The organism is Streptomyces sp. SID14515, assembly GCF_010548505.1.
GTDB lineage: Bacteria > Actinomycetota > Actinomycetes > Streptomycetales > Streptomycetaceae > Streptomyces > Streptomyces caviscabies.
Genome location: NZ_JAAGMH010000065.1, coordinates 115344 through 170156, shown reverse-complemented (window position 1 = coordinate 170156; position 54813 = coordinate 115344). Strand labels below are relative to the sequence as shown.

The window sequence follows — 54813 nt, the reverse complement described above, 5'->3', positions numbered from 1 at the left end:
GTGCCCAGCCAGGGCCGCTTCACACTTCCCGGCTCCCCCGGACTCCGGCCGGCATCGACGCCGCGTGGCGGAGCGGATGCGGGCCGGGCCCGGTGCGGTGACCCTTGATGTGCGGGGGGCGCACAGTCGAGGAGGAGGACGCATGTCCGCACTGGACAAGATCAAGAAGATGCTCAAGGGCCACGAGGACCAGGCCGGCAAGGGCGTCGACAAGGCCGGCGACATGGTCGACGACCGCACTCAGGGCAAGTACAAGGGGCACGTCGACACCGCCCAGGACAAGCTCAAGCAGCAGCTCGGAACGGACCGCGACCAGGACGGACCGCCCCGCGCCTGAGCCCGGCGGCCGGTGACCGGCCGCCACCCGTCCCGCACACCGGTCTGTGCCACCGAACGCGTTCGGTGGCACAGACCGGTGTGCGGGGTACGCCGGGCCCGCCGCTCACAGCGCCGCGACCGGACCTCCGGCGGAGGTCCGCGGGGAAAGGTTTCCGGGGTTGCCCACCGGATTCTTGTTATCGTCCCGCCCGCACCCCATCTCCCGAGTGTGGGAAGTGACAGCACCCGACCCCGGAAGAGTGAGCACAGCATGGGCAAGGATCACCCGACGGTCTTGATCGAGGCGGCGCGGAGCGGCGACCAGCAGGCCAAGGACCAGCTCGTCTCGGCGTACCTGCCGCTGCTGTACAACGTCGTCGGACGTGCGCTGGACGGTCATGCGGACGTGGACGACGTGGTGCAGGAGACGGTGCTGCGCATGCTCCGGGGCCTGCCCGAACTGCGCGACCCGGAGCGTTTCCGTTCCTGGCTGGTGGCGATAGCCATGAACGAGATACGCACGCACTGGCGCGAGAGGCAGTCGGGGGCGATACCGGCGGACCGGCTGGACGCCGCGTACGACCTGCCGGATCCGCGCGCGGACTTCGTCGAGGTGACGATCCTGGAGCTCGGCCTGACCGGCCAGCGGCGGCAGGTGGCGGAGGCGACGCGCTGGCTGGACGAGGACGACCGCGCCCTGTTGTCGCTGTGGTGGCTGGAGACCGCCGGGCACCTGTCCCGGGCCGAGGTGGCCGCCGCTCTCGAACTCTCCCCGCAGCACACCGCCGTACGGGTGCAGCGGATGAAGGCGCAGCTGGAGGCGGCGCGGGTCGTGGTGGGCGCGCTGGCGGCCGATCCGCCGTGCGTCCTGCTGGAGGACATCACCGCCGGCTGGGACGGCGTCCCCTCCGCCCTGTGGCGCAAGCGGCTGGCCCGCCACGCCCGCGAGTGCACGGTGTGCTCGGGGCACGGCTCGGGGCTCGTGCCCGCCGAGGGGCTGCTGGTGGGTCTCGCGCTGGTGCCGGTGGCCGCGGCGGCGGGAGCGGGGGCGGCTCCCGAGCTGCTCGCCACCGCGGCGCATCTTCAGGCTCCCGGGCCGGGCATGGACAGCGCCGGGGCGGGGCGCGCCGAGCGCAGACGGGTGCAGGCCCGACGCCGGCGCCGCAACTCGGCCGTCGCCGCCGTGGTCGCGGTCGCGGCGCTGGGAACGGGCGGCGCGGCGGTGCACCTCTACACCGACGGCGACGAGCGGGACGCGACGACCATCACGGCCGACGCTCCGGCGCCCCGCTCCGAGGCGCCCGCATCGGCCTCGCCGACCTCGTCCCCGTCTCCCTCCGCGTCCGCGTCCGCGTCGCCCAGCACCTCCCCGTCGCCGAGCCCCTCGCGTACGCCCAAGGCGAAGCCGAAGAAGAGCACCCCGCCGCCGCCGGCGCCCAGCTCGGCCGCCCCGGTCCCGAAGCCGGCCCCGCCTGCGCCCGCGCCGCCCGCCCCGGCGGGGACCGCCGGTCAGGTCACCGAGCTGGTCAACGCGGAACGGGCCAAGGAGGGCTGTGGTCCGGTGACCGTCAACGATCAGCTCAACACGGCCGCGCAACGGCACTCCGCCGACATGGAAGCCAACGACTACTTCTCGCACACCTCGCAGGACGGCAGGGATCCGGGCGACCGGATCACCGCCGCGGGGTACCGGTGGTCCACGTACGGCGAGAACATCGCCAAGGGCCAGCGGACCCCGGCCGATGTGATGCGGTCCTGGATGGACAGTCCGGGGCACCGCGCGAACATCCTCAACTGCTCCTTCAAGGAGATCGGTGTGGGGAAGGTGGACTCCGGCGGCGGTCCTGTCTGGACGCAGGTGTTCGGGGCCCGCTGAGTCCGCACGTGGGCGGGAGCCGAGGCACGTGATACGCCGTCGCACCGCGGCGCGGCGGCGTCGGGGTCCGGGTAGGGTGCCGGAGTGTCGCACCCGGGCCTCGTGAACCGGCCGTGATCAGCGGCGGCCTCTAGGATGCGGTCATGATCGCTGAACTGGAGTGTGTGGTCCTGGACTGCCGCGACCCGAAGGAACTGGCCGGCTTCTACGCGTCGTTGCTCGGGGGCGAGGTCGACCGTCCCGACCGGCGGTGGGGGTGCGACGCGGACTGGTCCACGCTGCACACACCCGGTGGGCTCGTCCTGGCCTTTCAGCGGGTGGCCGACCACCTGCCGCCTCGCTGGCCCGGCCAGGACCCGCCCCAGCAGTTTCATCTGGACTTCGGCGTCACCGACCAGGAACGGGCACACGAAGAGGTCCTGGCGTGCGGAGCGTCCCTCCTCGACGCCGGGGACGAGGCGCGCGGCTGGCGGGTGTACGCCGATCCCGCCGGACACCCCTTCTGCCTGGTACGGCACTGATTCCGCGTGGTGGTGCGCGGGGCGCTACGTCTCCGCTCCCGCGCCCCGGGCACGTCCGGGGCTCCTCCGGGACGGCCGGTGACGGCCGCCCCGGAGCCCACCGTGCTCATCGCAGCGCGAGTGTCAGCGCCGTACCGAGGCAGATCGTCACGCCCACCGCGCCGGCCGATACGGCCACGCAGCGGGCCCGGAGCCGGGCGTAGCGCTCGGTGTACTCCGCGCGCAGTTCGTCCGCGCGGTCGCGGATGCGGGTGAGCGACTCCCGGGACGCGGTGACGCGTTCGGCGATGAACACCCGCTCGACGTCCTCACACTGTGCCGTGGTCAGCCAGGGCAACTGGTCGGTGAATCGGCGTGCGTGCCGTCGCGCCTGCTCGACCTCGGCGTTCCACAGCAGAAAGCCCTCCAGCTGGGCCAGGCCCCGGGCGCTGTCCTTGTCGGGTTTCACCGTCCTCCTCTCCGTCGGGTCGTCCGGGTCGGGGCCGCTCTCACTCCTGCTTGTCCCCCGGGGCGACGATCGTGGAGTTGTCGGGACGGGTGGCGGCTTCCTCCAGGGAGCGGACGGCCGGGTGGTGCAGGTCGAACGCCGGGGATTCGGAACGGATCCGCGGCAGCGTCACGAAGTTGTGCCGCGGCGGCGGACAGGAGGTGGCCCACTCCAGCGAACGGCCGTAGCCCCAAGGGTCGTCGACCTCGATCTTCTTGCCGTACTTGGCCGTCTTCCAGATGTTGTAGAAGAACGGCAGGATCGACAGGCCGAGCAGGAAGGAGGAGATGGTGGAGATCGTGTTCAGCGCGGTGAAGCCGTCGGCGTCGAGATAGTCCGCGTAACGGCGCGGCATGCCTTCGGCGCCGAGCCAGTGCTGCACCAGGAACGTGCCGTGGAAGCCCACGAACAGCGTCCAGAACGTCGCCTTCCCGAGTCGCTCGTCCAGCATTTTCCCGGTGAACTTCGGCCACCAGAAATGGAATCCGGCGAACATCGCGAACACCACCGTGCCGAACACCACGTAATGGAAGTGGGCGACGACGAAGTACGAGTCGGAGACATGGAAGTCCATCGGCGGTGAGGCGAGAATGATCCCGGTCAGCCCACCGAACAGGAAGGTGACCAGGAACCCGATGGCCCACAGCATCGGGGTCTCCAGGGACAGCGACCCCTTCCACATCGTGCCGATCCAGTTGAAGAACTTCACGCCTGTCGGTACGGCGATGAGGAACGTCATGAACGAGAAGAACGGCAACAGCACCGCGCCCGTCACGAACATATGGTGCGCCCATACGGTCGCGGACAGACCTGCGATGGCGATGGTGGCCGCGACCAGGCCGATGTAGCCGAAGACGGGTTTGCGGCTGAAGACCGGGAAGATCTCGGTGACGATGCCGAAGAACGGCAGGGCGATGATGTAGACCTCGGGGTGGCCGAAGAACCAGAACAGGTGCTGCCACAGCAGTGCGCCGCCGTTGGCCGCGTCGAAGACATGCGCGCCGAATTTACGGTCGGCCTCCAGCGCCAGCAGGGCCGCGGCGAGGACCGGGAAGGCCAGCAGGACCAGGACACCGGTCAGCAGGACGTTCCAGGTGAAGATCGGCATGCGGAACATCGTCATGCCGGGTGCGCGCATGCAGATGATCGTGGTGATGAAGTTGACCGAGCCGAGGATCGTGCCGAAGCCGGAGAAGGCCAGACCCATGATCCACATGTCGGCGCCGATGCCCGGCGAGCGGACCGCGTCGTTGAGCGGGGCGTAGGCGAACCAGCCGAAGTCCGCGGCGCCCTGCGGCGTGAGAAAGCCGGCCACCGCGATGAGCGAGCCGAAGAGGTACAGCCAGTACGCGAACATGTTCAGCCGCGGGAACGCCACATCGGGCGCGCCGATCTGCAGCGGCATGATCCAGTTCGCGAATCCGGCGAACAGCGGCGTCGCGAACATCAGCAGCATGATCGTGCCGTGCATCGTGAACGCCTGGTTGAACTGCTCGTTCGAGAGCAGCTGGACACCGGGCCGGGCCAGTTCGGCGCGCATCACCAGGGCCAGGAGCCCTCCCACGCAGAAGAACGCGAAGGAGGTGACGAGGTAGAGCGTGCCGATCGTCTTGTGGTCCGTCGAGGTCATCCACTTGATGATGGCGTTGCCGGGTTCCCCGCGCCGTACCGGCATTTCGTCCTGTTCGGCGGTATCGGTCTCCACCGGTTGCGAGATGCCCCTCGTCGTCACTACGACGCTCCTTCGATCGACGGCCCGTGTGGACTCGGCGACCAGAATGGACCCCGGGCGATCGGTGCGGTGGGACATCCTTCCCCGTCCGCCGCGAGCGGCCGACAAGGACACTCAAATGGCCTACGGCGAACGCTCCGTCCTAGGCCGGCACAACCGAAAGCGCACTTCAACGTCCGGGAGCCGATCGGATATTCCCTCGCGGAGAACGGAATAGCGTCTCCGGCCCCGGAGTTGGTGAACCGACAGAACCACTTCCCTCCTCACTTCTCTTCGCTTCTCTCCACTTCTCTCCAGTCGGCTAGCTTCGGAAGGTCGGATCCATGAAAATCGGCATCATCGGCGCGGGCAACATCGGCGGCAACCTGACACGGCGTCTGACCGCCCTCGGGCACGAGGTCGCTGTCGCCAACTCCCGCGGCCCCCACACGCTCACCGCCCTCGCCGAGGAGACCGGGGCGACGCCGGTGACCGCGTCGGAGGCGGCCAAGGGTGCCCAGGTAGTCGTGGTAACCGTGCCTCTCAAGGCTGTGCCCGACCTGCCCGACGGCTTTCTCGACGGCGCGGCGGAAGGCGCCGCGGTCATCGACACGGGCAACTACTACCCGCAGCAGCGCGACGGCCGCATCGCCGCCATCGAGGACGGGCTGCCCGAGAGCCGGTGGACGGAGCAGCAGATCGGCCACCCCGTGATCAAGGCGTTCAACGGCACGTACGCGCAGGACATCCTGGACCGGGGCCGTCCGCAGGGCACTCCGGGCCGGCAGGCGCTCCCGGTGTCGGGCGACGACCCGACGGCCAAGCAGACGGTGCGCGACCTCATCGACGAGCTGGGCTTCGACACCGTCGACAGCGGCGGCCTGGACGATTCGTGGCGCCAGCAGCCCGGCACCCCGGTGTACGGCAACCAGGGCGACGTCGACGCCATCGTCAAGGCGCTCTCGGAAGCGTCGCCGGAGCGCACGGCGGAGTGGCGCGCCTGACACCGGGCGTCACACCGGAGGGACGGCCGGGCGAAGACTCCGGCCGGGCGGGAAACGGGGGTGCCCGCCCGGCCGGATCGTCGGCCACCCTCAGACCACGCCGGTCACGGTGATCCGGACCGAGACCGCCGGTTCCTCGGGCAGCGCGGCGAGGACCGCCTCCTGTACGCCCCGGGTCACGTCGAGCGCACGGTGACCGCGGTGCAGTACGAGTCGGATGTCGAGGTGCCAGCCCTCGCCCTCGTCACAGCTGACTCGCACTCCCGGCGTCCTGTTCCCGGTGAAGTGGGTGCGGAGCGGGGTGCGGTCGGCGATCCGGGTGCGCAGCAGGTCCGCCACGCCGGGACGGAGAAACGCGACGCCCGGCACGCCGTGAGCGGCCTCGGCGGCCGCCCCGGCCAGCCGGTCCCGTCGTGTGTCGGCGGTCATCGCGCTGCTCCCGTCCCGTGTCCGTCCGCCCGGCCGTCAGCGTGATCGCCGGTGGCCGTACCCGTACCGTCCTCTCCGTCCCCGTACCGGGTGTGGCCGACGTCCTCGTAGAAGATGTCGAGAGTGTCGAGGATGTCGACGACGAAGACATCGGTGGTGGCGAGGCGGATGCCGATGTCCCGGTCGGCGACCTCGGCGATCCGGGCGCGCACTTCGTCGGCCAGGTCCCGCATGGGCAGGCCGATGCTCGCCGCGACCTCGACCCGGACGTGCAGCTCTCCGGCGGGATCCGCCGGGTCGAGAGGGGCGATGCGGCAACTACCGGCCCGCACCCCGGGCAGCCGGTCGACCGCCGCCCGCAGCATCCGTGCGACGGCGGCCTCGACCATCCAGTGGTCCTCCCCCGCTTCCCCGAGCGGCAGTGGGCGTCCCGGGCGCAGTTCGAGGCGTACGAGGTCCATGACGCGGGCCGTCACGGCCGTGGCGTCCGGTGTGCCCGGCTCCTGCGCACAGGTGCGGCGCACCGCGTCGCCGAGGCCCGTGAGGTCGGCCAGGGCGGCCGAGCAGAAGGGGCAGGCGGCGAAGTGGGGGTCGTCCGTCGAGCGGCCGGTGTCCCAGGCCTCCCAGACGTCGGTGAGCAGCCGCCCGCAGGCGAGCCGCTCGTCCTCCTCCTCGTACCGGCTCTCCTCCGGCCGGTCCGGATTGGCGCTCATCGCCATGCGCTCATCGCCTCCGTCAGGGAGCGGCGGGCACGGAAGACCCGGCCCCGAACCGCCTGCAGACTGATTCCGACCGTTGCCGCGATGCTCTCGTACGACAGGCCTTGCATTTCGCGCAGCACCCAGCACACACGTTGTTCGGGTGAGAGGTCCGCCATCGCCTCGGCCAGCGCGTCGACGGCGGCCCGCGACTCCACCGCTCGGGCGGGGGACGCCTGGTGCTCGGGGGCGGCCTGCTCGGGCACCGAGTCGAGGTCCGCCGCCGGTCTGCGGGCTCTGAGCCGGTTGAGGCAGCGGTTGGTGACGATCCGGTAGAGCCACGTGTGGAAGGAGGCGTCGCGGCGGAACTCGGGGAGTTTGCGCCAGGCGTTCACGAAGGCGTCCTGCACGGCGTCCTCGGCGTCCGACCGGTCGCCGAGAAGGCGTATCGCCAGCTGCAGCATGGCGGGGCTGTGCCTGCGCACCAGCACCTCGAAGGCCTCCTCGTCGCCCTCCCCTGCCCGCACGACGAGCAGCGCCTCGTCGGCCGGCACGGCGTCCGGCGCGCGCTCCGTCAGCTGATTCCCGTCGCCGGGCACGGACCAACCCCTTCCCCGCTCGTTTCCACAACGCTCGCTCCTGCTTCTGCTCGCGTCCGGTGCACGACTCTCAACGCGTCTCTCCACGTGTCCTCATGACCGCTTCTCGTCGTTGGACACACGCCGCGGCCGAATGTCACGCACCGCGCGAGGCTTTGTCCGCGGCACGGTCAGCCGTCGCCCGCTGTGGTCCGGCCCGCGGGAAATTTCCGCGAACCCGCGTGACGAATCGTCGGTCAGCGTGTCCAACGAGATGTCAGGCAGAACGAGCCGAGCGAGACGCGAGGAGTTTCCATGACCACCACCCAGGCAGCAGCAACCGTTCCCGCCACGAGCGCGGCTTCGCGGACGGCAGGGACGAAGCAGGTCGGCTCCACGGGCGGAACGACCACCCTCGGCAGCGGGGCCACCGGGGCGGCCGAGCCGGCGGCGACGCGGGGCCGCACCTCCATCGCGGACACGGTCGTCGTGAAGATCGCGGGCATGGCGGCCCGGGAGATCCCGGGCGTCCACGACATGGGCGGTGGCCTCTCCCGCACCCTCGGCGCGGTGCGCGACCGGGTGCCGGGCGGGCGGCCCAACGTCGGGCGGGGCGTCAAGGTCGAGGTGGGCGAGCGCCAGACGGCCATCGATCTCGACCTCGTCGTCGAGTACGGGGTCGCGATCACCGATGTGGCGCACGATGTCCGCGAGAACGTCATCGCGGCGGTGGAGCGCACCACGGGCCTTGAGGTCGTCGAGGTCAATGTGACGGTCAACGACGTGCATCTGCCCGAGGACGACGACGAGGCCGCCGCGTCCGAGACCCGCGTGGCGTGACGGCGTGACACGGAGCATGGACGAATCCGGCCCGGCGGGCGGTGGGCCCGGCCGGGGAGTGTTCGGGGCGGCGGCGGGCATGGCGCTCGGGTTCGCCGGCTGGTTCGGCGGGTTCGGGGCATTTCTCGTGGTCGCGTCGCTCGGCGCGGTGGGCTGGTTCGCCGGGCACCTCGTGGACCGGGGCACCAGTGTGCGCGAGTTCCTGGACGCGGTGACGGGGCGCCGGCCATGACGGTTCCCGCCACCGGGCGTGGCAGGACGACGGTGGCTCCCCGTGCCGTCCGACGGATCGCCGAGCGGGCGGCGGCCGAGGCGCTGCCCGTCGGCGGCGCGGTGACACGGGGGTCGGCCTCAGTGCGCGGCGCCTCGGCACGGGTCGCGGTCGGCGTGCGGCTGCCGTATCCGGTGCGGACCGATGAGGCGGCCGAGCGGATCCGTGATCACGCACAGACCCGGACGGCCTCCCTCACGGGCCTGTCCGTGAGGGAGGCCGACATCCGGATCGACGCGCTCTCGGTGCTCCCGGTGCCACCCGCCCGGCAGCCCGCGGACGGTGAGCCCCCAGGGCCGACGATCCGGCTCGCGAGGCGGAGCATCCCGTGCGGGGCGTTGGCAGGGGTGGCCGGATCAGGGCGCAGCGCCGGATCCCCGCGGCGGTGACGGCTGCGGTGGGGGCCGCCGGTTGCGCGCTGCTTCTGGTGGACCTCGTCGCGGTCCGGCTCGGCGGCACACCCGCCGCCTGGCGGACCTGGTTGGTCGACTGGGCGTCGACACACGGCCCAGCGGACGCGGCGGTCCGGGTCGGCGGGGTGCTCGCCGCGCTGACCGGGCTCTGGCTGCTGGGGTGCGCTCTGCTGCCGGGGTTGCGGCGCGGGCTGGAGATGACCGCGCCCGCACCGCGACTGCGGGCCGCGCTCGACCGTACGGCCGCCGCCCGGGTCGTCCAGGACAGGACCGCCGCCGTGCCCGGGGTGGTTCGGGCCCGGGTGAGCATAGGGCGGCGGCGCGTGAAAGTGCTGGCAGAGGTGGGGTTCGGCGACCCGGAGCAGGTGAGGGCCGAGGCGGTCCGGGTCGTGGGAGTGGCCCTGCCTGAGCTGGGCCTGACGCGGACGCTCACCCCTCGGGTGCGGATCCGGTTGCGGGTCCGGGGTGAACCGCACGGGCAGCCGCCGTCGACCGAGGAGCCGCCGGATTCCACGGCGACCTCGACGGCTTCGGCTTCGGCTTCGGCTTCGGCTTCGGCTTCGGCTTCGGCTTCGGCTTCGGCTTCGGCTGAACGGAAAGAGGGGTGAGGGGATGTCGGTGATCAAGCGTGGCGCGGTCAACCGGTCGCTGCTCGGCGCCGCCGGGTTGGTGCTGATGGTGGGCGGCGGCTGGCTGGCCGTGGGCGACGGTTCGGCGTGGGGCCCGGTGGGAGACCGTGTGCCGCGTTGGTGGCCGGCGCCCGCGGCGGACGGGGTGCTGCTGGACCGAGAGCTGTTGGCGCGGCTCCGGGAGAACGGCTGGTGGAGTCCCGCCGTGATCGCCGGGCTCGCCGTCGTACTGGTGCTGCTGATGTGGTGGTTGGCCCGTCAGGCGGTGTCGGGCGGGCCCCGGTGGGCGGTGCTGCCGCGGACCGGGCCGGTGTTGCGCAGGCGTGCGTGGGAGCAGGCGATGAGGACGCAGGTGGCGGCGTTCGACGACGTGGCGCGTGCCCGGGTGCGCCTGGTGGGCCGACCGCTACGGGCGGTGGTGACGGTGGTCGTGGAGCCGGAGGCCCGGCCGGCGGAGGTCGTGCGGTCCGTGGCCGGGGTCATCACTGACGCCCGCGCCAGCAGCGGCGAACAGGGTCTGCCCGCCGACGTACGGATACGGGTCGCGAACCGCCGGGAGCGACGGACGCGTTGAACCGCCGCGGCCCTTCTCCCACCCGCCACCCCACAGGATCTACTCGCGAGTAAGGTAAAGGTTCCGGGATGTCGGCCCCACGGTCCGTACGGCACCCGGACGTGGTCCGACGACGGCCGTGGACGAGGAGTCGCGCCATGCCCCGCACCATGTCCGTAGCGGACAGCATCGTCATCGAGGCCACCCCGGCGCAGGTCTACGAACAGCTCAGCGACCCTACGGCGATGGGGCGTTGGAGCCCGGAGAACCGGGGAGCGACCGTGCGCGGCGATCGGCGCGGCGCTTACGTCGGCATGGTCTTCGACGGCCGGAACAAACGCGGCGCGGCGCGCTGGACGACGCGGTGCACGGTGACGGCGGCGGACCCCGGCGAGCGCTTCGCCTTCCGGGTGCACGCGATCGGACTGCGGCGCCCTGTGCTCCCGGGGCCGATCGCCACATGGGAATACCGTTTCGAGGCGGTGGACGGCGCGACCCGGGTCACCGAGACCTGGACCGACGACCGCCGTCGCTGGCCGGACTTTCTCGCCAATGCCTTCGACCGCGTCGCGACGGGCGGGAAGACCTTCGCGCAGTTCCAAGGGGGCAACATCCGTACGACGCTGAAGCGCCTCAAGGCAACGCTGGAGGCAGACGTCCGGGGCACCGGCAGCTAGGCCCAGTGCGGGGGGCGGCTGAGAGAGGCGGGGAGTGCTGTTTTCGCGTTGCCCTTGGCGGCGTTGAGCTGGGCCTGGGTGAGAAACAGGCTTCCCGTCAGGTCGGCGCCCGAGAGGTCGGCGTCGCGGAAGTCCGCACCGATGAGGTCGGCCAGGCGGAGATCGGCGCCACTGAGATCGGCTGCGATCAGGTAGGCCCCGCGGAGGTCCGCGCCGCGCAGGTCGGCGCCCCGCAGCCGGGCCCCGATGAGGTCGGCGCCGCGGTGGTTGCGCTTCTTGCGGCGGGGCGCGGTGGCCCGGACGAGTTCACTGGTGCGCAGAAGCAGCGCGGCGACCCGGTCGCGGTGACCGGCTACGTCCAGTTCCGCGAAGTCGACGGCGGGCCGCGCGGTGTGCCGTTCCGTCGCTTCGAGGGCCCGGCGGATCTCGGCGTGCAGGGGACGTGCGGCCGACAGGGTGAGAGCTTCGGTGAGATACCACAGCAGTTCATGGAGCTGCCGCATGACCGGGAACACCTGGAACATCTGCGCGGCGAGGTCGGGCGACAAGCGCCAGTCGCGGCCTCCGTAGGTCTCCTGGGAGACCTTCTGCCCGGCGCCGAAGCAGTCGTACACGGTGCAGCCGGAGAAGCCCTTCGGACGCAGCCGGGTGTGAATGCCGCAGCGGAAGTCGTCCTGGAGGTTGGGGCAGGGTCGTCCGGCGTCCTTGTCGATGGCGAAGTCCGACGAGGCCGTCAGTGTGAGCGCGACGCAGCAGAGAGCGAAACAGTTCGTGCAGTCCGCGCGCAGAGCCTCCCGTCCGTCGTCGGGTGCGGCGGTCGGATCGTTGTCGGGCACGGGTGGCGGGTCCTCGCGTGGATGGTGCTGCGGAATGTCCAGGTGTAGAGCACACGAGTCTACCGAAGCGCCGGGAAGCGACGCTCCGGGTCGGCTTCCGCCGGTGCACACTGGGCGCCGTACGTATGACGAGGGGGACGCATGGGCACCGAGGAAAGCACCGGATTCGAGCCCGCGACCGGTGACGGCCCGCCGGCTGCCGAGCCCGCCGAGGCACGGGCCGCTTCGGTGCGGACGGCGTTCGAGGGGCTGCTGCAGATCCGTCGCCTCACCGGTGCCGGACGCCCGGACCCCGAGGCCGTGCCCGCGCCGTGGGAGATCAACCGTCCGGTCAGGGCGGTCGCGTTGGCCCTGGAGAGTTCGGGGGCGACGCCTTCGGCCGTCGACCGGTCGGGGCTCCGGGTGTCGGCCGGATACCGGGTGAGCGACGGGGAGTCGGCGGGTTCGGTGCGGGTCGGGTGGGCCGGGCCGCCCGGCAGCGGCGCCGCTCGCGAAGAGGAGGAGGCGCTGGCCGGCTGTGCTTCGACCTTGCGGGAACTGGGCTGGACTGTGCTGCTCTACCGGGGGCCCCGCAGACGGCGCTACCTGGAGGTGGAGCCGCCGAGCGGGTTGTCCGGCGGGCACGGCCGGGCTTGAGGCCGCGTTGTCAGACCCATGGGGGATGCTTGACGGCCAGACAGCTCTGAGGAGGAGATGCCGAGATGGACCACGACGAGCTCGCCGCGGCGCAGGCGTACGTCCGCCTGTTGGAGGCCACCCGAGCAGCGCTCGCCGACCCCGACGACGCACCGGTGTATCTGCCGCTGCTCACCTCTCCGATGCGGGAGGCCGACCATGCGCTGCGCAGTGCGGGGCTGACGGGCAACGAAGATCGGCTGTTCGCTCTCGTCCGGGCACTGCAGCCGAGCCTTTCCGGCAGCGACAGATAGCGCGCGTCGGAGGGGCTGCGCCGGGTGGGTCTGCGCCGGTCCGCCCTATGCGCCGGATGAGTCCTGGTCGGCCTGACCCTCCCGGGCCGGGGTGTCCGTGGGCAGCGGAGCGAGACCGAGTTCCTGTTCGCCGGGGCCGAGCGGTGCGAAGAACCGGGTGACCTCCTGGCCGTCGACCTCGGCGAGCGAGCCCGGCTTCCACTGCGGGGCGTTGTCCTTGTCGATGATCCGGGCGCGCACCCCTTCCACGAAGTCGGGGTGCTCGAACGCCCGGCTGGAGACACGGAACTCCTGGTCGAGAACGGCTTCCAGGCTGTCGAGCCGGGCCGCCCGGCGGACCGCGGCGAGCGTGACCTTGAGCGCGAGGGGCGATTTGGTCAGGAGTTCGTCCGCTGCGGTCCGCGCCTCGGGAACACCGCTCCCGCGCAGCTGCCGGACGATCTCCTCGACGGAGTCCGCCGCGTAGCAGGCGTCGATCCAGTCGCGCTGGGCGGCGAGCTCGCCGGCGGGCGGCTCTGTGGCGAACCGCTGGACGATGCCCGCCACGGGTGCGCCCGGGACGGCCGGTTCGCCCAGCGCTTCGGTCAGGGCGGGCAGAAGGCGGGCCGGGACGTGGTGGTCGGCCAGACCGCACAGAATGGCGTCGGCCGCTCCGACGGAACGGCCCGTGAGGGCCAGATGGGTGCCCAGTTCGCCTGGGGCGGCGGCCAGCAGGCGGGTGCCACCGACATCGGGCACGAAGCCGATCGCGGTTTCGGGCATGGCGACGCGTGAGCGTTCGGTGACGACACGGATTCCGGCGTGGGCCGACACCCCGACCCCGCCGCCCATCACGATGCCGTCCATCAGGGCGACGTACGGCTTGGGGAAACGGGCGATGCGGGCGTTGAGGCGGTACTCGTCACGCCAGAACTCCAGGGACGCGCGCCCCGAGGCCCGTGCGTCGTCGTGCAGGGCCCGGATGTCGCCACCCGCGCACAGGCCCCGGTCGCCCGCGCCGGACAGCAGCACCGATGCGATCGCCTCGTCCTGCTCGGCGTGGGCCAAGGCCTCGTCGAGCAGCCGCACCATGGTGTGGCTGAGGGCGTTGAGGGCCCGTGGGCGGTTCAGTGTGAGGTGCAGGCAGGCGCCCCGTGTCTCCAGCAGGACGGGCCGGTCGTCGTTCATGCGTGCGCTCCGCTCGCTGGGCTCGTGGACACCTCGGACTCCGCCCATGGTGGCGGACGGTCCTCGGCCGCCATTCTGCGACCCCCGGATCGGGCCGGAAGCGGTGGGGGCCCGTGCGGGGCGGGCCGCTGTGGCACTCCGATGGATACGGCTCGACAATTGAGGCCTACGGGGTGCGCCGACGCACGGCCCCGCCGGACGACCTCCGGAGCAGGAATGACCGACGACGAACGGCGGCAGGACGCCGAAGCATCTCCGCTCCGCCGGATCGACCGGAAGACCAACGGTGAGATCCGGCCGACGGAACGCCTCGCCATGAACCGGACCGGCAGCTTCGACTGGGATCTGGACACCCGGACCCTGGACATCGACGAGGCAGGGCTCATGGTGTTCGGCGTGGATCCGACGACGTTCGACGCCCGGCCTGGCGCACTGCTGGAGCGCCTGGAACCGGCGGAACGGGCCCGGCTCGACGTCACGATCGACGAGGCCATCACCGGCGGCAGCAATTCCTACAGCGTCCACTTCCGCGTACCGCTGGATGACGGGACGACCCAGTGGACCCATGTCCAGGCCCGCATCCTGCGATCGAAGGACGGCAGGGCCCACCGGATCGTGGGCGTCGTCCGGGACGCGACGGCGGAAGTCACCCATTCGGCCTTCGTTCTCGATCTGGAAAAGCGACGGCAGCGCCAGACCAATATCGTTGAACGCACAACGAGCGCTATGTCCCGTGCGGTGACCGTGGACGATGTGACGGCCGCCCTCACCGGCCCCGGCGGGCTGGCCCGGCTCGGCGCGGACGGTCTCGCCCTGGGGCTCGTGGAGAACTCCGCACTGAACATCGTCGCCCTGAGCGGCGAGTCGCTCGAGGTGCTCGACGGTCTCGGCTCAGGCGACCTCGACCGCAACCTCCCCCTCGCGGACACCATCCGCAGCGGGCGCCCCCGGTTCATCACCTCCCTCGCCGCGCTGGCCCGGCGCTACCCGGAGCTGGAGCCGCATCTCGGGAGGCTCAGGTTCCGGGCGGCGGCGTATCTCCCGCTGGTGGCCCAGGCCCGTTCGCTCGGCGGCCTGGCCCTCTTCTACCGCGAACGAACGGTCTTCAACGCGGACGAACGCATCCTGTGCCTGGGCCTGGCCGCCATCGTGGCCCAGTCCCTGCAACGGGCGATGCTCTTCGACGAGGAGCGGGAGTTCGCCACCCAGCTCCAGTCCGCGATGCTCCCGCCCCGGATACAGGACGTCGAGGGCGGCGAGATCGCCGTCCGGTACCACGCAGCGTGGAGCGGCCGACAGGTCGGCGGCGACTGGTACGACGTGATCACCCTGCCCAAGAACCGTTACGGGCTGGTCGTGGGGGACGTTCAGGGGCACGACACCCACGCGGCCGCGATCATGGGCCAGTTGCGCATCGCCCTGCGTGCTTACGCCTCCGAGGGGCACGCTCCGGCCACCGTGCTGGCACGGGCCTCCCGTTTTCTCTCAGAACTGGACACCGAGCGCTTCGCCACCTGTACATACGCCCAGGTCGACCTGGCGTCCGGAACGGTGAAGGTCGTGCGGGCCGGGCATCTCGGCCCGTTGATCCGCCACGTCGACGGGCGGGTCGGCAGCCCGCAGGTGCGCGGCGGGCTGCCGCTGGGCACTTCCACGGACCTTCTGGACGAGGAGTATCCGGAGACCCGGCTCGACCTGGTGCCCGGCGAGACGTTCGTGCTGTACACGGACGGGTTGGTGGAAGAGCCCGGAGCGGACCTCGACACCGGGATCGACGCGCTGCGCAACGAGGTGAGCTCCGGGCCCGCCGGCGCCGAGGCGCTGGCCGATCACCTGTCGGAACGGCTGTGGGAACGGTGGGGGTCGGGCGACGATGTGGCACTCCTGGTACTGCGCCGGAGCCCGGATGTCGGGTCGACGCACGCGCCGCGGCTCCACCAGTACATCCACCAGGCGGACCCGGAAGGACTCTCGGACGCCCGCGCGATCGTGCGCCAGGCACTCGCCGACTGGGACATGGCCGAGTTCGCCGACGACGCGGAGCTCGTCACGGGCGAGTTGTTGGTGAATGTGCTCCTGCACACCGAGGGCGGGGCGGTCCTGACCCTGGAAGTGCTGCCCGAGCCGGTACGGCGGATCCGGCTGTCGGTCCAGGACCGGTCCAGCGCCTGGCCCCGTCGGCGTACGCCGGGCGAGACCTCCACCTCCGGCCGGGGGTTGCTTCTGCTCGACGCGGTCGCCACGCGCTGGGGCATCGAGCCCCGCGGCGAGGGCAAGGCCGTCTGGTGCGAGATCGGCCCCACTCCCCCGCCGGCCACCACTCCGCCGCCGCCGACGGTCGCGGAGCAGTGACGGACGAAGAGGGGGTGTCGCATCACCGCGGTGATGCGACACCCCCTCGACCACGGCTCGTACGGCCTCAACCGTGGCTCGGGCGGCCTCGGCCGTCGGTCTCGGACGGGCTCCGGCCGCTCCCTGCGTTCCTACGGCTCACGAGGCCCGCTGCCCCATGTGGCGGGCGCCGGCCGGTGAGCGTGGGAGCGTCAGTTCTGGGCGGTACGCCGCTTGCGGACGGCCCAGAGGATGCCGCCTCCGGCCAGCAGCACCGCGACAGCGGCGCCACCGATGACGGGCGTCGACGACGACGAGCCGGTCTCGGCCAGGTCCGGCGTGCTCGGGCTCGGGGCGGGCGCGGCGGGCGCGGACTCCGAAGGCTGCTCGCTGGGGGTGGCGCTCGGCTCGGGCGTCTCGGTGGACGGCGTCTCCGACGGGGCCGGCTCACTCGGGCTCGGCTCGGTCGGCGTCGGGCTGGGCTCGTCGCACACCTCCGCCGTCTTCGAGTCGTCGAGGGAGTGCTTGCCGTCGCCGTCGGCGTCCTTGACGACCAGTCGGACGGTCACCGGCTTGTCGTGCTCGGGAAGCGTCAGCTTCTTGTGGAACTCACGGCCGAACGTCTCGGTGGGGAGCAGGTCCTTGCCGTCCACCGTGACGGTCACCGTGTTGGGGACGTCGCTCGTGTAATTGGTGAGGTCAACAGTCACCTCGGAGCAGGTCACGGCCCAGGTGGGGGTGTGAGCCGCGGCCGGACCGGCGGAGATGACGCCTCCGGTCAGACCGACGACCGCAGCGGCCACGAGTGCTCCCGCGCCACGCCACGATCTCCTGGGTATGGTCATGGATTCTTCCTCCAGATACTTCTCATCGCCCGAATGGCGGTGGGGCGCACAGTACTGCCATCGCCCAGGAACGGCGCAGTCGCCCCGTGCGTAGTCCCCCGCACCAACTCAGCCCATATCCCCGCTACTTCCGGCAAGGCGGGCAGGCCTCCCGTCGAACTGTCCTTCGGCGGTGGCCGAATGAGAGGGTGGGCTGTGCATCTATCTGTCGCCGCCCGCGCGCCCGAGCCTGGAGCTTGACCCGTTCTATGCGAATGCTGCTGATCCGTCACGGCCAGACACCGTCCAACCTCGGCCACTTCCTGGACACCGCACGGCCCGGCCCCGGCCTCACCGACCTGGGTCTGCGGCAGGCGGCGGCGCTGCCCAAGGCGCTCGCCGGGGAGGACATCGCCGCGTTGTACGCCTCCACGCTGACGCGTACGCAGCTCACGGCCGCGCCGCTGGCCGCGGAGCGGGGCATCGAGGTCCAGATCCGTGACGGGATCCGGGAACTGTCGGCCGGTGACCTGGAGATGCGGGCCGACGAGGACGCCGCACGGCAGTATCTGACGACCGCCTTCGCCTGGTCGGCCGGGGACACCGCCCGCCGGATGCCCGGGGGCGAGAGCGGGACGGAGGCGCTGGGCCGCTTCGACGCGGTGGTGGCCGAGGCGGCGCAGGCCGGGGGGTCCGGGACCGTGGCGCTCGTCAGCCATGGCGCCGCCATCCGGGTGTGGACAGCCGCCCGGGCACGGAACGTCACCGTCGAGTTCGCCGCCGAACACAGCCTGGACAACACGGGCGTGGTGGTGGTCGAGGGCTCGCCGGACTCCGGATGGACGGCCATCTCCTGGTCCGGGAAGGTCGTTCCGGGGGGTACCGCGAGCGGCTCGGCGGACGGCGGCCCGGCCGGCCGCACGCTGCCGGTCCCGGAGCTGCGCCCGAAGCAGGGGCCGACGGGTGGTCAGCCCGTCGTCTGACCCCCGCGCTCGCACCCTCGCATCGCGGCAAGCTCACGGAGGCAGAGCTCATCGAGGCCGGGCTCATAGAGGCAGGGCGACGGGAAGAGGCTCTGGCGTCACAGGGCCTTGTGCATGATGTGCAGCCCCACATAGCCCTGGGTCGGGTGGTTGAAGCCCTCCGGAAGGGTGCCGATCACGTCGAAGCCGATCGACCGGTAGAGCTTGACGGCGTGAGTGTTGGTCTCGACCACCGCGTTGAACTGCATGGCCCGATACCCCGCGGCGCGAGCCCAGTCGACCGAGTACTCGCACAGCGCTCGTCCCACACCCCGGCCGGAGTGAGCGGGGTCGACCATATAGGTGGCGCTGGCTATGTGGGAGCCGTTGCCCATGTGGTTGCGGTTCATCTTCGCCGTGCCGAGCACCGTCCCGGCATCGTCCACGGCGACGACCACCCGGCTCGGCGCCGGGACGAGCCACCACCCCTCGGCATCCTCCTTACCGAGATCGAGCGGATAGGTGAGCGTCTCGCCCGCGGAGACGATCGAATGGAAGAAAGGCCAGATGGCGGGCCAGTCCTCGGAGGTTGCTTCCCTGATCAACATCCGGACAGGATCGCCTATCCGTACGAGCGGCGCCAAACGTCATCCGGCGCCTCGCCCACGCCACCCCAGCCTGGCGAGCAGCCCTTTTCCGGTCGGCAGGCCCACCGCGGCGGCCCCGGTCCGGGCGGGCGGCACCGCCCGGACGTCTCCGTCGCCCCCGGGGCGCGGGGCGGGCCGGTCCTCACGCGCCCCGTCCAGTTCCAGCGTCAGATTGATCCGTCGCCAGAGGATCTCGTCGGGGTCGTCGGCCAGCGTCAGCTCCCCCATGGCCTCCCGCGCCGCCATGGACCCCGGCCGTCCGAAGACCGGCTCCGGCCGGACCCGTACGAGATAGGCGCGTTCATAGGGGTCGTCCACCACTTCCGCCAGTTGCACCGGGTCCAGTGCCGACGCCTGGACCGCCGCCCGCGCCCAGGGATCCGGCGTGCGGTTCAGCAGCCGGTCGATGCGCTGCGCACGCCAGTTGCGGGCCCGCCAGTCGGCGCCCGACTCCAGCATCGTGCGCATCCCCGGGGGTGTCCGTCCGGCAAGCAGCTCGGGTTCCCGGACGGCGAACGCGGCCAGTTCGTCCGCGAGGTAGAGCCAGACCACCGCGCGATACCGGTTCAGATAGAACGTGACCGGTGAGAAGCAGCCCGCTCGTGCCAGCCGGGTGAACCGTGCCGGAGCGATGTCCAGCAGAGCCGCCCCCGCAGCCGTACCAACAGTGCGGACCCGCTCCGCCAGGGCGTCGGGGAAACCCGGCTGCTCCCGCAGGCGCGCGATCTCCTCCTCCGGCACCCGTGGTCGCCCACCGCCCGAAGCGCCGACGACCGCGATCAGCCCCAGGTGCACCGCGAGCTCGAACTCCGCGCGTCGCAGACCCAGCTCCTGGGCCGCACGCCCGGCCGCGGCCGTACTCGCCGGGGCGGCACGCGAGGTGTGCCCGCCCTCGGGCGACGCGCCCTCGTCCTCGACCCGCGCGTCCTCGACCCCCGCGTCCTGGGTCCTGGTGTGCGTTCGGAACACTTCCCTGACCGTCATGACTGTCCTCCCCCGTCGACTCGAATACTCTCCGTGATCACGGTAGCCCGAGGGAGTGATCGCCCGTCAGCCCTGTGGATAACTCTTCACGGGCGACGGAAATTGCAGGTCAGAAGGGTTCGATGTCCTCGGGACCGCCCTGACGGACGGAGACTCCGAGGTGTTCTCCGACGCGGTTGACGAGCAGCGTCATCTCGTAGGCGACCTGGCCGACGTCGGCTTCGGCAGCGGTCAGCACGCACAGGCAGCTGCCGTCGCCCGCGGCCGTCACGAAGAGCAGGGCCTCGTCGAACTCCACCATCGTCTGGCGGGCCCGGCCCGCCCGGAAGTGGCGTCCCGACCCGCGCGCCAGACTCTGCAGCCCCGAGGAGACCGCCGCCAGATGCTCCGCGTCCTCACGTGCGAGCCCGGTGCTGGCCCCGGTGACCAGCCCGTCGTTCGACAGCACCAAGGCGTGCCGTATGAATTGCACCCTGCTGGTGAGATCGTCAAGGAGCCAGTCAAGTCCCCGGTCAAGCGGCATGTGCTCGTCCTCCCCGTACCTTCGTTCCCCGTGCCCCGCTACGCGCGTAAGCCTCGCGCAACGGCCCCGTGGGGGCAAGCGCCCCTCACCGCCCGGGGTGCCGCTTCGCGCCATGCGGGGATCGGGCTCAGGATGGGCCCATGGCACACCACATGACTGATGAAGAATGGCGGGCCTTTCTCTCCGAGGGCACACGCACGGCGAAGGTTTCGACGGTGCGGGCCGACGGCAGTCCGCACATCGCACCCGTCTGGTTCCTTCTCGACGGCGACTCGGTGGTCTTCAACACCGGCAAGGAGAGCGTGAAGGGGCGTAACCTCGCCCGCGACGGGCGGGTCGCCCTGTGCGTCGACGACGACCGGCCTCCGTACGCGTTCGCGGTGGTGCAGGGGTATGCCGAGCTGAGCGAGGACCCGGAAGAACTCCTGCGGTGGGCGACGCTGATCGCCGGCCGCTACGTGGCTGCCGACGCAGCCGAGGAGTTCGGCCGGCGCAACGGCGTCCCCGGCGAACTGGTCGTGCGGGTGCGGATCGACAAGGTGGTCGCGATGGCCGACATGGCCGACTGACGGACCGGGGGTCGATGCCGCGCGGTCAGCCGACGGAGGCGAGGAGTCGGGCGGTGTGCACCCGCCCGGCGTACTCGACCGTACGGATCAGGACTTCTTTTCCGGAGGCCCGGTCGCGGGCGTCGCACAGCACGACCGGCGTGCCCGGGTCGAGGTCGAGCGCCTGCGCGACATCCTGCTCCGTATGGTCGGGAGCGCCGGGGAAGCGGTTGACGGCGACGACGAACGGAATCCGCCTGCGCTCGAAATAGTCGACGGCGGCGAAGCAGTCCTCCAGCCGCCGGGTGTCGGCGAGCACGACCGCCGCCAGGGCGCCCTCGCACAGCTCGTCCCACAGAAACCAGAAGCGGTCCTGGCCCGGCGTACCGAACAGGTAGAGCGAGAGGCCCGCGTGGACGGTGATACGACCGAAATCCATCGCTACGGTCGTGGTGGCGTTCCGCTCCACCCCCTCGGTCTCGTCCCGGCCCCGCCCGCTCTCGCTCAGCGTCTCCTCCGAGTGCAGCGGGCGGATCTCGCTGACCGAGCCGACCAGGGTCGTCTTCCCGGCCCCGCAGCCGCCCGCCACGACGATCTTCAGGGTGAGCGCGATGTCCTCTCCGATCATGGGCGTGCGTCCCTCCTCTTCTCTCTTCAGGAATCGCTTCAGGAATCGCTTCAGGAATCGGGCTCAGGAATTGGACTCAGGAAATCGGCTTCGGCCTTCGGTGATCGGGCCTCAGGAATGGTTCGGGCCGACAGCATGGCAACCCCTCGGCTTCATGCGAGCAGGTTGATCGTTCTTGACCGATGCGACTTCGCCATGGTCGTTCCTTGCCCCATCCCGACCTCATTGCGTCGCTCTTGAACGGCATGGACGCCCTGCGCCGGCCCCGGGCCCTTCCGGTGTGGCCCCTACACTGGTCTTTTCGGCTGTCTGGAACGGGCAGCGGTGCCGGGCCCGCGCAGACGGCCCGGGGACGAGGAGATACGAGCGTGTCGACAGGTTCCGGCGGCGGTTTCCAGGATCCGCCCGCGGAGGTGCTCGCGGAGGCCGCGGCGGCGTTCGGGCTCCTGGCGACACCGGCACGGCTGCACATCGTATGGGCGCTGGCCCAGGGCGAGAGCGATGTGACGGGGCTCGCCGAGCGGGTGGGCGGCACGCTCCCCTCGGTCAGCCAGCATCTGACGAAGCTGAAACTGGCCGGTCTCGTCCGCTCCCGCCGCGAAGGCCGACGGCAGGTCTATCTGGTCGACGATCCCGATGTGGTGACGGTCGTCCGGCTCATGGTCGGCCAACTGGCCGAACGCGCCGGGCACGCCTCCCAGGGGCCCGTCCGCCTGCGTGAGCTCGGTGCCTGAGAGCAGTTCAGCCGCGCGCCCCGGACACATCACCGCCGCCGCACCGGCCTCCGTCACACCGTTCCCCGGCGCAGGCACCGGCACGGATTCCGCGGCAGGGTCCGGCGAGAACCTCACGGCCGCCGTCCCGGCCTCCGGCACCGGCCCCACCTCGCTGCAGACACTGCGCGCACTCGACAGCGGGCCGCGCGGGCTGCTGGAGGCGGATGCCGAGATCCGGCTCGGCCGGACGGGCGAGAACGTACTGCCCGCCCGGCGGCCCGTGCCCTGGCCCCGGCGCTTCCTGCGGAGCCTCCGGGACCCCTTCACCTCCGTACTGCTCGGCCTCGGCCTGGTGTCGGCCCTCGTCTCCGCCTGGGGCACCGCCTGCGTCATCCTGACGCTCGTCGCGGTGAGCTGTCTGCTGCGCTCGGCCGAGGAGCACCGCGCCGACCGGTCGACCGCGGCACTGCGCGAACTGGTGGCGACCACGGCCACCGTGGTGCGCCGCGCCTCGGACGACGCTCCTCCCCTGGAACGGGAGGTACCGGTCGCCGACCTGGTGCCGGGGGACGTGATCCGGCTGCGGCCGGGCGATCTCGTACCCGCCGATGTGCGGCTGCTGCGCACCGACGGCCTCACCGTGCACCAGTCGGCCCTGACCGGGGAGTCGGCGCCGGTGGTCAAACAGGCCCTCGACGTCCCCGACCCCGCTCTGTCCGGGGCGGGACCGTTCGCACAGCCGCAGTGGTGCTTCCAGGGCAGCAGTGTCACCTCCGGCAGCGGTACGGCGGTGATCGTGGCCACGGGCGGGCAGACCCGGTTCGCCGCCGCCCATGAGGGACGGGCCGGGCAGCGGGGCGCGAGCGCCTTCGACCGGTCGGTCCAGGGGATCTCCTGGACCCTCATCCGCTTCATGCTCCTGACGCCTCCCCTGGTGCTGATGGCCAATGCGGCGCTGCGTGGCCGGGGCCTGGAGACGTTGCCGTTCGCCGTGGCCGTCGCCGTGGGGCTCACCCCGGAGATGCTGCCGGTCATCGTCACGACGACGCTCGCGCGGGGCGGTGCCCGGCTGGCGCGCACCAGCGGAGTGATCGTCAAGCGGCTCCCGGCGCTGCACGACCTGGGGGCGGTGGATGTGCTGTGCCTGGACAAGACCGGCACGCTGACCGAGGACCGGCCCGTCGTCGCCGGGGCGACCGACGGGGCGGACCGGCCCGATCCGGACGTGCTGCGGTGGGCGGCGGTCAGCGCGCTGTGGACGCTCCAGTTGGCGGAACTGCCCGCGGCCGACGCGCTCGACGAAGCGGTGCTGGACGCCGCCGACGCGTGCGGTCCGCCCGCTGCCGACGAGGTGGATCCGGAGGCGTACGAAGGTGTCGCGGTGCTGCCCTTCGATCCGGTGCGCCGCGTCGCGACCGCCGTGGTCAGGCGGCCCGGCCGGCTGGGCGTCCACACCCTGGTCACCAAGGGCGCCGTCGAGGCGGTGCTCGACCGGTGCGCCATGGACGGCGACGAGCGCGACCGGCTGCTCGCCCTGGCGGACCGGAAGGCCGGGACCGGGCTGCGCCTGCTGGCCGTGGCCCGTGCCGACCGGGCGGCCCGGGCGGGCGCTTACACCCCTGCGGACGAGCGGGGGCTGACCTTCCTGGGCCTGGTGGCGCTGCGGGATGTTCCGGCCCCGAGCGCCGCCGACGCCCTCGGGGTGCTCGCGCGGCGGGGCGTGAGCGTCAAGGTGCTCACCGGCGACCATCCGGGCACGGCCGCCCGGGTCTGCGCGGACCTCGGTCTGCACCCGGAGGGACGACCCGGACCCGACGAAGTGGTCACCGCCGAACTGGTCGACACGCTGTCGGACGCGGAGCTGGTCCGGGTCGCGGACCGGGCCACGGTGTTCGCGCGTTGTACGCCCGAGCACAAGGCCCGGATCGTATCGGCCCTGCGCGCCGGCGGTCATACGACCGGTTTCCTCGGCGACGGTGTCAACGACCTGCCCGCCCTGCACGCCGCCGATGTCGGCATCTGCCCGCGCAACGCCGTGGACGTGGCCAGAGAGGCGGCCGATGTCGTCCTGGCGGAGAAGGACCTCACCGCGATCGACCGTGCGGTGCTGGCGGGCAGGCGCAGCAGCGGGAACATCGCCACCTATCTGCGGATCACGCTCTCGTCCAACCTCGGCAATGTCATCGCCATGCTGACGGCCGGGCTGATGCTGCCGTTCCTTCCGATGCTCCCGGCGCAGGTGCTGGTGCAGAACCTCTGCTTCGACGCGGCGCAGTTGGCGTTCGCGTTCGACCGCCCGGCCACGTCGGTCCTGCGCCGCCCCACCGCGTTGCGGCCGCGGGACTTCCTGCGCTTCATCACGGGTTTCGGCCTGCTCAACGCAGCCGCCGACCTCGCCACCTTCGGGGTGCTCGCGCTCGCCCTCCACAACGCCTCCGGGGACGGCGGGGAGGCGGCGTTCCACGCCGGGTGGTTCACGGAGAATCTGCTCACCCAGGCCCTCGTGATGATCCTGCTGCGGACCGGTCGCAGTGCCGCCGAGCGCCGGGCGGGTCGGCCCCTACGGGCCGCCGCGGCGGGTCTCGCGGCGGTCGGCGTCGCCCTTCCGCTCACCCCGCTCGGGCCGTTGCTGGGCATGAGCGCCCTGCCGGCCCTCTACTACGTGTTGCTCGGCTCGGTCCTGGGGCTGTACGCGGTCGGGCTCACGGCGGCCCGCCGCCGCTACGAGCGCCGCCACCTGCCCGACGCCTCACCGGACCAGGCGGCGGATCGGCGGGAAGAGCGCGTCGGACGCTGAGGGGCGCCCGTTCCGGCCCGAAGCAATAGTTGTACAGTTGCGCAATGTGGCAACTGTTGCCGCGCGAACGGAGAGAAGGGCGGGACCAGAATGTTGCGCAACGGCCTGGAGCCCTGGCACCTGCTGATCCTGGCGGTCATCGTGGTCGTCGTCTTCGGCTCGAAGAAGCTGCCGGACACGGCCCGCGCACTGGGGAAGTCGATGCGCATCCTCAAGAGCGAGGCCAAGGCGATGAAGGACGAGAACGCCCACTGACGCGCCCGGGACCGGGCGACGAACGGGCCTTCCCGGGCCGCCGCTCATTTCACGGCTTGCGCAATCCGGGAACCCGGAGTGCCGCGCTGAGCGTTCGTACGGGTAGCGGCCACAAGAGTGACAGCAGAACAGCACCGATCACCCGGGCCCGTACGCGGTGCAGCCGCGGGCCCCGGACCGCAGGTGCGGACCGACGGAACACTGGAGGAAATTCATGGGTGTGACCCTGGCCAAGGGCGGCAACGTCTCCCTGTCGAAGGAGGCCCCCGGCCTCACCGCCGTGACGGTCGGGCTCGGCTGGGACGTGCGGACCACGACCGGCGCCGATCACGACCTGGATGCCAGTGCGCTGCTGTGCTCCGAGGCGGGCAAGGTCCTCTCCGACAGCCACTTCGTCTTCTACAACAACCTCAACAGCCCCGACGGTTCCGTCCGCCACACCGGTGACAACCTGACAGGTGAGGGCGAGGGCGACGACGAGTCGGTCGAGGTCGACCTGTCGTCGGTCCCCGCCGAGGTCGCGAAGATCGTCTTCCCGGTCTCGATCCATGACGCCCAGAGCCGGGGCCAGAGCTTCGGTCAGGTGCGCAACGCCTTCATTCGCGTGGTGAACCGCGCCAACGGCGTCGAGCTCGCCCGTTACGACCTGAGCGAGGACGCCTCCACCGAGACCGCGATGGTCTTCGGCGAGCTGTATCGGCACGGCACCGAGTGGAAGTTCCGGGCCGTCGGCCAGGGGTACGCCTCGGGCCTGGCGGGCATCGCCTCGGACTACGGCGTCAACGTCTGATCGGACCGGTCGGCTTCCGTTGATCGCGCGGCCCGCGCCGGTTGCGCGATCATGTCCTCATGGCCGACGACCACACTCATGTCCTGGACTTCTTCACCTCGCGTGCGGCCGGCTGGGACAGCCGGTTCCCCGACGACGGCCCCGCTTACGCCGCCGCGGCCGGAATGCTGGGGCTGCGCCCCGGTGATGCCGTGCTCGACGCGGGCTGCGGTACGGGTCGCGCGCTGCCCGCGCTGCGGGCGGTGGTCGGGCCACGGGGCACGGTGCTGGGCGCCGATCTCACTCCCGCCATGCTGGAGGCGGCGGCGCGGGCGGGACGAGGGCACAGCGGGACGCTGCTCCGCGCGGATGTCGCGCGGCTGCCGTTGCGCGACGGGGCCCTGGACGCGGTGTTCGGTGCCGGGCTGATCTCGCATCTGGCCCGGCCCGAGGCCGATATGGCGGAGCTCGCCCGTGTGGTCCGGCCGGGCGGAATCCTGGCTCTGTTCCACCCGATCGGCCGGGCCGCTCTCGCCGCGCGTCATGGGCGCGCCATCACCGACGACGACCTGCGGGCCGAGCCGAGGCTGCGTGAGCTGCTGCCCGGCGCGGGGTGGCGGCTGGATTCCTACACCGACGAGGACGACCGGTTTCTCGCCCTCGCGGTCAGGCAGGCCTGAGGCCGGGGACGCCGCCGACCTCGGCACCGTACAAGCAAGGAGGCTTCGGAGACGTACGAGCAGCGTCGGGGCCGTACGGACCCGACGCAGGGTCCGGTCAGGACGGTCGGCACGGATGGGTCACTCGGCGGGCGACTGCGACGGCCTGCGATTGGGAACGGGGCAGCCGCGGACGCCCGGCGTGGGGAACGTACCGAGCTCCGCGATCTCGTACCCGTCCGGATATCCCTTGATCTCGGGGTTCTGGCGCGCGTAGTGGGGCGTCCGCCGGGGCGGCAGGAGCCGGACGGCACGAGCCCGGAGCCGCAGCGCGCCCCTGGTCAGTCCGCGGGCGACCGGCCCCGGGCGGCGGTAGCGGAACGCCCTGAGCAACGAGTCGTCCAGGAGCGCGAGGCTGGCGCCGCGCACCACCGGGGCGAGGGGCGCCGGATACCAGGACCCCATCAGCGCCAAGGTGGCGTCGGAGACCCGGCGGGCTCCTTCGTCCCAGCCGAAATGCTCGTGCTCGTAGGCGTCGAGGGTGCGCTCGAATTCCTCGTACGTTCCGGGGACGTCCTTGATCCCCATGCGAGCGCCGAGCGTGCGGTAGTAGGCGGCGAAGGCTCCCAGCTCGTGGCAGCACAGGCGCCGCCAGCCGAAACTGTCCAGCCAGCGCTTCGGGGTGACGACGAACGTGCACAGGACGTAGCGCATGTCGTCGTTGCTGATGTCATAGCTGCGGTGCATCTGGTTGATCCGGCGGACGGCCGTGCGGCCTTCGTCGGTCTCGAAGCCGTGCTCCACCACCGTGTCGAGCAGCAGGGCGGTGTCGTCGTAACGCTTCTGGGAACGCTCCGTCAACTCCGCCGTCTCGTCGAGGAGTCGGCCGATGCTGGGCACCGCATAGGTGCGGTAGAGGGCCAGTTCGAGGGCGCGGGTGATGTCCCAGGGGAACTCGTAGGTGACGGTGAGGCGGTAGATCTCCAGGAAGTCCCGCTCGGGGTCCAGGCGCTGAATCTCTTTCAGCCGGTCGTACCGCTTCACCACGCTGTCCCCTCGTTCGGCCGGACGTCCAAGCTTACGCGGAGGCCTCCCGCGCGCCCGCCCCTTCGGCCTTCCCCCACCCGGACGAGGTAGCTGCGGCTCCGGTGCACCGCTGCTCGCCGGGGCCTCGACGAGGGGGTTACCGAGTAGTTAGGGTGCGCCGACGGCCAAGGAACGCGGGACTGAGCGATGGGCGGGTGGGCGATGAGCGATGGGGAGGACACCGTGACCGGTGCGGACGATGCGGTCGCCGACGACGCGCTGCTGGTGCTGACCGCGATGCTGCTGACGCCCGCGCGGTTCCCGAGCGTGCTGGGCGACGACTACGTGGCCGCGTGCGGCGCGCTCGCGCTCGAACCGTACGAGGAGGGTTACGGCCTCGTCCTCGGGCAGGACGGTGAGGGGGCCCGGTGGACGGTGGTCGTCGAGGACGCCTCGCAGGTGGCCGTCGCCATCGCCGCGTGGGACTGCGGCATGGAGCACGACCTCTCCCCCGACGAGCGCTCCATGGTGTGCGCGCTGCCGGGCTGGCCGATGGACCTTGCCGTCTCGGCACCGGGCGTCCCGGATCCGCACGACCCGGAGTCGGACGGGGAGGGCCCCGCGCCGCTGGCCCCTCCCGACGCGGAGGCCTGGGGTCCGGCGCAGCGGCGGCTCGGGGCCGACGAGATCGCCGCGCAGTGGTCGACGTGGCGCGAGCAGATCGACGACGCGCAGTTCGTGCGGCCGGGGGCGGAGGGAGAGCCGACGAGCGACACGGCGGGTGAGCCGGAGGACGATTCCTCCCCGGCCTCCCGGCACCCCGGCGTACGCAGGGCCCTGTCGGAGGCGGACGGCTATACGAGGACTCCGCCGCCGCCCGGGCGGATCCGTTCCTCGTACGCCTCGGCCGACGCACGTACGCTGCGCGTCGACGGGCCGGGGTGGTCGATGGTAGCTCGGACCGACGACATCGCGCTGTTCCTGCTGGACGAGGAGCCGGGCGCCGTCATTCCCGTCGGCCGTGGAGCGGCGCTGCCCGGCCTGCTCAGCGCCCTGGACGAGCTGGCCGTCCACCCCACGTGACACCCTCGCGGGTCACCCGGGGCCGATCCGGGTCACCCGCACGACGCCCGAACCCCACGAGGCGGTTCCCCCTGCGGCGATTCCGCTTGAGGCGATCCCGCACGGGACGGATCCGCACCGGGCAGGCTCGTGTCCGGGCTCAGCGGCCGATCTCCTTGCGGTTGATCCTGCGGAGCCTGCGCCGCTGGGACGGGTCCAGCAGCAGATAGCCCGCCACGGGAACCCCGATCACGATCAGCAGCGCCCACCAGAATCCGATCAGGGGCCACAGGATGGCTGCCGCGAGCACTCCCCCGATAGCGACCTTCGCACCATTCGACATGGTCCACGCCTCCTTCGCGGCCGGCGCCGCTCCTGTTCTCTGAACGCCTCCGCGCTCTCTTACGTTCCCCATCGGCCGCCCTATCGCAGCGGCTCGCCGACCTCGTGCATGTGCGACAGCGCCTGCCGGTAGGACTCGATCAGTCCGGTCTCCGCGTACGGCATGCCGATCGTGGCGCAGTGCGCCTTGACCAGGGGCTGGGCGAGCCGCAGGTTGGGGCGCGGCATGCTCGGGAAGAGGTGGTGCTCGATCTGGTATTTCAGCCCGCCGAGGAACCAGTCCGTCAGGACGGCGCCGCGTACGTTGCGCGAGGTCAGGACCTGCCGCTGGAGGTGGCCCCAGCGCTCGCCGTCGGGGTCGGGCATCTCCATGCCCTTGTGGTTCGGGGCGAAGGCCATGCCCAGGTGGAGGCCGAACAGCGCGTGCAGCACGAGAGCGAAGACGATCGCCTTGCCCAGGGACAGCGTGCTCAGCAACAGCGTCGCGTAGAGGCCGATGTGCGCGGTCAGCAGCAGCGCCGAGACGGCCCGCTCCCGGAGGGGCTGGCGGCGCAGGAACTGGAAACCGTAGATCTTCAGCGCGATGCCTTCGAGCAGCAGCATCGGGAAGAACAGCCGGGCCTGGTTCCTGGTGAGCCAGCGGGCGAATCCCTCACGCTGTGCCGCCTGCTTCTGGGTCCAGACCAGTGCGCCGACACCGACATCGGGGTCCTTGTCGATGTGATTGGGGTTGGCGTGGTGGCGTACGTGCTTGTCGTTCCACCACGCCTCGTTCATACCGAGGAGCAGATTGGCGTGTACGAGACCGATCAGTCTGCTCGTCCCGCGGTCACCGGATATCTGCGCATGCCCGGCGTCATGGGCGACGAAGGCCGTACGGGTCCACAGGACCGCCAACGGCAGGGTGAGGACCAGGCTCCACCAGGAGTCTCCGAGCAGGACGAAACCGGTGATCAGCGCGCCCAGGGCCACCAGGTTGGCGGCGATGCCGAGGACGTACCGGTCCGTGCGGCGCTCCAGCAGGCCCTGGTCCCGCACGGCACGCAGCAGCGGCGCGAAGTCGCTTCCCGCCGCCGCCCCACGGGCGGCGGCAGGGCGGCCCGGACTGCTTTCGTCGGCGGGATCCGCAACAGTGGCTGTCGCCTGGGGCATGGACGTCTCCGGTCTCTGGAACATCTGCGCTGACCTGATCGAACGTACGGACCGGGGGCCGGTGGAGGCCATGGCGCCACCACCCTGGTTCCCCTGGGGCAGACCCCCCGGCCCGAGGGTGGGGCTGGCTGCACCATCGGGCCCGAAAGAGAGAAGAAGTGACACACGCCACAAAGGTGTGCGGCCTGTCGTGGCGCGAAGTGGAGTACCCTCGGCGACTCCGCCCACTAGTCAAATTTGAGGAATCTGACATCGCTGTGCACAGGCACCCTGCGGCAACGCCCTCCGAGATCGCCGAACTGTCCCGCTGCTCCGCGGTTTTCGTCCCCGCGGATCCGGCCCGTACCGGCAGGATCGCGTTCTGGAATCCGGACGGTAGCACCCCTTCCGACGCTCCCGGGACTTCGTCGGAGCTGACCGTGGTCGGAGCCGGCCTGCGGCCCCGTACGGTTTCGGCGCTGAGCCTCCCCGTGCGGGACGCCCTGCCGGTGCTGACCCGGGCACGCGCCGTGGCGCACGCCTCCCCCGCCACCGCCTTCTGGGGCGCTGCCGCGCTGCTGGCTCTCCAGTTCGTGGCCCGCGGCCTTCTGCTGCCGGGGCTGAGTGCCACCGACCACGACGCCTGGCGCATCGGGCCGTTGGGCGCCGAGGACCTCGAACGGATCCGGGAACTGGCGGCGTCGATGCCGCCGACCGCGCACGCGACTCCGGTGCCGACACCGACACCGACACCGACACCGACGAACGGCACCGCAGGCGAACCGTTCCTGCCCGAAGCCTTCCTGCCCGAACCGTTGTTGCCCGAACCGGAGCGCCTGTTGCGTGCGTTCCTCGATGCCGTGGCCGACGCGATGCCCCGTACGCCGGCTGCCGGGTTCGTCGCCGCCGGACCCGCGTTCGCCGCCCGGCAGCCGCAGCGCCTGCCCGAAGGGCGAGCCTGGGCGGCCGATGTGGCGGCCGGTCACGACGCGGGCGTACGGCTCTCGTTGCGTATCGAGATCACCGGCGTGACGTCGCGGACGAGCGGTGCGGAAGTGGCCTCCGAAGCCGACCCGGGAACGGTGCCGCCGAGGTCCGGTCCGGACGCGGTCGCGCCGTCGTTCCGGGCCGTGCTGCAGATCCACAGCGTCAGCGATCCTTCCCTGGTCGCCGATGCTGCCGAGGTGTGGGCGGGCGGCTCGCGGACCGCCGCAGCGTTCGGGCCACGGGCCCGGATGGACGCCCTCCTCACCCTGCGGCGGGCCGCCCGCGCATGGCCCCCGCTGGCGCCGTTGCTCTCCGCCGCGGTGCCGGACTCGGTGGAACCGGCCGACGAGGAGATCGCCGAGCTGCTGGGGTCCGCCTCGCGTGCCCTCGCCGCCGCCGGTGTGCAGGTGCACTGGCCCAGGGAACTGGCCCGGAAGCTCACCGCGCGCGCCGTGATCGGCCCGGACGACGCGGACGACGCGGACATCACGGACCGGGAGGGCGACGGGCAGGGGGCCGGGCCGCGCGGACGTACCACCGCGGACGTGCCCTCGTTCCTCTCCGCCGACGCCCTGCTCTCGTTCGACTGGCGGTTCGCCCTGGGCGACCGGAAGCTGACCCGCGAGGAGTTGGACCGGCTCGCCGAGTCCTCCCGGCCCATCGTGCGACTGCGCGACCAATGGGTGCTCATCGACCCCAAGGAGGCGCGCCGGGCCCGGGAGACCCAGGACCGCAAGGTCACCCCGATCGACGCTCTCGGTGCGGTGCTGACCGGTTCGACGGAGGTGGACGGCCGTCGCGTAGAGGTGGCGGCGACCGGCTGGCTCCAGCAGTTGCGGGACCGGCTGGCCGATCCGGAGTCCGCCGCCCAGCAGGCGATCGGGCAGCCCGAGGCGCTCACGGCGACCCTGCGCGACTACCAGTTGCGTGGTCTGAACTGGCTGAACACGATGACCTCGCTCGGCCTCGGTGCCTGTCTCGCCGACGACATGGGCCTCGGCAAGACGATCACGCTCATCGCCCTGCATCTGCACCGGCAGAGCGACCGCGACGAGGCAGGACCGACGCTGGTGGTGTGCCCGACGTCGTTGATGGGCAACTGGCAGCGGGAGATCGAGAGGTTCGCTCCGGGCAACCCCGTCCGCCGTTTCCATGGCGCCTCGCGTTCCCTGGAAGGCCTGGTGGACGGCGAGTTCGTCCTGACGACGTACGGCACGATGCGCCTCGACGCGCCCCGGCTCGCCGCCGTGTCCTGGGGCATGGTCGTCATCGACGAGGCCCAGCACGTCAAGAACCCGCACTCGGCGACGGCCAAGCAGCTGAGGACCCTCGGGGCCCGTGCCCGCGTCGCGCTCACCGGTACCCCCGTCGAGAACAACCTCTCCGAGCTGTGGGCGATCCTGGACTGGACGACTCCCGGTCTGCTCGGCCGACTCGGCACCTTCCGTACGCGGTACGCCGCCGCGGTCGAGGGCGGCGACGATCCGGGCGCCGCCGAGCGACTCGCGGCGCTGGTGCGGCCGTTCCTGCTGCGCCGCCGGAAGTCCGACCCGGGGATCGCGCCCGAGCTGCCGCCGAAGACCGAGACCGACCGGGCCGTGTCGCTGACGCCGGAGCAGACCGGTCTGTACGAGGCGGTGGTCCGCGAGACCCTGGCGGAGATCTCCGCCGCCGACGGCTTCGAGCGGCGCGGTCTCGTGATGAAGCTGCTGACGGCGCTCAAGCAGATCTGCAACCACCCCGCGCAGTACCTCAAGGAGGAGCAGCCGCGGATCGCGGACCGGTCGGGGAAGATCGAGCTGCTGGACGAACTCCTGGACACGATCCTGGCCGAGCAGGGTTCGGTGCTGGTCTTCACGCAGTACGTGCAGATGGCCCGGCTGTTGGAGGAGCACCTGGCCGCGCGCGGGGTGGGCACGCAGTTCCTGCACGGCGGTACGCCGGTGGCCCGGCGCGAGGAGATGGTGGCCCGCTTCCAGGCGGGCGAGGCGCCGGTGTTCCTGCTGTCCCTCAAGGCGGCTGGCACCGGGCTCAACCTCACCCGGGCCGGTCATGTCGTGCACTTCGACCGCTGGTGGAATCCGGCGGTCGAGGCGCAGGCGACGGACCGGGCGTACCGGATCGGCCAGACGCAGCCGGTGCAGGTGCACCGGCTGATCGCCGAGGGCACGATCGAGGACCGGATCGCCGAGATGCTCGCCCGTAAGCAGGGCCTCGCGGACGCGGTGCTCGGCTCCGGCGAGGCCGCGCTGACCGAACTGACCGATGCGGAACTGGCCGACCTGGTCGAGCTGCGAGGGGGCGCACGATGAGCGACGCGTACGAGGACGACTACGCATACGCGGACGACGACGGGTACGGAGCGGAGTCCGGGGCGGGCGGCGCGGACGCCTCGGACCGGGGCGACGACGGCGACGGGGCGTCGCGGGACGGCCGGCGCGGACCGGAGCGTACGTTCGCGGCGTTCCCACCGGCGCAGGGCCGGGGGTTCGCCACGTCCTGGTGGGGCCGGGCATGGCTCAAGGCGTTGGAGGACACGGCGCTCGACGGTCAGCAGCTCAAGCAGGGTCGGCGGCTGGCCCGGGAGGGCAGGGTCGGGGCGGTCTCCGTACGGCCGGGGCGGATCACGGCGGTGGTGCGGGACCGTGACGGCACGGCGTACCGCAGCGACGTCCTGCTCCAGCAGCTCGGTGCGGGCGCCTGGGACCGGTTCCTGGACATGGCGGTGGACCGGGCCGGGCACATCGCGGCGCTGCTGGACCGGGAGATGCCGCCGCATCTGGTGGAGGACGCGGCGAGTGCCGGGGTCGATCTGCTGCCGGGCATCGGCGATCTGGAACCGGAGTGCACCTGCGGGGCCTGGGACCACTGCCCGCATTCGGGTGCGCTCTGCTACCAGGTGGCGCGGCTGCTGGACGAGGACCCCTTCGTCCTGCTGCTGATGCGGGGGCGCGACGAGCGGCGGCTGCTGGACGAGCTCCAGGTGCGCAGCGCGGCCCGCGCGGTCCGGGCCGGGGACGGCGGGGCGCAGGCCGACGACATCGAGGAGCGGGAGGTTCACGGGGTCCCGGCCGGGGAAGCGTTCGCGGCCGCCGGGATCCTGCCGCCGCTCCCCGCACCCCCGTCGGCCCCCGAGGAACCGGGGCTCGGACCGTCGCTGGACACGGAGACCGGACCCGTACCCGGAATCGACCCGGCGGCGCTGGAGGTGCTGGCGGCCGACAGTGCGGTGCGGGCCCGCCGGATGTTGCTGGACGCCCTGGCTCCGGGGCACGAAGGGCAGCCGCTCCCGGTGGAGCTGACGCCGCAGCAGGACGCGGTGCGGCTGGTCGCGGACGCCCGGCCGGAGCCGCGGTTCGGGGCCCGGCTGGCCACGGGGTCGGGCCGCCCGCCCGCGGAGTTGGACGCCGCGGTCCGCGCCTGGCGGTACGGCGGGGTCGCGGCACTCGCGGTGCTGGACGAGGAGTGGACGCCGGACCCGGAGCAGCTGGGGCGGGCCCGCGCGCGGCTCGGCGAGGCGTGGGAGGCGGGCGAGCGGCCGACGCTGCGGGCGAGCGGGCGGGCCGGCTGGACGGTCGTGGGCGCCGACGTCCAGCTCCGGTTCGACCCGAACGGGCGGTGGTGGCCGTACCGCAAGGAGCACGGCCGTTGGGTTCCCGCCGGGCCGGCGGACGACGACCCTGCGGGAGCGCTGGCGGGAGCCGAGGGCGGGGCGGCGGAGGCTACGGGCGCGGCGGACGCGGCGGTCTGAAACGTCCGGGGCCGGGATGCCTGGGCTGGGCTGAGCACGGCTCGGCACGGCTCGGCTGGACTGAGCTGGGCTCGGCTCAGCTCAGCTCATGAGCGGGAGGGGCGGAAGAGGCGGGAGGGGCGGGAGGGGCGGGAGGGGCGGGAGGGGCGGGAGGGACGGGCCCGGCACGAGGGAGCAGGTGTCGCGAGGCGTGCCTGACACACCCGTCGCTCTCGCGCTGCGGGAAGCGGCGCAGCCGGGCGCGCGCGGGGGCCGCACGCATCCGCAAGGCGGCTGCCGGGAACCGGATGCCCCGCGGACTCGTCATCCGCATCGGCGGGAGATGATCCACGGGGCGAGGCCTCACCTGCTCAGCTCCGCCCCTACGCTCCCTCCCCAGCCCTGCCCCGCCCCCGGCCTCAGGAGTGCTGTTGCACCGCAGAAGGATCATCCAGGGCGCCGCCGCCACGCTCGCGGCGGCCGTCCTGCCGTCCTCCGCCCGGGCGATGGCGACCCCGCAGGGCCCCACCGACTACGCGACGGCACTCTGGGCCCCGGCCGCCCCCGCCAACTACACCGTTCCCTCCCACCCTTCGGAGCGCCGGATCGACCGGATCGTCATCCATGTCGCCCAGCAGCTGTTCACACCGACCACGGGCATCTTCCGGAACCCCGCCAAACAGGTGTCCGCCCACTACGTGGTGCGCTCCGGCGACGGCCATGTCGCCCAGTGCGTGAGCGAGAAGGACATCGCCTGGCACGCGGGCAACTGGAGCTGGAACACCCGGAGCATCGGCATCGAGCACGAGGGCTGGGTGGACCGCCCGGAGTTCTTCACGGACGTCATGTACCTGCGCTCCGCCCGGCTCGCCGCGGACGTCTGCGAGCGCCACGGCATCCCCAAGGACCGGGAGCACATCGTCGGCCATCATGAGGTACCGGGCAGCGACCACACCGATCCGGGCGTCCACTGGGACTGGGAGCGCTACCTCCGGCTCGTCGCCGACGTCACCTGAAGCCCCCCTCCCCCGCCGCCCGTCGTGATGACTCTCCGCACCGAGGTTGTCGCGGAGACCGACGGCGACGACGATGGGAGGGCACGACGGCCCTTGGACGGGAGGGTTAAGTTGACGGATCCCTGGGTGGCCCTGGCTGCGGACACCGATCCCGGCGAACGGAGCGGCGCGCTGCGCCGCGCCCATGACGTGTTCACCTCGGCGGGGCGGCTGGAGCGGCCGGTTCGCGCGGTGGTCGGCGCGTCCTGGCGCCGCTCGGCGCGGGCGCGGGTCAGCCCGGACGACGCCCCGGCGGTGGAGCTCGGCCCGGACGAGTTGGGCGCCTACCGGGCGGCGCACCCCCTGGCCCGTGCGATGCCCGTGATCCGCGAGTTGATGGGCGCGTACGCGACGGACGGGGAGCATCTGCTGGCCGTCTGCGATGCCCACGGCCGCCTCCTGTGGGTCGAGGGCCACACTGTGGCGCGCAGGCGGGCCGGCCTGATGAACTTCGTGGAGGGCGCCCGCTGGGCCGAATCCGTGGCGGGAACGAACGCGCCGGGAACGGCGATCGCGGTGGACCGCCCGGTGCAGGTCTTCGCCGCCGAGCACTTCCTGCGGCCGGTCCAGCAGTGGACCTGCGCGGCCGCGCCGCTGCACGACCCGCACACGGGCCGGGTGCTGGGGGCCGTGGACATCACGGGCGGCGATCGTCTCGCCCATCCGCACAGCCTGGCGTTCGTCCAGGCGGTGGCCCGGGCCGCCGAGTCGCAGCTCGCCCTGCTGGCCCCGCCGCCGGACGTCGAGTCGGTGCGGCTGGGCGCGCTGGGCCGGGAGGAGGCGCTGCTGGTGGCGCGGGGGCGACGGCTGCGGCTCAGCCGGCGGCACAGCGAGATCCTGGTCGCCCTGGCCCGCCGGCCGGAAGGCCTGAGCGGTGACGAGCTGTTGATCGAGCTGTACGAGGACGAGTCGGTGACCCCGGTGACACTCCGGGCCGAACTCTCCCGGCTCCGCCGACTGCTGGGGCCCGACCTGCTGGACTCGCGGCCGTACCGGCTGGCCGTCCCGGTGGACGCCGACTTCGACACGGTGACGCGCCGGCTGGCTTCGGGCGCGGTGGCGGCGGCGCTGGACGCGTACGCGGGCCCGCTGCTGCCGGGTTCCCGGGCCCCGGCCGTCGTACGGCTGCGGCGGCGGATCACGGACCAGCTGCGGGCCGCGCTGATCGCCCGGGGTGATCCGGGGCTGCTCGCCGACTGGGCGTACAGCCCGTGGGGCGAGGAGGATCTGCCGGTGTGGCGCGCGCTGGCCGGGGCGGTTCCGGCGGACCAGCGGGCGGGGTTGCTGGCCCGGGTCCGGGACCTCGACGCCGAACAGCGCGGCTAGCGGCGGCGCCTTCCCGCGCCGGTGGACGACGCCCGGCGCGCGCCGCCGTACGGAAGTTCGCTCACCCCGAGGGACGACCCATTCCTCCCCCGCCCGCCGTTGCAACGCCCTTGCAACGTCGCCGTCCCTAGCCTCGCGCCGAGGGCCGTCCAACGGCGGGCGGCACCGGATCCGGGAGGCCACAGAGATGACCCGTTACGCTGCGCCGGGCACCGAGGGCGCGATCGTCACGTACGCGTCCCGCTACGACCACTGGATCGGCGGGGAGTACGTGCCGCCGGCCCGGGGGCAGTACTTCGAGAACCCGAGCCCCGTCAACGGCCGCCCGTTCACCGAGATCGCGCGCGGCACGGCCGAGGACGTCGAACTGGCCCTGGACGCCGCCCATGCGGCGGCTCCTGGCTGGGGCGCCACGTCCGCCGGGGACCGGGCCTCGGTGCTGAACAGGATCGCCGACCGGATGGAAGACCGTCTGGAGGAGCTGGCGGTCGCCGAGAGCTGGGAGAACGGCAAGCCGGTGCGGGAGACGCTGGCGGCCGACATCCCGCTGGCCATCGATCACTTCCGGTACTTCGCGGGGGCTCTGCGCGCCCAGGAGGGTTCGCTCAGCGAGATCGACGACGACACCGTCGCGTACCACTTCCACGAACCGCTGGGCGTCGTCGGCCAGATCATCCCGTGGAACTTCCCGATCCTGATGGCCACATGGAAGCTCGCCCCGGCGCTCGCCGCGGGCAACGCGGTGGTCCTCAAGCCGGCCGAGCAGACGCCCGCCTCGATCCACTACTGGCTGAGCCTGGTGGCGGATCTGCTGCCGCCGGGTGTCGTCAACATCGTCAACGGCTTCGGAGCGGAAGCGGGCAAGCCTCTCGCCTCCAGCGCCCGCGTCGCGAAGATCGCCTTCACGGGCGAGACCACGACAGGGCGGCTGATCATGCAGTACGCCTCCGAGAACATCAAGCCGGTGACCCTGGAGCTGGGCGGCAAGTCGCCGAACATCTTCTTCGACGACGTCTCGAGCGCCGACGACGACTTCCTCGACAAGGCCCTCGAAGGGTTCACCATGTTCGCCCTCAACCAGGGCGAGGTGTGTACGTGCCCGTCGCGCGCTCTCATCCAGCGCGGCCACTACGGCGCGTTCCTGGAGGCGGGCATCGCCCGGACGGAGCAGATCGTGCCGGGCCACCCGCTGGACACCGACACGATGATCGGCGCCCAGGCCTCCAACGACCAGCTGCAGAAGATCCTTTCGTACCTGGACATCGGGCAGCAGGAGGGCGCGAAGATCCTGACGGGCGGTCAGCGCATCGAGCACGGCGGTGAGCTGGAGGGCGGCTACTACGTCCAACCGACGGTCTTCGAGGGCGACAACCGGATGCGGGTCTTCCAGGAGGAGATCTTCGGCCCGGTGGTGGCGGTGACGTCCTTCACGGACTTCGACGACGCCATCAGCACGGCGAACGACACGCTGTACGGACTGGGCGCGGGTGTCTGGACCCGCGACGTCAACACGGCGTACCGGGCGGGTCGCGGGATCAAGGCGGGCAGGGTCTGGACGAACTGCTACCACGCCTATCCGGCCCACGCGGCCTTCGGCGGCTACAAGCAGTCAGGCATCGGCAGGGAGAACCACAAGATGATGCTGGAGCACTACCAGCAGACGAAGAACCTGCTGGTGTCGTACTCACCGAAGAAGCTGGGCTTCTTCTAGGAGCACTCGAAAAGGCGCCTGAACTGGACTTTTACCCGTCAGGCGCCTTCCGTTCAGCCCACTCGGGGCAGAGCCCGGTGTACGTGACAACCCGGACCACCGCGGCGCGCGCTCCCGCGCCGCGGTGCGCCTGTTCACCAGGGCACGGGGCCCTCGTCGTCGAAGAGGCCCCCGGTCGGCCCGCCGTCGGGGAGGGTCGCGAGCCTGATCGCGACCCGTGCTCCTTCCTCGGCGGTACGGGTCCCGCGGAAGCCGTTCAAGTCGGTGGCCACATAGCCGGGGCAGGCGTTGTTCACGAGGATCGGGGTGCCGCGCAGCTCCGCGGCGTACTGGACGGTGACCGCGTTCAGGAAGGTCTTCGTCGGCGCGTAGCCCCCGCTGATCCCTCCGAGATCGGCGTCGGGGTCGGTCTGCAGGGTCAGGGAGCCGACGTGGCTGGACTGATTGACGATCCGCGGATGCGCGGAGCGGTGCAGCAGGGGCAGCATCGCGTTGGTGACCCGGATGACCCCGACGACGTTGGTGTCGACCAGCCGCAGGAGGGCGGCGGGGTCGAGCGACGTCGGCTCGTCGGGCCAACCGCCCGCCGCACCGGCGTTGTTGACGAGTACGTCGAGCCGGCCCGCGCGCTCCTCCACGAGCCGGGCGGCGGCGCTCACGTCTGCGTCGTCGGTGACGTCCAGCGGGACGGCGAAGGCGTCGACGCCTCTCGCGCACAGGGCCGCGACGGCCTGCGCGCCGCGCTCCCGGTCCCTGGCGCCGATGCCGACGCTCCAGCCGAGCGCGCCGAGGCCCGCCGCGATCTCGTATCCGATTCCCTTGTTCGCGCCGGTGACCAGCGCGGTCGTCTGTTCGCTCATGTCCGCCAGCATCGGCGGCCGGGCGCCGGGGACCAACACCGTACGGGTCTGGCAGTGATGCCTTCGCGGCATCGGTCGCGGTCCGGGCGGGTTACGGTGCGGACATGGAGATGCGTGAGCTGCGGTACTTCGTCGCGGTCGCGGAGGAACTGCACTTCGGCAGAGCGGCCGAGCGGCTGGGGATCGCCCAGCCCGCGCTGTCCCGTGCGCTCGCCGGCCTGGAGAGGCGGCTCGGGGTGGTGCTGCTGGAGCGGTCCAGCCGCCGGGTCCGGCTCACCGATGCGGGAGCGGTGCTGCTGACGGAGGCACGTGCGATCCTCGCGGCGGCGGAGGCCGCCGAGCGCCGTACCCGGGAAGCGGCCGAGCGGCGGCCGCGTATCGCGCTGGCGGTCAAGACCGGTACGGCGGGTGAGCTGCTGGCCAAGGTGCTCGACGCGTACGCCGCGCACCCCGGCGCGTGCGCGGTCGATCTGCTGCTGTGCGAGGCGCACGAGCAGCGGGAGCTGTTGTGCTCGGGGCGTACGGACGTGGCGCTGCTGCATCTGCCGTTCGACGCCGTCACCGGACTCGACACGGAGGCACTGCTGACCGAGGGGCAGGTCGCGGTCCTGCCCGGCGACCACCCGCTGGCCGGCCGGACAGCGGTGCGGCAGGCCGAGGTGACCGCCGCGCCCGGCCCTCCCCCGGCCCGCTGGCCCGGCCCGGACGGCAGCTGCCCCGAAGGCCCCGGAGTCGCGGTGCGGAACCTGACCCAGCTCTTCCAGCTGATCGCCCTCGGCCGGGCCACCGTGGTGCTGCCCGCCTCGGCCGCCGTCGACCTGCGGCAGGACCTGGTCGCCGTGCCGGTGACGGACGCGCCGCCCGTGACGACGGTGCTCGCCTGGCTGCCGGAGAGCCGGTCGCGGCCGGTGGCCGATCTCGTCCGGGTGGCGGCCTCGCTCTGACCCCTCCGTGTTCCGTAGCGGAAGGAGCTGCCGCTGCCCGGGCATAGGCTGCTTCGGGTAGTCGTAGCTGGATCAAGAGGGGGCCTCATGGAGCACAGCTCTGGGCGGGAGAACGGCGAAGGCTCGGCTTCTTCTCGCTACACCCAGGACATCCAGCAAGAACGCCACGCTTTGCGCGAAGCCCTGCGCTCCGATCTGTGCGCCGCCCACATGGGCTTGAGCGTGACCGTCATCGCCCTCATCGTGGTTGCCGGTTTCTCCGGTCCTCGATGGACACTGATCATTGCCGGTGTCTGCACGGCCTGGTTCATCCTTGCGCTGACAGTGATCCACATCGGCAGCGGTCGTGGCTGGGATGCCGTCCGGCGGGCCTACATCGCAACGTTCGGCTGGGGCAACTGGATCTGAACGTGCCTCGCCGGCCGGCCCGCCATCTCGGCCGCCCCGTGGACGACAAGGCCAGCGCCTGTCCCTGAAGTCGGGCCCGATCCGCGAGCGCCCCTATTCGGCGCGCCCGGACAGTGCCGCGTCCACCGCCGCCAGGGCGTGCAGCCGGGCCGTGGGGAAGACCGGCACCGGACTGTCCTCGGGGCCGATGAGCAGTTCGATCTCCGTGCAGCCGAGGATCACACCCTCTGCCCCGTCCGCCACCAGACCCCGGATGATCTTCCGGTACGCCTCACGGGACTCGGCGCGCACCTCGCCCAGGCACAGTTCGCCGTAGATCACCTCGTGCACCAGGGCCCGGCCCGCCGCGTCCGGGACGCGTACGTCCAGCCCCCGGTCCCGCAGCCGACCGCGGTAGAAGTCCTGCTCCATGGTGAACGCCGTGCCGAGCAGGCCCACCTTCCGCACCCCCGCCGCGCGGACCGCGTCCGCCGTGGCGTCGGCGAGGTGCACCAGCGGCACCGAGACGGCCGCCGCCACCGCGTCGGCCACCTTGTGCATGGTGTTGGTGCAGATCAGCACCATGTCGGCCCCGGCGCTCTGCACCGCGCGGGCGGCGTCGGCCAGAACCTCGCCGGCCTCCTCCCAGCGCCCCTCCGTCTGGAGCCGCTCGATCTCGGCGAAGTCGACCGAGTAGAGCACGCACCGCGCCGAGTGCAGCCCGCCCAGCCGGTCCCGGGTGTACTCGTTGATCAGCCGGTAGTACTCCGCCGTCGACTCCCAGCTCATGCCGCCGATGAGCCCGATCGTCCTCACTGCCGCATCTCTCCTCGTTCCGTCGTTCCGTCGTTCCGTTCAATCGTGCGTTTTCCCTTGACGGAACATACCGGGGCGGCCAAGGGTGGCCCTCAACCCTTTGACAACGTTGTCCAGAGCGGCTTCATCGTACGGCCGTTCCCCCCTCAGCCGTCCGACGACCGCCGCGCGCACCCAGAGGAGAACCACCGTGGGCCCGACCTCCCTTCCCCTCGGCCGCCGCCGACTGCTCCAGATCCTCGGCGCGTCCGGAGCCGTGACCGCACTGCAGCTGAGCGCAGGGTCATTGTCGGCGGCCGCGTCCCCGCTCGCCGGGACCGGCGGGAGCGACGCGGAGGACGATGTCGCCGCCACGTATTACCGGGTGCTGCTGCGGCACACCCGCTGGTCCGAGACGCAGTGGGACGAGGCCCGGGGCATCTATACGGACAAGTTCTTCGGGTTCGCTGTGGTCCTCGGCCACGCCGTGCTGCTGACACGTGGCAGCTATGACGCGGAGCTGGCGGGGGTGGACCGGGACACGCTCAAGCGGCGGACGCTGGCGACGCTGCGGCACTTCGCCGCCTCCAACAGGCTGACCGGCGGCACCCAGTGGGGCCGCACCCTGTTCTTCGACACTACGTTCCAGTCGTACTTCGTGCTGGCCGCCCGGCTGCTCTGGGACGAGCTGGACGCGCGGACCCGCTCCCTGGTGGACACCATCGTCCGGGAGCAGGCCGCGTACACGCATGCCCTGGGCACCGGCGACGACCCGGCCTCCGGGTCCTGGACGCCGAACGGGCTGACGGGCGGCCACGTCGGTGACACCAAGCTGGAGGAGATGGGCATCTACGCCCAGGCACTGGCCCCCGCACTGGCCTGGGCCCCGGACGACCGCCGCCGGGCCGAGTGGGCGGCCGACTACGGCGCCTGGTCGCGCAACGAAGCCGGGCTGCCGGAGGCCGACCTGGCCAACCCGGCCCGCGTGGACGGCGTTCCGGTGGCCCGGAACACCGCACGGAACGTCTACGACACGTTCATCGTCGAGAATCACGGCTCCTTCGGCCCGCACTACCAGGCGGAGTTGTGGCGGACCTCGGGGCGCAACGCGGCGCACTTCCTGGCCGCCGGGGAGCCGCTGCCCGAGGTGCTGACCCGGCAGCCGAACGCCGGGCCACTGTGGCGGACCCTGCTGGGGGTGATGTCGGACGCGGGTGAGCCGCTGATGCCGATGGTGAACGACCGCGAGCACCTCTACGGCCGGGATGTCATCCCGCTGGCGTTCCTGTCCCGGGTGATGGGCGACCGGGCGGCGGCCCGCGCCGAGGTCGAGCTCGCGGCGCGGCTGGAGGCGTACCAGGCGTATCCGCCGGAGCACCGGCTGGCGAAGTTCTCCGGTGAGCCGAAGTACGAGCCGGAGGCCCGCGCCGAACTGGCCATCAGCTACCTGCTGCACGTGTGGCCCGGGGCGGGCCGGCCCGTCGTGCCGCTGTCGCAGCGGGAGCTGTTCGCGTACGCCTCCGGGGTGACCGATTTCGGGGAGGGGCCCGGCCTGGTCTCGCACCAGTCCCCCGCCGCCTGGGCGGGCGCGGTGTCCAAGCCGAAGTTCGTGAAGTTCGCCTGGCAGCCGGGCCACGACGACTGGCTGTTCCGGATCAGCGGCGCCACGCCGATGTTCCTGCCCTCGACGGCCGTGGAGGTCACCGGCCGCTCGGTGCGCACGCACACCCGGCTGCGCGACGGCTTCGACGGGAGCGCGACGCTGCTGCGGCTGAAGGACGGCTTCGCGGGCTTCACCACGCTGCCCACCGGCGCGGTCGTCCACGCGGCCGAAGGACCGGACACCGCGGGCGGCCGGCTGGAGGTGCACAACCTCACCATGCCGGGCGTGGCGGGGCTGGACGGCAGGCGGACCTACCGCTTCGCCGAGGGGTCGGCCACGGTCGCGTCCCGGGACTCCTCCGGCGGCTCGACGGGCCGGGTCGACGAGCTGCCCTTCGGCCGTACGACGGTCCGGCACCTGCGGGTCCAGGGCGTGACACCCGATCCGGCGTACGGCTACTCGCTGTTCGCCGTGGAGGCCCGGGACGGGTCGGACGGGCCCGACCTCGCACGCGGCGGGCGGGCCACCGCGTCCTCGTACACGCCGGGCAGGGGGCCGGAGCTGGCCGTGGACGGGGACGGCACGACCCGCTGGGCGGTCTCCACCGCCGACCGGCCGCGCCCCGACAGCTGGCTCGCCGTGGACCTCGGGGAGCCCCGCGCCCTGGACCGGGTCACCCTGCGCTGGGAGAGCGCGGCGGGCCGGAGCTACCTGGTGCAGGGCTCGGACGACGGCGAGCGGTGGACGGACCTGGCGAGCGGGCCCGTACCGGCGCTGCGCAGCGAGGGCGGCTGGCTGGACGTGGACGGCCGCGCGGGCCTGGTCGTACGCGGCGGGCGGGGTCCGCTGGCGGTGTACGGGGACACGGTCGTCCTGGCGGAGGGCGGCGGTACGGGCCCGCTGCTCGTGGAGGGCCACTGCGGGGTGTCCGCCGCCGGCCTGCGCGAACTCGCTCGCCGGCCGGTGCCCGCGGCCGGGGACGAGAAGGTGCGGGCTGCGGTGACGGACGGACACCTGAGCCTGTTCAACCTGTCGGACCGGACGGTGCGCACCCCGGTCGCGCTAGTGCAGGAGGGCCGCCGCCGGGAGGTCTACGAGGGCGAGCAGATGGTTACCCGGGACGGGCTGCGGTACGAGGCGCGGCTGGAGGCCGCCTCGGCGCTGCTGCTGCCGCCCCGGTTCACGCTGGTCCCGCTGTCGGGGCGGTCGCTGCCGAACGGCCTGCGGGTGGAGGTCGTGGACGCCGCCACGGTGCGTCTGACCGGGCCGGTCTGCCGGGTGCGGGTCGAGGCACAGGGGCACAGCACGGTGGCGGTGGTGCGGCCGGGCCGGGGTACGGAGGTCACGGTGCGCGGGGCACGGGCTTATCCGACGACGGACCTCGCCCTGGGCCGCGCCGTCTTCCCGAACGCGCCGCTGCCGACGGGGATGTCGGAGCCGTCGGCGGCTGTCGACGGTGACCCGGACACGGTGTGGCGGCCGGCACGCGACGGCCGCCTGGTCGTGGACCTCGGGGCACGGCGCGCGGTGGGCCGGGTGGAGGCCGAGTGGTCGGCCGGGCGGGTCCCGGGTCTGTCCGTGGAATTCAGTGACGACGGAATCCGCTACCGCCGGGCGGGGGCGCTCACCGGCCATGGCCGGGTGCGGAGTCTGCGGGCGACGGGCTCCCCGCGCTATGTGGCGCTGCGGGTGTCGGACACCCCGGAGGGGCGCGGCGGCCTCGTGCGGCTGTCGGTCCGCTGACGGACCGGGCCCACCGGCACGCTGATCGCGTGGGCGGGCCGGTGCCACTGGCACGTCGGTCGCTTGGCCGTCACCCCGCGTGGCGGTAACGAAGACTGTCCCCGCCGGCGAACCAGGCGGGGACAGTCATCAGGGCCGATGGCGCATGCCCCTGGTGGGCGCGGGAATCAGATGATGCTCACACCGTAGGCACTCAGTGCCTCGGTGACGGGCTGGAAGAACGTGGTACCGCCGGAGGAGCAGTTGCCGCTGCCGCCGGAGGTGAGGCCGAGTGCGGTGCTCCCGGAGAAGAGCGCGCCGCCGCTGTCGCCGGGCTCGGCGCAGACGTTGGTCTGGATCAGGCCGGAGACGATGCCGTCGGCACCGTAGTTGACGGTGGCGTTGAGGCCGGTGACCGAGCCGCCGTGCAGGCCGGTGGTGCTGCCGCTGCGCTGGACGGACTGGCCGACCGAGGGGTCGGCGGCGCCGTCGATCTCCTGGTAGCCGCCGTTGTAGAGGTAGACACGGCCGTCGGCCGCGTTGGGGTCGGAGTGCCGGATGATGCCGTAGTCGTTGCCGGGGAAGCTGGACCCGGCGGTGGTGCCGATGGACCAGGAGCTGCCGATGTTGGTGCAGTGACCGGCGGTCAGGGCGAACTTGGTGCCCGCGCCGTCCTGCACGTTGAAGCCCAGGGAGCACCGGGCTCCGCCGGTGGTGATGGCCTCGCCGCCCGCGATGAGCTTGGAGAACTTACCGGGGGTGTGCTTGACCACGAGGGCGTCGGCGTTCACGCCGGCCTCGTTCTCGATCTTGGCGATCTCGGCCTTGCTGACCGTGCTGTCGACGGTGACGACGACCTTGCCCGACTCGGAATCGACATACCAGGCGGTGCCGCCGACGTCGGCGGTACGCACGGAATCGGCCGTCCGGCTGAGCTCGGTGGCGCTGAACGCCTTCGGGGCCGGCTGGGCGGATGCGGTGGCGGCGGGGACGGCGAGCGCCGCGGCGGCGGCGAGGCCGGTCGCCCCGGCGATGAGTCGTGCTCGTCTCGAACTGCTGTGGGGGTGAGAGAGTCGCACTGTAGTCCTCCAGATCGTGGGGGGAACTCGGGGCGTTGGGTGGACGCCCATGACACGTCATCAGGAAGACGATGAAGCTGCCATGTTCCTGACAACGTTGTTCCATGCTGGTCAGACCTGGACCCGCACACAAGACCCCCGAGGGCGGGACTGGCCGACAACCAGCCATCTGGCGAGATCCAGACACCGTCAAATGGGTGTATTGGTGGCGTACCGAGGTAGCGGGATGACGGGAAACGATCGGTGGGGACGCTGGACGATCCGCCGGGCGGAACCATCGCCGGAACCGCCGACCGGCTCTCCCCGGAAGCCCTCGCCGCCGCCTGGGCGACAGAGCGGCGGGGCTTCTTCCAGCCGCCGAGGCGGGGCGCCCGGCCGGGCGTTCCGTCGGTCAGGCGCCCCGATCGGCTTCCGATGCCGGAAGCGCGTACAGGCCCGGCAGGTTCACCACGATCGCCTCCTGGGTCGACCGGGCGATGACGACCACGGCCTCCTCGGACGGGTCGGGGTTCTCCTCGCGGTGCGGCACGAAGGGCGGCACGAAAATGTAGTCACCGGGGCCGGTGCGCAGCCGTACCTCTTCGGGCTCGTCGCCCGAGTCGTCCAGGAACACGAACTCCGGGTGGCCGCTGACCACATGGATGGCCGTCTCGGACGCGCCGTGGTGATGGTCCGATGAGGAGGTCGAGGGCGCCACATGGGTCTGGCCCATCCACAGTTTCTCGGAGCCCGTGGTCTTCCCGCTGATCGCCGCGAACCGGCGCATGCCCCCGGTCTGGGCCGTGTCGCCGTCCAGCGCGTCCGCGCGGATGTGATGCAGGCGGGTGTGCAGCGGCGCTGCCGGGCGTTCTTCCCCGGTGGTGTGCAGATGCGGGTGGAAGCCTTCGCCGGCGGTGGTCAGGGGCTCGCTCATGGCTGGGACGCTAGAGGGGCGCCGAAAAGGATGTCAAGAGGTGTCCTTTGCGGTTCATCTGCGGCAATGTTGCTGACATATGCGCCGCCCGCCGGAGCAGGAACCGGCGGAGTCCGAGCCTCCGGGCGCCCCTTCGTGCATGATGAGCGGCATGCATATCTCCGCGAAAGCGGACTACGCCACGCGGGCCCTCCTGGAGCTCGCCCGTGAACCTGGCCGTCCGCTCACCTGCGAAGCCATCGCCTCCTCGCAGGAGATTCCCTTCCGGTTCCTGAAGTCCGTGGTAGGCGAGTTGCGCAGGGCCGGGCTTGTCCGAAGCCAGCGCGGCTGCGAGGGCGGCTACTGGCTCGGCAGACCCGCCGACGAGGTCACCCTGCTCGACGTGGTGCGCGCGATCGACGGCGACGTGCTCACCCTGCGCGGCGAGCCGCTCGACGCGCTCGGCTACCCGGGCCCCGCCGCTCCCCTGCCCGATGTGTGGCGGCAGATCGAGGCAGGCGCCGCCGCGGTCCTGGGCGGCCTCACGCTCGCCACGCTGCTGCCGGCGGCCACCGCACAGGAACAGCGCTCCAAGGCCGGCGCCGTATGACGAACGCACCGGAGCGGACGCCCCCGGCGGCGGGAGGCGCGGTGTCCCGGCCACCGTCCGCGCAGGAGGCCGCGCCCGGGGAGGATCCGTCGCCGCTGCTGGAGGTCGTGGAGTACACCGATCCGCTCTGCCCGTGGGCCTGGGGCTCCGAGCCCGTCTTCCGCGGGCTCCGGGCCGCGCTCGCCGGACGGGTCCACTGGCGGCGGGCGTACGCCATCCTCTTCGACGACGGCGATGACCCGCCGCCCGACCCGGCCGCCGAAACCGCTTGGTACGCACGGCACTTGGCGGACATCGGCGCGCACACCCTGGCCCCTCGCGCGCACACCCTGAGCCGGGTCGCGGCCAGCTCCTGGCCCTCCTCGCTCACGGCCAAGGCCGCCGAACTCCAGGGTCCGGAGGTCGCCGACGGCGTGCTCCGCCGTCTGCGGGAGAGCGTCTTCGTCCTCGGCGAACCGGCGGACACCCCGACCCTCGCGCTCCGGTACGTCCAGGGGGTGCCGGGCCTCGACATCGGCCGGATCGCCCGGGACGCCGCCTCCTCCGGCGTACGGCAACAGGTGCGCGCCGACCGGGCGGAGGCACGGCGCCCCGTCCCCGAGGTGCTCTCCGTCCGCGCGGAGTCGCCGCATCCGGGCACCGCCAAGGAGACCCCCGACGGCGAACTCCGCTACGCCCTGCCGACCCTGCTGTTCCGCACCCCGGCCGGCCATCGCGCGGTGCCCGGCTGGCGGTCCTTCGAGGCGTACGCCGGCGCTGTCGACGCGCTCGCACCGGGGCTGCTCCGCACGGCCCCGCCACTCGACCCGGCCGGGGCGCTGGAGCGCTACCGAAGCCTGACCGACCCCGAGCGGCTGGTGCTCGCCGAGGGTGCCTGGCCGCCGCCGGGCGCAGTGCGCGTGGACACCGGGCAGGGGCCGCTGTGGCTGCATCCCGACGAGGCCCAACTGCACCCCGCCGTAAGCCCGGACGGCTCCGCACCACGCTGAGCTGCGGCCCAGCACCGTTCCACCGAATGAGACACCAAAAGGTGTCCATTGACATCCGGTGCCGGCTGCCGCCAGGATGTGCCGCATGCTCACGACGCACCCCGGCGTGATGTGCCGCTACGTGGACCTGCGGCGCACCTCCAGCGCCCTCTGTCGCTGACCGACCGCCACCGGCGGCCCGCAGGCGTTCCCCGACCGCCGACCGCAGCACCACCGCTGCCCGTCGCCGCGCCGAACGGTCCGACCGCCCTCTTCGCACCCTCCCGTCGCGCATCCTCGACGGCCTTCCCCGCCGCATCCGTGCGTCCCCCCGTGTCCCCGTCGACGCCGACGGCCCCGAACACCGGCCGCCCCCGGCCGCGTCGGGGCTCCCGCCGCCCTGCCCGGGTGCCGTCGCACGGAACCGGCGCGGGCGTCGGCCGCCCCCGGTCCCGCTCCCCTCCGCCCCGGGCCGGGGCCCATCACAGAGAGAACACCCAGATGTCCGCACGTCCGACGAACCTCCGCCCCGCACTCCGCCTCCGGCCCGCCCGAAGGGGCCGGGGCCTGCGGGCCACGGCGCTCGGCACCGCCCTCGCCGCCCTCCTCGTTCCCACGCTCACCGCGTGCGGCGGGGGCACCTCCTCGGCCGCGGGCAACGCCACGCTGAAGTGGGCGTCCTCCTACTTCCCGGCCCACTGGGACCCGGTGGTCTCCGGCAGTGGCGCCCAGTTCCGTCAACTCTCGCTCGTATACGCCTCCTTGACCCGCACCGACGAGGAGGGCAAGCCCGTCCCCGACCTCGCCGAGAGCTGGGAGTACAACGACAGGGGCGACCGCATCACGTTCAAGCTGCGCCCCGGTCAGAAGTTCAGCGACGGCGAACCGGTCGACGCCACCGCGGTGAAGGCCGCCATCGAACGCGCCCAGAAGCAGAAGAACTCCGCCCTCTTCGGCGACCTCACCTCGATCGGCACGGTGGAGGCGAACGGACTCGAAGCGACCCTGAACCTCACTCAGGTCGACTACCAGATACCGCAGTTGCTCGGACAGCGCGTGCTCCAGATCGCCAGCCCCAAGGCGGCCGGCAACCCCACCCGGCTCGACCAGAACCCTGTCGGCGCCGGGCCCTTCGTGGTCGAGCAGCTGATCCCGGGGACCAAGGCGGTCCTGAAGAAGAACCCGGACTACTGGGACGCGAAGAACATCCACATCGACAACGTCGAACTGGTCTCCGCCCCCGACGCCTCGACGGTCGTCTCCGGTCTGCGGACCGGCGTCTACAACTTCGCCGACATCGACCCCAGCCAGGCCGACGCCGCGAAGAAGGCCGGCCTCGACGTCTTCGTCCAGCCCGGTTTCAACGCCGCCAACCTCAGTCTCAACATCAACAAGGCGCCCTTCGACGACGACCGCGTCGTCGACGCCGTCCGGCACGCGGTCAACCGCGAGGAGTTCGTCCGGAAGCTGACCTTCGGCCACGGCGAGGCGACCGACCAGCCCTTCCCGAAGGGGTACGTGGCCTACGACCCGAAGTCCGAGGACGCCTACCCCTACGACCCGGCGAAGGCGAAGAAGCTCCTCGCCGAGGCGGGCCACCGGCCCGGCGACCTCAAGCTGAACCTCGTCATCCCGTCCGAGGACCCCCAGGCCGAGATCGTCCAGTCGCAGCTCGCCGCCGTCGGCATCAAGGTCACCATCAAGATCGACAAGAACTGGGCCACCCCGTTCTTCGCCAAGGACCTCGCCTTCTCGCTGTACTCGACCACCGGGCGCGACTCCGCCGTACAGACCCTCACCGCGCACTTCGGCCCCGACGGACCGCTCAACCTCTCCAGCCCCTACGAGCCGGACGGCTTCGAGGAGGCGGTGGCCAAGGTCCGCCGGACCCCGCTGGACTCGCCCGACTACGCCGAGGCCCTGCAGGCCGCGACCCGGGCGGGGCTCGGAAGCAAGGCGCTGGTGTTCACCTTCTCCTCGCCGAACCTCTTCGCCAAGACGACGTCGGTGTCCGCGCTCCCGAAGAACCCCGGGCACATCGACTGGACCGGTGTGAAGGTCTCCGGCACCAACTGATCCGCCCGCGGCACCGCTCACCACCCACCCATGCATCAGCCCATCGCACAGAGAGGGGGCAGCCCCATGACGACGACCGAGCCACCGATCATCCCTGCCCGCCGTCGCGGGGCCGCCGTGGCCAGGACCCGGCACGCGGCGGGCCGAGTCCTGGCCGTCCTCGCCCGGTCGGTCGCCATCTTCGTCCCCGTGTTCCTCGTCGCGACCTTCGTGACGTTCGCCCTCCGCTCGCTGAGCGGACTCAGCCCCGCCCGCATCCAGCTGGGCGAGGAGGCCACCCCCGAGGCCATCGCCCGGATCGAGTCCCAATGGGGGCTCGACAAGCCCTTCCTCGCCCAGTACTGGGACTGGTTCACCGGAGTCCTGCACGGCGAACTCGGCACCAGCTGGGTCAACGGGGCCGACATCTCCACCCTCATCGGCCTCGGGCTCGGCGTGAGCCTCTCGGTCGCCACGTTCGCCCTGGTCATCGGGGTCCTCATCGGGTTCGGCCTCGGTACGGTCGCGGCGCTCCGGCGCACCACGGCCATCGACCGGGCGATCACCGGCTTCGTCACCGTGATCTCGGTGATGCCCGCCTTCGTCGTCGGCATCGTGCTGGTGTCCATCCTCGCCGTCGGGTTCGGTCTCTTCCCCTCCGCCGGCTACGTCCCGGCGGAGCAGGGCGTCGGCCCCTGGCTCGCCCACATCACCCTGCCCGCCCTCGCGCTGAGCTTCGACGTCATCGCGGACGTCACACGCCAGCTCCGCTCCAGCCTCATCGGGGCCTACCAGGAGAACTACGTGACCGGAGCGGTCGTCCGCGGACTGAGCCCGCGGCGCGTCTTCTTCGGACACGTCCTGCGCAACGGCCTCGGACCGACACTCGCCACCCTGGGGCAGAAGTTCCCCGCCCTGGTCGGCGCGTCCGTCGTCACCGAGTGGATCTTCGGCCTCCAGGGCTTCGGCCGGTTCGCCAACGACTCCGCGCAGGCCGGTGACGTACCGGCGGTGCAGGGCGTCCTGGTGGTCTCGATCGCGCTGGTCGTCTCCTTCAACCTCATCATCAACCTGGTACTGGCCCGCGTGATGCCGGCCTCCCAGCGGGGGGTGTGACCATGGTGCGCCGCGTGCTCGCCCTCACGTCCGGACGGATCGCCGTCGTCATCCTCGCCGTGATCGCGCTCCTCGCGCTGCTGGGCCCCTGGCTCGTACCGCAGAACCCGCTGGCCACCAGCGACAACGCGCTCGCCGCCTACTCCGGCAGCCACTGGCTGGGCACCGACTACCTGGGACGCGACGTCCTCAGCCGGCTGCTGGACGGCTCACGTATCAGCGTCCTCGGCTCACTGGAGGTCGCCCTGGTGGCCCTCGTCGTCGGCGCGGTCCCCGGGATCCTGTCGGTCTACCTGGGCCGCGCCTTCGAATGGTTCACCCTCCGTATCGCCGACACCCTGGTCGCCCTGCCGTTCCTGCTGTTCGCCATCGCGGTGATCGCCCTGCTCGGCAACGGCATCACCCAGGCGATGCTGGTCACCGGGGCGCTGGTCTCCCCGCTCTTCTACCGGGTCTCCCGCGCCGCGACCCTGGCCGTCGCCCGCTCCCCGTACGTCGAGGCGGCCATCGTCTCCGGCGCCTCCATCGGCTGGATCGTACGACGCCACGTGCTCGCCAAGGTGCTCCCGCCGATCGCCGTCGCGCTCGCCCAGACCATCGGCGTCGGCTTCGTGATCGTCTCCAGCCTCACCTTCCTCGGCATCGGCGTCCAGCCGCCCGAGCCCACCTGGGGCGGACTGCTCGCCTCCGACCTGGGCTACCTCAGCCACCGGCCCTGGGCCCCGGTGGCGCCCGCTCTGCTGATCATGGTCACCGTCTGGGCCTGCAACCTCCTCGCCGACGCCATCCGCGACGTCTCCGGAGAGGCGGGCCGGGCGCTGGCCAACGACCGCAAGGCCCGCGCCAACCGCCGCGCGGCGGCCGGCCCCCTTCCCGCCGGAGGTTCCCGATGAGCCCGCTGTCCCCCGACACCCTCGCCTCCCGCCCCGCCGACACCGACCGGCCGGCCGCGGACGCCCCCGGCGCGCCGCCCGCCGAACCCGTCCTCGCCCTCCACGACGTACGCATCACCGACCGCGTCACCGACCGGGAGATCGTCCACGGGGTCACCTTCGACCTGACCCCGGGCAAGGCGGTCGGCATCGTCGGGGAGTCCGGCAGCGGCAAGACCCTCACCTGCCGTGCCGCCCTGGGCATCCTGCCCCCGCACTTCGAGGTCTCCGGCGGCCGCATCGACCTCGCGGGCAGCGACATCGCGACCCTGACACCCCGTCGGTGGACGGAGCTGCGGGGCGCCACCATCAGCGCCGTCTTCCAGGACCCCGCCTCCTATCTCAACCCGGCGATCAAGGTAGGGGCCCAGATCGCCGAGGTCGTCCGCGTCAAGCAGGGGCTGAAGCGGCGCGCGGCCCGCCGCCGGGCCGTGGAACTCCTCGGAGCCGTAAGGCTGCGCGACCCGGAACTCGTCTACGGGCAGTACCCCTACGAGCTCTCCGGCGGCATGCTCCAACGGGTCCTCATCGCCGCCGCCATCGCCGTCGAACCCCGGGCCCTCATCGCCGACGAGGCCACCACCGCCCTCGACGTCACCGTCCAGGCCGAGATCCTCGACCTCCTCGCCGAACTGCGGACCCGCACCGGCCTGGCCCTCGTCGTGGTCTCGCACGACCTGGCCGTCGTCGCCCAGCTCTGCGACGAGGTCCTGGTGCTGCGACAGGGCGAGGTGGTGGAGCAGGGGCCGACCCGGGCGGTGCTGCACGACCCTCAGCACGACTACACCCGCCTGCTCATCGCCGAGCACGACAGCTACGGCCTCGACAAGTTCCTCGCACCCCAGGGGGCGTCATGACCACCGCGGCACCACAGGCCGAGGAGGCCGCATCCGAGGACGGGACCGGTCCGGTGCTGGAGGTCTCCGGCCTCGGTGTGCACTACGGCCGGGGACGCAAGCGGCGACGGGCCCTGCACGACGTCACCCTGAGCATCGCGCCCGGCGAGGCCGTCGGCGTGATCGGCGAGACCGGCTCCGGCAAGTCCACCCTGGCCCGCGCCGTCCTCGGGCTGGTCCCCGCGTCGGCCGGCTCGGTCCGTATCGCCGGGGAGGAGGTGAGCGCGTACGGCTCCCGCCGGTGGCGCGAACTGCGGCGGCGCGGCGTGATCCAGTACGTCTTCCAGGACCCGCTCCGCAGCCTCGACCCGGATCTCACCATCGAGGACTCCCTCGTCGAACCCCTGCTCATCCAGGGTGTCCCCCGCAAGGAGGCCGTCCTGCGGGCCCGCTCCTTCCTCGACCGCGTCCAGCTCGCCCCCGATCTCCTCGAACGGCTGCCCGGCGAGCTGTCGGGCGGTCAGCGCCAGCGTGTCGCCGTGGCCCGCGCCCTGGTCACCGAGCCCCGGCTCGTCATCCTCGACGAACCGGTCAGCGCCCTCGACTCCGCCAACCGCGTCCAGATCCTGGAGATCCTCAAGGAGCTGCGCACCTCCGGCGTCGCCCTCGTCCTCATCTCCCACGACCTCGGCTCCGTCGCCGGGACCGCCGACCGTATCGCCGTCCTGTACCGGGGCGAACTCGTGGAGACCGGCACCGCCCACGACGTGGTGCGCCGGCCTCAACACCCGTACACCCGGCTGCTGCTCGGCTCCGCGCCCACCCTGCGGGGCCGGCCCGCCGACCGCGCCGAACGCGAAGCCCTCCGGGCGCTGCTGGACGCCTGAACACACCCCCCGTACCCCACCACCCCCTTGCCGAGAGGAACAGCCATGTCCCGCAGAATCCACCTCGCCCTGCACCCGTACGGTGTCGGAGGCCCCGGCCAGCACGGCCTCTGGAAGGACCCGCGCGTCGCGAAGAACGCCAGCATCGACATCAACTACTACATCCAGCAGGCCCAG

The 54813-nt window shown here is 72.1% G+C and carries 56 protein-coding genes (1 of these 56 cut by a window edge); 37 read left to right on the top strand and 19 right to left on the bottom strand.

Features of this window, described 5'->3' with window-relative positions:
- Positions 1–142: 142 nt before the first annotated feature.
- The 3 genes from G3I54_RS12125 to G3I54_RS12115 all read left to right on the top strand — a co-directional run bounded on the left by G3I54_RS12125 (position 143) and on the right by G3I54_RS12115 (position 2715).
- Positions 143–337, top strand: a complete 195-nt coding sequence (locus tag G3I54_RS12125) for an antitoxin (protein ID WP_107414640.1) — start codon at positions 143–145, stop codon at positions 335–337.
- Between the two features lie 252 nt (positions 338–589).
- On the top strand, positions 590–2194 hold the full coding sequence (locus G3I54_RS12120; RefSeq protein WP_164613925.1) for a sigma-70 family RNA polymerase sigma factor: 1605 nt from the start codon (positions 590–592) through the stop codon (positions 2192–2194).
- 143 nt (positions 2195–2337) lie between these two features.
- Positions 2338–2715: a VOC family protein gene (locus tag G3I54_RS12115; protein ID WP_164613923.1), complete on the top strand. Its 378-nt coding sequence runs from the start codon at positions 2338–2340 to the stop codon at positions 2713–2715.
- Between the two features lie 106 nt (positions 2716–2821).
- Here G3I54_RS12115 and G3I54_RS12110 read toward each other — a convergent pair whose 3' ends face one another.
- Complete coding sequence (locus tag G3I54_RS12110) at positions 2822–3163, bottom strand: hypothetical protein (RefSeq protein WP_164613921.1); 342 nt, start codon at positions 3161–3163, stop codon at positions 2822–2824.
- A gap of 40 nt (positions 3164–3203) precedes the next feature.
- Positions 3204–4877, bottom strand: a complete 1674-nt coding sequence (ctaD, locus tag G3I54_RS12105; protein ID WP_164614132.1) for a cytochrome c oxidase subunit I — start codon at positions 4875–4877, stop codon at positions 3204–3206.
- Between the two features lie 380 nt (positions 4878–5257).
- Here ctaD and G3I54_RS12100 point away from each other — a divergent pair, with 380 nt between their 5' ends.
- Positions 5258–5917 (top strand): NAD(P)-binding domain-containing protein, encoded by a 660-nt coding sequence (locus G3I54_RS12100; protein ID WP_164613919.1) that lies wholly within the window; start codon positions 5258–5260, stop codon positions 5915–5917.
- A 90-nt stretch (positions 5918–6007) separates the two neighbouring features.
- On the opposite strand, the gene G3I54_RS12095 is transcribed toward G3I54_RS12100, so the two are convergent.
- The 3 genes from G3I54_RS12095 to G3I54_RS12085 are packed head-to-tail and all read right to left on the bottom strand — an operon-like array spanning position 6008 to position 7643.
- On the bottom strand, positions 6008–6346 hold the full coding sequence (locus G3I54_RS12095; protein WP_164613917.1) for an Asp23/Gls24 family envelope stress response protein: 339 nt from the start codon (positions 6344–6346) through the stop codon (positions 6008–6010).
- The gene (locus G3I54_RS12090; RefSeq protein WP_164613915.1) at positions 6343–7065 is read right to left on the bottom strand and encodes a hypothetical protein; all 723 of its coding nucleotides are present in this window, start codon (positions 7063–7065) and stop codon (positions 6343–6345) included. The genes G3I54_RS12095 and G3I54_RS12090 overlap by 4 nt, the downstream gene beginning before the upstream one ends.
- Complete coding sequence (locus tag G3I54_RS12085) at positions 7056–7643, bottom strand: sigma-70 family RNA polymerase sigma factor (protein WP_164613913.1); 588 nt, start codon at positions 7641–7643, stop codon at positions 7056–7058. The genes G3I54_RS12090 and G3I54_RS12085 overlap by 10 nt, the downstream gene beginning before the upstream one ends.
- A 294-nt stretch (positions 7644–7937) precedes the next feature.
- On the opposite strand from G3I54_RS12085, the gene G3I54_RS12080 reads away from it, so the two are divergent.
- The 6 genes from G3I54_RS12080 to G3I54_RS12060 all read left to right on the top strand — a co-directional run bounded on the left by G3I54_RS12080 (position 7938) and on the right by G3I54_RS12060 (position 11005).
- Complete coding sequence (locus tag G3I54_RS12080) at positions 7938–8462, top strand: Asp23/Gls24 family envelope stress response protein (protein WP_103509619.1); 525 nt, start codon at positions 7938–7940, stop codon at positions 8460–8462.
- A 16-nt stretch (positions 8463–8478) separates the two neighbouring features.
- On the top strand, positions 8479–8694 hold the full coding sequence (locus G3I54_RS12075) for a hypothetical protein (protein WP_203686055.1): 216 nt from the start codon (positions 8479–8481) through the stop codon (positions 8692–8694).
- Complete coding sequence (locus G3I54_RS39425) at positions 8691–9122, top strand: hypothetical protein (protein ID WP_239144338.1); 432 nt, start codon at positions 8691–8693, stop codon at positions 9120–9122. Before G3I54_RS12075 ends, G3I54_RS39425 begins: the two co-directional genes overlap by 4 nt.
- Complete coding sequence (locus tag G3I54_RS39420; protein ID WP_343240315.1) at positions 9119–9754, top strand: DUF6286 domain-containing protein; 636 nt, start codon at positions 9119–9121, stop codon at positions 9752–9754. The genes G3I54_RS39425 and G3I54_RS39420 overlap by 4 nt, the downstream gene beginning before the upstream one ends.
- 4 nt (positions 9755–9758) lie before the next feature.
- Positions 9759–10349 carry a hypothetical protein gene (locus G3I54_RS12065; protein WP_164613909.1) on the top strand — a complete coding sequence of 197 codons (591 nt, stop codon included), beginning with the start codon at positions 9759–9761 and terminating at the stop codon, positions 10347–10349.
- Between the two features lie 137 nt (positions 10350–10486).
- The gene (locus G3I54_RS12060; protein WP_164613907.1) at positions 10487–11005 is read left to right on the top strand and encodes an SRPBCC family protein; all 519 of its coding nucleotides are present in this window, start codon (positions 10487–10489) and stop codon (positions 11003–11005) included.
- Here G3I54_RS12060 and G3I54_RS12055 read toward each other — a convergent pair.
- The gene (locus tag G3I54_RS12055) at positions 11002–11841 is read right to left on the bottom strand and encodes a pentapeptide repeat-containing protein (protein WP_164613905.1); all 840 of its coding nucleotides are present in this window, start codon (positions 11839–11841) and stop codon (positions 11002–11004) included. The genes G3I54_RS12060 and G3I54_RS12055 overlap by 4 nt on opposite strands.
- Before the next feature lie 141 nt (positions 11842–11982).
- Between G3I54_RS12055 and G3I54_RS12050 the strand changes: the two genes are divergently transcribed.
- Both G3I54_RS12050 and G3I54_RS12045 read left to right on the top strand, forming a co-directional pair.
- Positions 11983–12477 (top strand): hypothetical protein, encoded by a 495-nt coding sequence (locus tag G3I54_RS12050; protein ID WP_164613904.1) that lies wholly within the window; start codon positions 11983–11985, stop codon positions 12475–12477.
- 65 nt (positions 12478–12542) lie between these two features.
- Positions 12543–12770: a hypothetical protein gene (locus G3I54_RS12045; RefSeq protein ID WP_164613902.1), complete on the top strand. Its 228-nt coding sequence runs from the start codon at positions 12543–12545 to the stop codon at positions 12768–12770.
- A 45-nt stretch (positions 12771–12815) separates the two neighbouring features.
- On the opposite strand, the gene G3I54_RS12040 is transcribed toward G3I54_RS12045, so the two are convergent.
- Positions 12816–13937, bottom strand: a complete 1122-nt coding sequence (locus G3I54_RS12040) for an enoyl-CoA hydratase/isomerase family protein (protein ID WP_164613900.1) — start codon at positions 13935–13937, stop codon at positions 12816–12818.
- Between the two features lie 216 nt (positions 13938–14153).
- On the opposite strand from G3I54_RS12040, the gene G3I54_RS12035 reads away from it, so the two are divergent.
- Positions 14154–16289, top strand: coding sequence for a SpoIIE family protein phosphatase (locus G3I54_RS12035; RefSeq protein WP_164613899.1), 2136 nt, complete (start codon positions 14154–14156; stop codon positions 16287–16289).
- 191 nt (positions 16290–16480) lie between these two features.
- On the opposite strand, the gene G3I54_RS12030 is transcribed toward G3I54_RS12035, so the two are convergent.
- On the bottom strand, positions 16481–17113 hold the full coding sequence (locus tag G3I54_RS12030; protein ID WP_164613897.1) for an LAETG motif-containing sortase-dependent surface protein: 633 nt from the start codon (positions 17111–17113) through the stop codon (positions 16481–16483).
- A gap of 248 nt (positions 17114–17361) precedes the next feature.
- Between G3I54_RS12030 and G3I54_RS12025 the strand changes: the two genes are divergently transcribed.
- On the top strand, positions 17362–18075 hold the full coding sequence (locus G3I54_RS12025) for a histidine phosphatase family protein (protein ID WP_164613895.1): 714 nt from the start codon (positions 17362–17364) through the stop codon (positions 18073–18075).
- Between the two features lie 98 nt (positions 18076–18173).
- On the opposite strand, the gene G3I54_RS12020 is transcribed toward G3I54_RS12025, so the two are convergent.
- The 3 genes from G3I54_RS12020 to G3I54_RS12010 form a co-directional block, all read right to left on the bottom strand.
- Positions 18174–18662, bottom strand: coding sequence for a GNAT family N-acetyltransferase (locus G3I54_RS12020; protein WP_164613893.1), 489 nt, complete (start codon positions 18660–18662; stop codon positions 18174–18176).
- A 39-nt stretch (positions 18663–18701) separates the two neighbouring features.
- A complete protein-coding gene (locus G3I54_RS12015) occupies positions 18702–19685 on the bottom strand; it encodes a DUF6397 family protein (RefSeq protein WP_164613891.1) in 984 nt (327 codons plus the stop codon).
- 109 nt (positions 19686–19794) lie between these two features.
- Positions 19795–20208, bottom strand: a complete 414-nt coding sequence (locus tag G3I54_RS12010; RefSeq protein WP_047180336.1) for a roadblock/LC7 domain-containing protein — start codon at positions 20206–20208, stop codon at positions 19795–19797.
- A 140-nt stretch (positions 20209–20348) separates the two neighbouring features.
- Here G3I54_RS12010 and G3I54_RS12005 point away from each other — a divergent pair, with 140 nt between their 5' ends.
- Positions 20349–20777: a PPOX class F420-dependent oxidoreductase gene (locus G3I54_RS12005; protein ID WP_164613889.1), complete on the top strand. Its 429-nt coding sequence runs from the start codon at positions 20349–20351 to the stop codon at positions 20775–20777.
- Between the two features lie 25 nt (positions 20778–20802).
- Here G3I54_RS12005 and G3I54_RS12000 read toward each other — a convergent pair whose 3' ends face one another.
- On the bottom strand, positions 20803–21384 hold the full coding sequence (locus tag G3I54_RS12000; protein ID WP_164613887.1) for an ATP/GTP-binding protein: 582 nt from the start codon (positions 21382–21384) through the stop codon (positions 20803–20805).
- 368 nt (positions 21385–21752) lie between these two features.
- Between G3I54_RS12000 and G3I54_RS11995 the strand changes: the two genes are divergently transcribed.
- From G3I54_RS11995 to G3I54_RS11975, 5 genes are all read left to right on the top strand, one after another.
- Entirely contained in the window at positions 21753–22118 is a 366-nt protein-coding gene (locus G3I54_RS11995; protein ID WP_164613885.1) for a metalloregulator ArsR/SmtB family transcription factor, read from the top strand.
- Positions 22111–24897: a magnesium-translocating P-type ATPase gene (mgtA, locus tag G3I54_RS11990; protein ID WP_343240314.1), complete on the top strand. Its 2787-nt coding sequence runs from the start codon at positions 22111–22113 to the stop codon at positions 24895–24897. The genes G3I54_RS11995 and mgtA overlap by 8 nt, the downstream gene beginning before the upstream one ends.
- A 90-nt stretch (positions 24898–24987) precedes the next feature.
- On the top strand, positions 24988–25152 hold the full coding sequence (gene tatA, locus G3I54_RS11985) for a Sec-independent protein translocase subunit TatA (RefSeq protein WP_103508460.1): 165 nt from the start codon (positions 24988–24990) through the stop codon (positions 25150–25152).
- A gap of 214 nt (positions 25153–25366) precedes the next feature.
- On the top strand, positions 25367–25942 hold the full coding sequence (locus G3I54_RS11980; RefSeq protein ID WP_103508461.1) for a TerD family protein: 576 nt from the start codon (positions 25367–25369) through the stop codon (positions 25940–25942).
- A 59-nt stretch (positions 25943–26001) separates the two neighbouring features.
- Complete coding sequence (locus G3I54_RS11975; protein WP_164613881.1) at positions 26002–26601, top strand: methyltransferase domain-containing protein; 600 nt, start codon at positions 26002–26004, stop codon at positions 26599–26601.
- A gap of 120 nt (positions 26602–26721) precedes the next feature.
- On the opposite strand, the gene G3I54_RS11970 is transcribed toward G3I54_RS11975, so the two are convergent.
- Positions 26722–27627, bottom strand: a complete 906-nt coding sequence (locus tag G3I54_RS11970; RefSeq protein WP_164613879.1) for an oxygenase MpaB family protein — start codon at positions 27625–27627, stop codon at positions 26722–26724.
- 201 nt (positions 27628–27828) lie between these two features.
- Between G3I54_RS11970 and G3I54_RS11965 the strand changes: the two genes are divergently transcribed.
- Positions 27829–28689, top strand: coding sequence for a hypothetical protein (locus G3I54_RS11965; RefSeq protein WP_164613877.1), 861 nt, complete (start codon positions 27829–27831; stop codon positions 28687–28689).
- A gap of 139 nt (positions 28690–28828) precedes the next feature.
- On the opposite strand, the gene G3I54_RS11960 is transcribed toward G3I54_RS11965, so the two are convergent.
- Positions 28829–29011 carry a hypothetical protein gene (locus G3I54_RS11960; RefSeq protein ID WP_050362970.1) on the bottom strand — a complete coding sequence of 61 codons (183 nt, stop codon included), beginning with the start codon at positions 29009–29011 and terminating at the stop codon, positions 28829–28831.
- A gap of 80 nt (positions 29012–29091) precedes the next feature.
- Positions 29092–30162, bottom strand: coding sequence for an acyl-CoA desaturase (locus G3I54_RS11955; protein WP_164613875.1), 1071 nt, complete (start codon positions 30160–30162; stop codon positions 29092–29094).
- Positions 30163–30419: 257 nt separating this feature from the next.
- On the opposite strand from G3I54_RS11955, the gene G3I54_RS11950 reads away from it, so the two are divergent.
- From G3I54_RS11950 to G3I54_RS11930, 5 genes are all read left to right on the top strand, one after another.
- Positions 30420–33440 (top strand): DEAD/DEAH box helicase, encoded by a 3021-nt coding sequence (locus G3I54_RS11950; protein WP_164613873.1) that lies wholly within the window; start codon positions 30420–30422, stop codon positions 33438–33440.
- The gene (locus G3I54_RS11945) at positions 33437–34879 is read left to right on the top strand and encodes an SWF or SNF family helicase (protein WP_164613871.1); all 1443 of its coding nucleotides are present in this window, start codon (positions 33437–33439) and stop codon (positions 34877–34879) included. Before G3I54_RS11950 ends, G3I54_RS11945 begins: the two co-directional genes overlap by 4 nt.
- A gap of 410 nt (positions 34880–35289) precedes the next feature.
- On the top strand, positions 35290–35874 hold the full coding sequence (locus G3I54_RS11940; protein ID WP_164613869.1) for an N-acetylmuramoyl-L-alanine amidase: 585 nt from the start codon (positions 35290–35292) through the stop codon (positions 35872–35874).
- A 111-nt stretch (positions 35875–35985) separates the two neighbouring features.
- A complete protein-coding gene (locus G3I54_RS11935) occupies positions 35986–37239 on the top strand; it encodes a GAF domain-containing protein (RefSeq protein WP_164613867.1) in 1254 nt (417 codons plus the stop codon).
- A 187-nt stretch (positions 37240–37426) separates the two neighbouring features.
- Complete coding sequence (locus G3I54_RS11930; protein WP_164613864.1) at positions 37427–38950, top strand: aldehyde dehydrogenase family protein; 1524 nt, start codon at positions 37427–37429, stop codon at positions 38948–38950.
- Positions 38951–39084: 134 nt separating this feature from the next.
- Here G3I54_RS11930 and G3I54_RS11925 read toward each other — a convergent pair whose 3' ends face one another.
- On the bottom strand, positions 39085–39822 hold the full coding sequence (locus tag G3I54_RS11925) for an SDR family oxidoreductase (RefSeq protein WP_164614130.1): 738 nt from the start codon (positions 39820–39822) through the stop codon (positions 39085–39087).
- A gap of 92 nt (positions 39823–39914) precedes the next feature.
- On the opposite strand from G3I54_RS11925, the gene G3I54_RS11920 reads away from it, so the two are divergent.
- Positions 39915–40754, top strand: coding sequence for a LysR family transcriptional regulator (locus tag G3I54_RS11920; RefSeq protein ID WP_164613862.1), 840 nt, complete (start codon positions 39915–39917; stop codon positions 40752–40754).
- An 87-nt stretch (positions 40755–40841) separates the two neighbouring features.
- On the top strand, positions 40842–41162 hold the full coding sequence (locus G3I54_RS39415) for a hypothetical protein (RefSeq protein ID WP_239144337.1): 321 nt from the start codon (positions 40842–40844) through the stop codon (positions 41160–41162).
- 93 nt (positions 41163–41255) lie between these two features.
- On the opposite strand, the gene G3I54_RS11910 is transcribed toward G3I54_RS39415, so the two are convergent.
- Positions 41256–41957 carry an aspartate/glutamate racemase family protein gene (locus G3I54_RS11910; RefSeq protein ID WP_164613860.1) on the bottom strand — a complete coding sequence of 234 codons (702 nt, stop codon included), beginning with the start codon at positions 41955–41957 and terminating at the stop codon, positions 41256–41258.
- Positions 41958–42147: 190 nt separating this feature from the next.
- On the opposite strand from G3I54_RS11910, the gene G3I54_RS11905 reads away from it, so the two are divergent.
- Positions 42148–45282 (top strand): discoidin domain-containing protein, encoded by a 3135-nt coding sequence (locus G3I54_RS11905; RefSeq protein WP_164613858.1) that lies wholly within the window; start codon positions 42148–42150, stop codon positions 45280–45282.
- 167 nt (positions 45283–45449) lie between these two features.
- Here the strand turns inward: G3I54_RS11905 and G3I54_RS11900 are convergent, their stop codons facing one another.
- Complete coding sequence (locus G3I54_RS11900) at positions 45450–46340, bottom strand: S1 family peptidase (protein WP_164613856.1); 891 nt, start codon at positions 46338–46340, stop codon at positions 45450–45452.
- A 391-nt stretch (positions 46341–46731) separates the two neighbouring features.
- On the bottom strand, positions 46732–47253 hold the full coding sequence (locus G3I54_RS11895) for a cupin domain-containing protein (protein ID WP_164613854.1): 522 nt from the start codon (positions 47251–47253) through the stop codon (positions 46732–46734).
- 151 nt (positions 47254–47404) lie between these two features.
- Between G3I54_RS11895 and G3I54_RS11890 the strand changes: the two genes are divergently transcribed.
- The 8 genes from G3I54_RS11890 to G3I54_RS11855 form a co-directional block, all read left to right on the top strand.
- Complete coding sequence (locus tag G3I54_RS11890) at positions 47405–47842, top strand: Rrf2 family transcriptional regulator (RefSeq protein WP_164613852.1); 438 nt, start codon at positions 47405–47407, stop codon at positions 47840–47842.
- Positions 47839–48831 carry a DsbA family protein gene (locus tag G3I54_RS11885; RefSeq protein ID WP_164613850.1) on the top strand — a complete coding sequence of 331 codons (993 nt, stop codon included), beginning with the start codon at positions 47839–47841 and terminating at the stop codon, positions 48829–48831. The genes G3I54_RS11890 and G3I54_RS11885 overlap by 4 nt, the downstream gene beginning before the upstream one ends.
- A 480-nt stretch (positions 48832–49311) precedes the next feature.
- Positions 49312–50886: an ABC transporter substrate-binding protein gene (locus tag G3I54_RS11880; RefSeq protein ID WP_164613848.1), complete on the top strand. Its 1575-nt coding sequence runs from the start codon at positions 49312–49314 to the stop codon at positions 50884–50886.
- A 66-nt stretch (positions 50887–50952) separates the two neighbouring features.
- On the top strand, positions 50953–51981 hold the full coding sequence (locus G3I54_RS11875; RefSeq protein WP_164613847.1) for an ABC transporter permease: 1029 nt from the start codon (positions 50953–50955) through the stop codon (positions 51979–51981).
- Positions 51982–51983: 2 nt separating this feature from the next.
- Positions 51984–52874, top strand: coding sequence for an ABC transporter permease (locus G3I54_RS11870; protein ID WP_164613845.1), 891 nt, complete (start codon positions 51984–51986; stop codon positions 52872–52874).
- Positions 52871–53770, top strand: a complete 900-nt coding sequence (locus G3I54_RS11865) for an ABC transporter ATP-binding protein (RefSeq protein ID WP_164613843.1) — start codon at positions 52871–52873, stop codon at positions 53768–53770. The genes G3I54_RS11870 and G3I54_RS11865 overlap by 4 nt, the downstream gene beginning before the upstream one ends.
- Entirely contained in the window at positions 53767–54636 is an 870-nt protein-coding gene (locus G3I54_RS11860; RefSeq protein ID WP_164613841.1) for an ABC transporter ATP-binding protein, read from the top strand. Before G3I54_RS11865 ends, G3I54_RS11860 begins: the two co-directional genes overlap by 4 nt.
- Before the next feature lie 45 nt (positions 54637–54681).
- Positions 54682–54813, top strand: the 5' end (the start) of a protein-coding gene (locus tag G3I54_RS11855) for an NtaA/DmoA family FMN-dependent monooxygenase (protein ID WP_164613839.1). 1209 nt of this gene lie beyond the right edge of the window; only the first 132 of its 1341 coding nucleotides appear in the window; its start codon is at positions 54682–54684; its stop codon lies beyond the right edge, outside the window.

Coding starts and splice junctions, on each gene's coding strand:
- G3I54_RS12125 (WP_107414640.1), top strand. CDS start 143: ATGTCCGCACTGGACAAGATCAAGAAGATGCTCAAGGGCCACGAGGAC.
- G3I54_RS12120 (WP_164613925.1), top strand. CDS start 590: ATGGGCAAGGATCACCCGACGGTCTTGATCGAGGCGGCGCGGAGCGGC.
- G3I54_RS12115 (WP_164613923.1), top strand. CDS start 2,338: ATGATCGCTGAACTGGAGTGTGTGGTCCTGGACTGCCGCGACCCGAAG.
- ctaD (WP_164614132.1), bottom strand. CDS start 4,877: ATGCCGGTACGGCGCGGGGAACCCGGCAACGCCATCATCAAGTGGATG.
- G3I54_RS12100 (WP_164613919.1), top strand. CDS start 5,258: ATGAAAATCGGCATCATCGGCGCGGGCAACATCGGCGGCAACCTGACA.
- G3I54_RS12095 (WP_164613917.1), bottom strand. CDS start 6,346: ATGACCGCCGACACACGACGGGACCGGCTGGCCGGGGCGGCCGCCGAG.
- G3I54_RS12090 (WP_164613915.1), bottom strand. CDS start 7,065: ATGGCGATGAGCGCCAATCCGGACCGGCCGGAGGAGAGCCGGTACGAG.
- G3I54_RS12080 (WP_103509619.1), top strand. CDS start 7,938: ATGACCACCACCCAGGCAGCAGCAACCGTTCCCGCCACGAGCGCGGCT.
- G3I54_RS12075 (WP_203686055.1), top strand. CDS start 8,479: ATGGACGAATCCGGCCCGGCGGGCGGTGGGCCCGGCCGGGGAGTGTTC.
- G3I54_RS39425 (WP_239144338.1), top strand. CDS start 8,691: ATGACGGTTCCCGCCACCGGGCGTGGCAGGACGACGGTGGCTCCCCGT.
- G3I54_RS12065 (WP_164613909.1), top strand. CDS start 9,759: ATGTCGGTGATCAAGCGTGGCGCGGTCAACCGGTCGCTGCTCGGCGCC.
- G3I54_RS12060 (WP_164613907.1), top strand. CDS start 10,487: ATGCCCCGCACCATGTCCGTAGCGGACAGCATCGTCATCGAGGCCACC.
- G3I54_RS12050 (WP_164613904.1), top strand. CDS start 11,983: ATGGGCACCGAGGAAAGCACCGGATTCGAGCCCGCGACCGGTGACGGC.
- G3I54_RS12045 (WP_164613902.1), top strand. CDS start 12,543: ATGGACCACGACGAGCTCGCCGCGGCGCAGGCGTACGTCCGCCTGTTG.
- G3I54_RS12040 (WP_164613900.1), bottom strand. CDS start 13,937: ATGAACGACGACCGGCCCGTCCTGCTGGAGACACGGGGCGCCTGCCTG.
- G3I54_RS12035 (WP_164613899.1), top strand. CDS start 14,154: ATGACCGACGACGAACGGCGGCAGGACGCCGAAGCATCTCCGCTCCGC.
- G3I54_RS12030 (WP_164613897.1), bottom strand. CDS start 17,113: ATGACCATACCCAGGAGATCGTGGCGTGGCGCGGGAGCACTCGTGGCC.
- G3I54_RS12025 (WP_164613895.1), top strand. CDS start 17,362: ATGCGAATGCTGCTGATCCGTCACGGCCAGACACCGTCCAACCTCGGC.
- G3I54_RS12020 (WP_164613893.1), bottom strand. CDS start 18,662: ATGTTGATCAGGGAAGCAACCTCCGAGGACTGGCCCGCCATCTGGCCT.
- G3I54_RS12015 (WP_164613891.1), bottom strand. CDS start 19,685: ATGACGGTCAGGGAAGTGTTCCGAACGCACACCAGGACCCAGGACGCG.
- G3I54_RS12010 (WP_047180336.1), bottom strand. CDS start 20,208: ATGCCGCTTGACCGGGGACTTGACTGGCTCCTTGACGATCTCACCAGC.
- G3I54_RS12005 (WP_164613889.1), top strand. CDS start 20,349: ATGGCACACCACATGACTGATGAAGAATGGCGGGCCTTTCTCTCCGAG.
- G3I54_RS12000 (WP_164613887.1), bottom strand. CDS start 21,384: ATGATCGGAGAGGACATCGCGCTCACCCTGAAGATCGTCGTGGCGGGC.
- tatA (WP_103508460.1), top strand. CDS start 24,988: ATGTTGCGCAACGGCCTGGAGCCCTGGCACCTGCTGATCCTGGCGGTC.
- G3I54_RS11980 (WP_103508461.1), top strand. CDS start 25,367: ATGGGTGTGACCCTGGCCAAGGGCGGCAACGTCTCCCTGTCGAAGGAG.
- G3I54_RS11975 (WP_164613881.1), top strand. CDS start 26,002: ATGGCCGACGACCACACTCATGTCCTGGACTTCTTCACCTCGCGTGCG.
- G3I54_RS11965 (WP_164613877.1), top strand. CDS start 27,829: ATGAGCGATGGGGAGGACACCGTGACCGGTGCGGACGATGCGGTCGCC.
- G3I54_RS11960 (WP_050362970.1), bottom strand. CDS start 29,011: ATGTCGAATGGTGCGAAGGTCGCTATCGGGGGAGTGCTCGCGGCAGCC.
- G3I54_RS11955 (WP_164613875.1), bottom strand. CDS start 30,162: ATGCCCCAGGCGACAGCCACTGTTGCGGATCCCGCCGACGAAAGCAGT.
- G3I54_RS11945 (WP_164613871.1), top strand. CDS start 33,437: ATGAGCGACGCGTACGAGGACGACTACGCATACGCGGACGACGACGGG.
- G3I54_RS11930 (WP_164613864.1), top strand. CDS start 37,427: ATGACCCGTTACGCTGCGCCGGGCACCGAGGGCGCGATCGTCACGTAC.
- G3I54_RS11925 (WP_164614130.1), bottom strand. CDS start 39,822: ATGCTGGCGGACATGAGCGAACAGACGACCGCGCTGGTCACCGGCGCG.
- G3I54_RS11920 (WP_164613862.1), top strand. CDS start 39,915: ATGGAGATGCGTGAGCTGCGGTACTTCGTCGCGGTCGCGGAGGAACTG.
- G3I54_RS39415 (WP_239144337.1), top strand. CDS start 40,842: ATGGAGCACAGCTCTGGGCGGGAGAACGGCGAAGGCTCGGCTTCTTCT.
- G3I54_RS11895 (WP_164613854.1), bottom strand. CDS start 47,253: ATGAGCGAGCCCCTGACCACCGCCGGCGAAGGCTTCCACCCGCATCTG.
- G3I54_RS11890 (WP_164613852.1), top strand. CDS start 47,405: ATGCATATCTCCGCGAAAGCGGACTACGCCACGCGGGCCCTCCTGGAG.
- G3I54_RS11885 (WP_164613850.1), top strand. CDS start 47,839: ATGACGAACGCACCGGAGCGGACGCCCCCGGCGGCGGGAGGCGCGGTG.
- G3I54_RS11880 (WP_164613848.1), top strand. CDS start 49,312: ATGTCCGCACGTCCGACGAACCTCCGCCCCGCACTCCGCCTCCGGCCC.
- G3I54_RS11875 (WP_164613847.1), top strand. CDS start 50,953: ATGACGACGACCGAGCCACCGATCATCCCTGCCCGCCGTCGCGGGGCC.
- G3I54_RS11870 (WP_164613845.1), top strand. CDS start 51,984: ATGGTGCGCCGCGTGCTCGCCCTCACGTCCGGACGGATCGCCGTCGTC.
- G3I54_RS11865 (WP_164613843.1), top strand. CDS start 52,871: ATGAGCCCGCTGTCCCCCGACACCCTCGCCTCCCGCCCCGCCGACACC.
- G3I54_RS11860 (WP_164613841.1), top strand. CDS start 53,767: ATGACCACCGCGGCACCACAGGCCGAGGAGGCCGCATCCGAGGACGGG.